This window comes from Cucumibacter marinus DSM 18995 (assembly GCF_000429865.1).
Classification (GTDB): domain Bacteria; phylum Pseudomonadota; class Alphaproteobacteria; order Rhizobiales; family Devosiaceae; genus Cucumibacter; species Cucumibacter marinus.
This window is the reverse complement of the sequence record NZ_KE386979.1, coordinates 358,258-399,831: the sequence shown is the minus strand read 5'-3', so window position 1 is coordinate 399,831 and position 41,574 is coordinate 358,258. Positions and strand designations below refer to the sequence as shown.

At 61.2% G+C, this 41,574-nt stretch carries 45 protein-coding genes (1 of these 45 only partly in view); 26 read left to right on the top strand and 19 right to left on the bottom strand.

What is annotated here, in order from left to right; translation table 11 throughout:
* The 5 genes from G489_RS0117525 to G489_RS0117505 all read right to left on the bottom strand — a co-directional run.
* The coding region (locus tag G489_RS0117525; RefSeq protein WP_029042604.1) for an NAD(P)(+) transhydrogenase (Re/Si-specific) subunit beta at nt 1-275 on the bottom strand (275 nt) is incomplete at its 3' end.
* 4 nt (nt 276-279) lie between these two features.
* Nucleotides 280-639 carry a proton-translocating transhydrogenase family protein gene (locus G489_RS21345; RefSeq protein WP_051332787.1) on the bottom strand — a complete coding sequence of 120 codons (360 nt, stop codon included), beginning with the start codon at nt 637-639 and terminating at the stop codon, nt 280-282.
* The gene (locus G489_RS0117515) at nt 639-2,045 is read right to left on the bottom strand and encodes a Re/Si-specific NAD(P)(+) transhydrogenase subunit alpha (protein WP_029042603.1); all 1,407 of its coding nucleotides are present in this window, start codon (nt 2,043-2,045) and stop codon (nt 639-641) included. The genes G489_RS21345 and G489_RS0117515 overlap by 1 nt, the downstream gene beginning before the upstream one ends.
* Before the next feature lie 15 nt (nt 2,046-2,060).
* The gene (locus G489_RS21340) at nt 2,061-2,273 is read right to left on the bottom strand and encodes an aa3-type cytochrome c oxidase subunit IV (RefSeq protein WP_035873277.1); all 213 of its coding nucleotides are present in this window, start codon (nt 2,271-2,273) and stop codon (nt 2,061-2,063) included.
* Between the two features lie 20 nt (nt 2,274-2,293).
* Nucleotides 2,294-4,141 carry a M3 family oligoendopeptidase gene (locus G489_RS0117505; protein WP_081691654.1) on the bottom strand — a complete coding sequence of 616 codons (1,848 nt, stop codon included), beginning with the start codon at nt 4,139-4,141 and terminating at the stop codon, nt 2,294-2,296.
* 335 nt (nt 4,142-4,476) lie between these two features.
* Here G489_RS0117505 and G489_RS0117495 point away from each other — a divergent pair, with 335 nt between their 5' ends.
* The 5 genes from G489_RS0117495 to G489_RS0117475 all read left to right on the top strand — a co-directional run bounded on the left by G489_RS0117495 (nt 4,477) and on the right by G489_RS0117475 (nt 12,247).
* Nucleotides 4,477-5,967, top strand: coding sequence for a sigma-54-dependent transcriptional regulator (locus G489_RS0117495; protein WP_029042601.1), 1,491 nt, complete (start codon nt 4,477-4,479; stop codon nt 5,965-5,967).
* Between the two features lie 260 nt (nt 5,968-6,227).
* Nucleotides 6,228-7,889, top strand: coding sequence for a L,D-transpeptidase family protein (locus G489_RS21335; protein WP_051332786.1), 1,662 nt, complete (start codon nt 6,228-6,230; stop codon nt 7,887-7,889).
* A 263-nt stretch (nt 7,890-8,152) separates the two neighbouring features.
* On the top strand, nt 8,153-9,832 hold the full coding sequence (locus G489_RS22095) for a DUF882 domain-containing protein (protein ID WP_051332785.1): 1,680 nt from the start codon (nt 8,153-8,155) through the stop codon (nt 9,830-9,832).
* A 125-nt stretch (nt 9,833-9,957) separates the two neighbouring features.
* The gene (gene dxs / locus G489_RS0117480; RefSeq protein WP_029042600.1) at nt 9,958-11,889 is read left to right on the top strand and encodes a 1-deoxy-D-xylulose-5-phosphate synthase; all 1,932 of its coding nucleotides are present in this window, start codon (nt 9,958-9,960) and stop codon (nt 11,887-11,889) included.
* A gap of 10 nt (nt 11,890-11,899) precedes the next feature.
* Nucleotides 11,900-12,247, top strand: coding sequence for a DUF6665 family protein (locus tag G489_RS0117475; RefSeq protein ID WP_029042599.1), 348 nt, complete (start codon nt 11,900-11,902; stop codon nt 12,245-12,247).
* Between the two features lies 1 nt (nt 12,248).
* On the opposite strand, the gene G489_RS0117470 is transcribed toward G489_RS0117475, so the two are convergent.
* Complete coding sequence (locus G489_RS0117470) at nt 12,249-13,538, bottom strand: NAD(P)H-dependent oxidoreductase (RefSeq protein ID WP_035873274.1); 1,290 nt, start codon at nt 13,536-13,538, stop codon at nt 12,249-12,251.
* 47 nt (nt 13,539-13,585) lie between these two features.
* Nucleotides 13,586-13,858, bottom strand: a complete 273-nt coding sequence (locus G489_RS21325) for a DUF2312 domain-containing protein (RefSeq protein ID WP_035873273.1) — start codon at nt 13,856-13,858, stop codon at nt 13,586-13,588.
* A 229-nt stretch (nt 13,859-14,087) separates the two neighbouring features.
* On the opposite strand from G489_RS21325, the gene G489_RS0117460 reads away from it, so the two are divergent.
* The 3 genes from G489_RS0117460 to G489_RS0117450 all read left to right on the top strand — a co-directional run bounded on the left by G489_RS0117460 (nt 14,088) and on the right by G489_RS0117450 (nt 16,582).
* Entirely contained in the window at nt 14,088-14,549 is a 462-nt protein-coding gene (locus G489_RS0117460; protein ID WP_035873272.1) for a DUF1036 domain-containing protein, read from the top strand.
* A complete protein-coding gene (gene pyk / locus G489_RS0117455; RefSeq protein ID WP_029042596.1) occupies nt 14,546-15,982 on the top strand; it encodes a pyruvate kinase in 1,437 nt (478 codons plus the stop codon). Before G489_RS0117460 ends, pyk begins: the two co-directional genes overlap by 4 nt.
* An 84-nt stretch (nt 15,983-16,066) precedes the next feature.
* The gene (locus tag G489_RS0117450; RefSeq protein ID WP_029042595.1) at nt 16,067-16,582 is read left to right on the top strand and encodes a response regulator; all 516 of its coding nucleotides are present in this window, start codon (nt 16,067-16,069) and stop codon (nt 16,580-16,582) included.
* 77 nt (nt 16,583-16,659) lie between these two features.
* Here the strand turns inward: G489_RS0117450 and ykgO are convergent, their stop codons facing one another.
* The 9 genes from ykgO to G489_RS21315 form a co-directional block, all read right to left on the bottom strand.
* A complete protein-coding gene (gene ykgO / locus G489_RS0117445) occupies nt 16,660-16,785 on the bottom strand; it encodes a type B 50S ribosomal protein L36 (protein ID WP_029042594.1) in 126 nt (41 codons plus the stop codon).
* A 188-nt stretch (nt 16,786-16,973) separates the two neighbouring features.
* Nucleotides 16,974-18,023: an ABC transporter ATP-binding protein gene (locus G489_RS21320; RefSeq protein WP_051332783.1), complete on the bottom strand. Its 1,050-nt coding sequence runs from the start codon at nt 18,021-18,023 to the stop codon at nt 16,974-16,976.
* Nucleotides 18,020-19,009 (bottom strand): ABC transporter ATP-binding protein, encoded by a 990-nt coding sequence (locus G489_RS0117435; protein WP_029042593.1) that lies wholly within the window; start codon nt 19,007-19,009, stop codon nt 18,020-18,022. Before G489_RS0117435 ends, G489_RS21320 begins: the two co-directional genes overlap by 4 nt.
* A 3-nt stretch (nt 19,010-19,012) precedes the next feature.
* Nucleotides 19,013-19,933 (bottom strand): ABC transporter permease, encoded by a 921-nt coding sequence (locus G489_RS0117430; protein WP_155889436.1) that lies wholly within the window; start codon nt 19,931-19,933, stop codon nt 19,013-19,015.
* Nucleotides 19,933-20,856, bottom strand: coding sequence for an ABC transporter permease (locus G489_RS0117425; RefSeq protein WP_029042591.1), 924 nt, complete (start codon nt 20,854-20,856; stop codon nt 19,933-19,935). Before G489_RS0117425 ends, G489_RS0117430 begins: the two co-directional genes overlap by 1 nt.
* A 107-nt stretch (nt 20,857-20,963) precedes the next feature.
* A complete protein-coding gene (locus G489_RS0117420; RefSeq protein ID WP_029042590.1) occupies nt 20,964-22,553 on the bottom strand; it encodes a peptide ABC transporter substrate-binding protein in 1,590 nt (529 codons plus the stop codon).
* 147 nt (nt 22,554-22,700) lie between these two features.
* Complete coding sequence (locus G489_RS0117415; protein WP_029042589.1) at nt 22,701-23,993, bottom strand: acetyl-CoA C-acetyltransferase; 1,293 nt, start codon at nt 23,991-23,993, stop codon at nt 22,701-22,703.
* Nucleotides 23,994-24,002: 9 nt separating this feature from the next.
* Complete coding sequence (locus G489_RS0117410; RefSeq protein WP_051332782.1) at nt 24,003-25,973, bottom strand: 3-hydroxyacyl-CoA dehydrogenase NAD-binding domain-containing protein; 1,971 nt, start codon at nt 25,971-25,973, stop codon at nt 24,003-24,005.
* A gap of 31 nt (nt 25,974-26,004) precedes the next feature.
* A complete protein-coding gene (locus G489_RS21315; RefSeq protein WP_051332781.1) occupies nt 26,005-28,488 on the bottom strand; it encodes an acyl-CoA dehydrogenase in 2,484 nt (827 codons plus the stop codon).
* A gap of 355 nt (nt 28,489-28,843) precedes the next feature.
* On the opposite strand from G489_RS21315, the gene G489_RS21310 reads away from it, so the two are divergent.
* The 4 genes from G489_RS21310 (at nt 28,844) to G489_RS0117385 (ending at nt 34,340) form a co-directional block, all read left to right on the top strand.
* Nucleotides 28,844-30,604 (top strand): long-chain-fatty-acid--CoA ligase, encoded by a 1,761-nt coding sequence (locus G489_RS21310; protein WP_081691652.1) that lies wholly within the window; start codon nt 28,844-28,846, stop codon nt 30,602-30,604.
* 26 nt (nt 30,605-30,630) lie between these two features.
* Nucleotides 30,631-31,047: a MerR family transcriptional regulator gene (locus G489_RS0117395; RefSeq protein WP_029042587.1), complete on the top strand. Its 417-nt coding sequence runs from the start codon at nt 30,631-30,633 to the stop codon at nt 31,045-31,047.
* Nucleotides 31,048-31,164: 117 nt separating this feature from the next.
* Nucleotides 31,165-32,799: a tetratricopeptide repeat-containing diguanylate cyclase gene (locus tag G489_RS0117390; protein WP_029042586.1), complete on the top strand. Its 1,635-nt coding sequence runs from the start codon at nt 31,165-31,167 to the stop codon at nt 32,797-32,799.
* A gap of 272 nt (nt 32,800-33,071) precedes the next feature.
* Nucleotides 33,072-34,340, top strand: coding sequence for a tyrosine-type recombinase/integrase (locus tag G489_RS0117385; RefSeq protein ID WP_029042585.1), 1,269 nt, complete (start codon nt 33,072-33,074; stop codon nt 34,338-34,340).
* Here the strand turns inward: G489_RS0117385 and G489_RS0117380 are convergent.
* The 3 genes from G489_RS0117380 to G489_RS0117370 form a co-directional block, all read right to left on the bottom strand.
* On the bottom strand, nt 34,337-34,609 hold the full coding sequence (locus G489_RS0117380; RefSeq protein ID WP_029042584.1) for a hypothetical protein: 273 nt from the start codon (nt 34,607-34,609) through the stop codon (nt 34,337-34,339). The two genes, G489_RS0117385 and G489_RS0117380, sit on opposite strands and share 4 nt — an antisense overlap.
* A gap of 75 nt (nt 34,610-34,684) precedes the next feature.
* Nucleotides 34,685-34,879 carry a hypothetical protein gene (locus G489_RS0117375; protein ID WP_029042583.1) on the bottom strand — a complete coding sequence of 65 codons (195 nt, stop codon included), beginning with the start codon at nt 34,877-34,879 and terminating at the stop codon, nt 34,685-34,687.
* An 8-nt stretch (nt 34,880-34,887) separates the two neighbouring features.
* Nucleotides 34,888-35,331 (bottom strand): hypothetical protein, encoded by a 444-nt coding sequence (locus G489_RS0117370; RefSeq protein WP_029042582.1) that lies wholly within the window; start codon nt 35,329-35,331, stop codon nt 34,888-34,890.
* A gap of 144 nt (nt 35,332-35,475) precedes the next feature.
* Between G489_RS0117370 and G489_RS21305 the strand changes: the two genes are divergently transcribed.
* The 14 genes from G489_RS21305 to G489_RS0117305 all read left to right on the top strand — a co-directional run.
* The gene (locus G489_RS21305; RefSeq protein WP_035873269.1) at nt 35,476-35,685 is read left to right on the top strand and encodes a ribbon-helix-helix domain-containing protein; all 210 of its coding nucleotides are present in this window, start codon (nt 35,476-35,478) and stop codon (nt 35,683-35,685) included.
* A gap of 17 nt (nt 35,686-35,702) precedes the next feature.
* Complete coding sequence (locus G489_RS21300) at nt 35,703-36,038, top strand: hypothetical protein (RefSeq protein ID WP_035873268.1); 336 nt, start codon at nt 35,703-35,705, stop codon at nt 36,036-36,038.
* Nucleotides 36,031-36,333 (top strand): hypothetical protein, encoded by a 303-nt coding sequence (locus G489_RS0117355; protein ID WP_029042581.1) that lies wholly within the window; start codon nt 36,031-36,033, stop codon nt 36,331-36,333. The genes G489_RS21300 and G489_RS0117355 overlap by 8 nt, the downstream gene beginning before the upstream one ends.
* Nucleotides 36,334-36,355: 22 nt before the next feature.
* Complete coding sequence (locus G489_RS0117350) at nt 36,356-36,550, top strand: hypothetical protein (protein WP_029042580.1); 195 nt, start codon at nt 36,356-36,358, stop codon at nt 36,548-36,550.
* A complete protein-coding gene (locus tag G489_RS0117345; protein ID WP_029042579.1) occupies nt 36,543-36,782 on the top strand; it encodes a hypothetical protein in 240 nt (79 codons plus the stop codon). Before G489_RS0117350 ends, G489_RS0117345 begins: the two co-directional genes overlap by 8 nt.
* A complete protein-coding gene (locus G489_RS0117340; RefSeq protein WP_029042578.1) occupies nt 36,779-37,063 on the top strand; it encodes a hypothetical protein in 285 nt (94 codons plus the stop codon). Before G489_RS0117345 ends, G489_RS0117340 begins: the two co-directional genes overlap by 4 nt.
* Nucleotides 37,060-37,311 (top strand): helix-turn-helix domain-containing protein, encoded by a 252-nt coding sequence (locus G489_RS0117335; RefSeq protein WP_029042577.1) that lies wholly within the window; start codon nt 37,060-37,062, stop codon nt 37,309-37,311. Before G489_RS0117340 ends, G489_RS0117335 begins: the two co-directional genes overlap by 4 nt.
* Nucleotides 37,311-37,880 carry a GntR family transcriptional regulator gene (locus G489_RS22530; RefSeq protein ID WP_155889435.1) on the top strand — a complete coding sequence of 190 codons (570 nt, stop codon included), beginning with the start codon at nt 37,311-37,313 and terminating at the stop codon, nt 37,878-37,880. Before G489_RS0117335 ends, G489_RS22530 begins: the two co-directional genes overlap by 1 nt.
* Nucleotides 37,867-38,169 (top strand): DUF6074 family protein, encoded by a 303-nt coding sequence (locus tag G489_RS0117330; RefSeq protein WP_029042576.1) that lies wholly within the window; start codon nt 37,867-37,869, stop codon nt 38,167-38,169. The genes G489_RS22530 and G489_RS0117330 overlap by 14 nt, the downstream gene beginning before the upstream one ends.
* Nucleotides 38,170-38,172: 3 nt before the next feature.
* On the top strand, nt 38,173-38,394 hold the full coding sequence (locus tag G489_RS21295) for a hypothetical protein (protein WP_035873265.1): 222 nt from the start codon (nt 38,173-38,175) through the stop codon (nt 38,392-38,394).
* Nucleotides 38,395-38,467: 73 nt separating this feature from the next.
* On the top strand, nt 38,468-39,676 hold the full coding sequence (locus G489_RS0117320) for a phage portal protein (protein WP_029042575.1): 1,209 nt from the start codon (nt 38,468-38,470) through the stop codon (nt 39,674-39,676).
* Nucleotides 39,669-40,052: a hypothetical protein gene (locus tag G489_RS0117315; protein ID WP_210162628.1), complete on the top strand. Its 384-nt coding sequence runs from the start codon at nt 39,669-39,671 to the stop codon at nt 40,050-40,052. The genes G489_RS0117320 and G489_RS0117315 overlap by 8 nt, the downstream gene beginning before the upstream one ends.
* Nucleotides 40,052-40,558 carry an HK97 family phage prohead protease gene (locus tag G489_RS0117310; protein ID WP_029042573.1) on the top strand — a complete coding sequence of 169 codons (507 nt, stop codon included), beginning with the start codon at nt 40,052-40,054 and terminating at the stop codon, nt 40,556-40,558. Before G489_RS0117315 ends, G489_RS0117310 begins: the two co-directional genes overlap by 1 nt.
* 3 nt (nt 40,559-40,561) lie before the next feature.
* On the top strand, nt 40,562-41,574 hold the 5' portion of the coding sequence (locus tag G489_RS0117305) for a phage major capsid protein (RefSeq protein WP_029042572.1). 157 nt of this gene lie beyond the right edge of the window; the window shows 1,013 of its 1,170 coding nt (coding positions 1-1,013); its start codon is at nt 40,562-40,564; its stop codon lies beyond the right edge, outside the window.

The following is a 41,574-nucleotide window of genomic DNA, read 5'->3' as shown; positions in this document are numbered from 1 at the left end:
GCCGCGACAAGCTGCGGCATCGCCGTCATCGGCACCCGCCGCGCCATCACCGCACCGATGCCGCCGCCAATGGCCACGCCACCCACGATCAGCATCCAGGAGACAATGTCGTTGGGACCCGAGACCGCCAGCGTCGTCAGGACCGCAATGGTCATGCCGATCATGCCGAACAGATTGCCCTGGCGCGCCGTCGAGGGGCTCGAGAGCCCGCGCAACGCCAGGATGAACAGAACGCCCGAGACCAGATACAAAAGGGCTGCGATATTCGCACTCATCGGTTCAGCCCTTCTTCTTGTACATGGCGAGCATGCGTTGGGTCACAAGGAACCCCCCGAAGATATTCACGCTCGCAAGGATCAACGCCAGGAACCCGAACAGCTTCGAGCCCCAGTTCGCCCCCTCGACCAGATGCGCACCAACCGCCAGCAAAGCGCCGACCACGATCACCGAGGAGATCGCATTGGTCACGCTCATCAACGGGGTATGCAGCGCAGGGGTCACGCTCCACACAACGTAATAGCCCACAAAGATCGCCAGGACGAAAATCGCCAGGCGGAACACGAACGGATCGATCATCCCGCCCGAAGCCGCCGATACCGCAGCACCAGCCGCATCAGCCATATGTTCCGTGGGTTCCATTATTCATTCTCCCCGCTCTTGCTGGCCGGAGCCTTTTTGGCCGTGGAAGCCTTGCCCGCAGCAGATTTGCCCGCAGCAGATTTGCTTGCCGCCGGCTTCTTGGCGGCAGGCTTCTTGGCCGCCGTCGATTTGGCCGCCGTCGATTTGGCGGTCGCGGTTTTGGCAGCCGGCTTACTGGCAGTGGTGGTCGATGCAGTCGATTTGGATGCAGTTGATTTGGCCGCCGGCTTCTTGGCAGGCGCCCGTTTGGCCGGGGCCTTTTTCGCCGGGGTCGATGCCCCCGCCGCCTTCAGCAAACCCTCATGGACGATGGCGCCGTCCCGGGCGATCAGCGTCGCCTTCACCAGCTCATCCTCCCAGTCGGGCTTGAGGACCTTGTCGTCCTTGTCGATCAGCGTTTCGAGAAAGGCCGACAGATTGCGCGCGTAAAGCTGGCTCGCGGTCGAGGCGATCCGCCCCGCCATGTTGTTGAGGCCGATGATCGACACATCGCCGACCATCACCGTCTCGCCGGGTTTCGCGCCCTCGACATTGCCGCCCCGCTCGACCGCCAGATCGACAATCACCGATCCCGGCGCCATCGAGGCCACCATCTCTTTGCTCACAAGCTTCGGCGCCGGACGCCCCGGAATGAGCGCCGTGGTGATCACCATATCCTGCTTGGCGATATGCGCCGCCACCAGTTCGGCCTGTGCCGCCTGCTCGTCCTTGGTCAGTTCGCGGGCATAGCCGCCCTCGCCCGAGGCATCCTTCAAAGCCTCGGTCATGATGAACTTGCCGCCAAGCGATTCAACCTGCTCGCCGGCCGCGGCCCGCACATCGGTCGCGCTCACAACCGCGCCAAGCCGTTTGGCTGTCGCGATCGCCTGCAGGCCGGCCACACCGGCCCCCATCACGAACACCTTGGCCGGGCGCACCGTGCCCGCCGCCGTCATCATCATCGGCATGGCCCGGTCAAAGGCCGTGGCCGCCTCGATCACCGCCTGATAGCCGGCAAGGTTGGCCTGGGAGGACAACACGTCCATCACCTGGGCCCGCGTGATCCGCGGCATGAATTCCATGGTGAACAGGTTGGCGCCAGACTTGGCCAGCGCCGCCACCTCGTCCTCATGCCCGTAAGGATCGAGCATGCCGATCACCAGGGCGCCCTTCTTCAGCGCCGCCAGATCCTTCGCCACAGGCCGCCGCACCGTCAGCAGCACATCCGCGTCCTTCAACACCGATGCCCGCGTGCCGACACTCGCGCCAGCAGCCTCGTAATCCCCGTCGGGTATGCGAGACCCTCCGCCCGCGCCTTTCTCGACGGCAAGCGTTGCCCCGAGCCCGGTCAGTTTCTTGACCGTCTCCGGGGTGGCCGCGACCCGGCCTTCCTCGGCGGCCTGTTCGCGCGCAATTGCAATTTTCATGTCAACCCCTGTGGGTTAGGATTTCCTGCCAAACGCGATGATGCCGATGACGATGGCAATCGTCGCGAGAACCGTCAGGATGGCCAGTGCGCCATTGCCTGCAACCAGGCCAAAATAGAGCGTCAGCAGCGCCGCCGCGATCAGCCCGATCGACCATTTGGTAATGCCAATGAACAGGTTGAACGTGTTTTCGTGTTCGGAAAAGTCTGCGGCGTTATTGGTCGCCATAATGTCCCCCGGAGTGGTGATCAGTTGGTGGTTTCGCCCTGTGCCGCTTCCAGCTCGTCGATCAGCCCTTCGATCATCGAAAGACCGAGCGACCAGAAGTCGGGATCGCGGGCATCAAGCCCGAACGGGGCCAATAACTCAGAATGATGTTTCGAGCCACCGGCTTTCAGCAATTCGAAGTATCGCTCCACGAACCCTTCGGATGCCTTTTCATATTGCGCATAGAGCGAATTCACAAGGCAATCGCCGAATGCATAGGCATAGACATAGAAGGGAGAGTGGATGAAATGCGGCACATAGGACCAGAAAACCTCGTAACCGTCATTCAGCGTGATCGCCGGACCAAGGCTTTCACGGGAGGTTTCCATCCAGAACGCATCGATTTCCTCGGACCGCAATTCGCCTTCCCGGCGAGCCAGATGCACCTTGCGCTCGAACGTGTAGAAGGCGATCTGCCGCACCACAGTGTTGAGCATATCCTCGACCTTTGACGCGAGCAGCGCAAACCGCGCCCGCCCGGACGCGCCGGCCAGCAACGAACGGAAGGTCAGCATCTCGCCGAAGACGCTCGCGGTTTCCGCCAGTGTCAGCGGTGTCGAGGCCAGAAGCGGCCCTTGCGGGGCCGCAAGGCGCTGATGAACGCCATGGCCGAGCTCATGAGCAAGCGTCATCACGTCGCGCGGTTTGCCGAGATAGTTGAGCATCAAATAGGGATGCGCACTCGGCACGGTCGGATGCGCGAAGGCGCCCGGCGCTTTGCCGTCGCGCACCGGCGCATCGATCCAGCCCGATCCGAAAAAGGGCTCCGCCACTTCAACGAGCTTGGGCGAAAACTTGCCATAGGCTTCGAGCACCATGTCGCGCGCGGAATCCCAGTCGAACACGCGATCGTCCTGATCGGGCAGCGGGGCATTGCGGTCCCAGGCATTGAGCGTGTCCTGCCCGAGCCATTTTGCCTTCATGGCGTAATAGCGGTGGGAAAGGCGCGGATAGGCTTCGCGCACCGCCCCTTCGAGCGCATCGACGACTTCACGCTCAACCGAATTGGCCAGATGACGGCTATCGGCGACATCTTCATAACCGCGCCAGCGATCCGAGATCTCCTTGTCCTTGGCCAGGACATTGGTGATCTGGGTGAACAGCCGACGGTTCTCGCCAAGGGTTGCTGTGAGGGCGTGGAACGCTGCTTCGCGCTTGCCCTGGTCCTTGCCCGTCATCAGCGTCAGGGTCGGCTCGAGCGACATCTGTTCACCGGCCACATCGAACTTCAGGCTCGCCATGGTCTCGTCGAACAGCCGGTTCCAGGCCGATCGGCCGGTGACGGACTTGTCGTGGAACAGTTCTTCAACCCGGTCTTCGAGCTGATAGGGACGCGCCTTGCGCAATTCGTCGAACCAGGACTTGTAACGCGCCAGCGCCTCGTCCTTCTCAAAGGCGGCATCCATCACCGCATCATCGATCCGGTTGAGCTCGAGTGAAAAGAAAAGCATCGGCGATGAAAACGCAGTCAGCTTTTCATTCATGTCACCAAGGAACTTGGCGCTGTCCGGATTGCCGGTGTTGCGGGCATAGTTGAGATAGGCAAAGGAGCCGATCCGGCCCATGGTCTCGGCGATCGCCTCGTAATCGGTGACCGCCTTGATCAGGCCACCCGTCTCCGCCAGCCCCTCGAGCTTGCCCTTGTAGCGCTCGGCAAAGGCCTTGACCTCGTTTTCGCAGCGTTCGAGATCGGATTTGAGCGCCGGGCTGTCGATACCGTCATACAGATCGGAAAGATCCCATTCGGGGAGCACACCGAGTTCGGGCTCATTCCGCCCCGCGCCGGCTTCCGCCGCGCCCTGCATTGCCTTTTCAGCCCGCTCGGTCATATGCGCCTCACTATGAATGGAATCTCGCCTTCAGGAAGGGGTCGCGCGGACCTTATCGACACGGGGCGCGCCTGCCAAGAGAGTGCAATTGAGGGAAAACCCGGGCGCCGGGTTTGAGCAACTTCGGCGCGAGGGCACAGGCCGGCGCACCATTTGAGGTGCCCATGGCGCTCCACGATCTCGCTGCGATGGTCAAAAACCCTTTCGAGACAATCATCTGGATTAAGAAGCCGTTAAGGCCCTGCGCATAGCGTGCTTCGAATTGGGACAACAGGCGATTCGCGCGTTGATCCCTTTTATTGATTGTGACGGCCAGCGGTGGGGACCAAAGATCCGTGAAGCGAATACTCATTGTCGACGACGATCCCGTTCACCTCAAATTGACCTCGGGAATCCTGAACAAAGCCGACTTTGAGCCTGTCACCGCCGCGTCCGGCGAAAAGGCCCTCGAAATCCTTGCCAAGGACCCCGCCATCGCCGGGGTCGTTCTCGATCTGGTCATGCCCGGCCTCGACGGGTTCGGCGTTCTCGAAGCCATGCGTCGCGAGACGATGCGCCAGCCCGTGATCGTGCAGACCGCGAAATCCTCACCGGACATCGTTGTATCCGCCATGCGTGCCGGCGCCGCCGACTATGTGGTCAAGCCTGTGGATCCCGAGCGGCTTGTTACTTCGCTCAACAACATGTTGCGCATGTCCGCGCTCTCGACCGCTCTCGAGATCGAGCGCACACGCCGCGAAGGCCGCTTCGGCTTCAACGAGATCATCACCCAGAGCCCGGCCATGAAACGGGTGATCGAGCTCGGTCGAAAAGCCGCCGGTTCGACCATTCCGGTTCTCATCGAAGGCGAAAGTGGCGCCGGCAAGGAGATGATCGCCCGGGCCATCCAGGGCGAAGGCGACCGCGCCCGCAAGCCGTTCGTCACGGTCAATTGCGGCGCCATTCCTGCAGAACTGATCGAATCCACCCTGTTCGGTCACGTCAAAGGCGCCTTTACCGGCGCCGATTCGAACCACAAGGGCAAGTTCGCCGAAGCCCATGGCGGCACCCTGTTTCTCGATGAGATCGGGGAACTGCCTGCCGCGGCGCAAGTCAAGCTTTTGCGTGCCCTGCAGGATGGCGAGATCGAACCGGTCGGCTCGGACACCACTCGCACCGTCAATGTTCGGGTCATCTCGGCCACCAATCGCCGGCTTCTCAATCTCGCCGCGAGCGGCGCTTTCCGCGAAGACCTCTACTACCGGCTCAACGTCTTCCCGATCTACCTGCCGCCATTGCGGGACCGGCGCGAGGACATCGGCCTGCTGATTGACCATTTCATTGCCCGCCTCGCCGCGGAAGAGAACCGGCGTATTGACGGGTGCACCCCCGAGGCGCGCAACATGCTGGCCCGCTATGACTGGCCGGGCAATATCCGCCAGCTTCAGAACGCGGTCTATCGGGCGATAGTTCTGACCAACGGCACGCGTCTGGTGCCCGAGGACTTTCCCCAGCTGCTCAACGCCCTTGATGGTCCTGCTGCCGTACGGGCCGCCGCCGAGCGCGCTCCCGCGCCTGGTGCGCCGGTGCATATCGATGCAGCGCAGCCGGCGGCAAGTGTTTCCCCGGCAGCCATAAGCGAAACCGACATGCGCGACCGCTTTACCCGTGATGACGGCACGGTCGCCCCGCTTGTCGATATCGAGCGTGATCTAATTGCCTTCGCGCTTGATCAGCACGACGGAAAGATGGCCGCCGTGGCCCGTGCCCTGGGCATCGGCCGCTCGACCCTGTACCGCAAGCTCAAGGAGTATGGCCTCGACAACCCCAACGAAGATGCGGCCTGACGCGATTTGACCCGGAATTCGCCGGGTTCAGCGCTCGTTCATCATCGCCTGTTACACTTGCGTCACAGTTGGTCCGGCATCGGGCCCGATCCGCGTTCAAATACGTGAGATCAGATTGTCAATAATGGGCCGAGGACGTATTGAGGTGCGACTGAAATGCGGCGTCGAGCGGGCCTCTTTGGGGCGCTCTGCCTTGTTTCGAGCCGATCGAAAGCACCTTTTGCGGCATCGGCGCTGATTTGAGGGCTGATATTTTGACGATGAACAAGATCCTTGCGACCTCCTTTCTTGCCATGACCGCGGCACTGTCCGCGCCGGCATGGACAACGGCCCTGGCTCAGGAGACCGTCACGATCAACGGCGTCGAGGCCACCCGCATCGTCATTCCGCCCGCCGGGAGCGATCTGGCCCGGACCATCAAATATGGCCTTCGCGATGCCTATTACGGCGCGACGCGCGATACCCGGACCTGGAACGAGGCCAAGGATCTCTATTTCTTCTATGCCGAACGCCGCTTCGAGCCTCTATGGCTCGACCAACAGGACGGCAAGGTCGTTTTCTCGGACGCTGCCCAGAAGATCATCGGCGTGTTTGACCAGGCCCGATATCAGGGCTTCCGCACTGAAGACTACATCACCGATGCGCTGGATATCGGCGCCGCCCAGGGCGATCCAGCCAAGATGGCTGCGCTGGAAACCGCTTTCTCCGATGCCGTGAACCGGTACGCACATGATGCCGTCGCCGGGCGTATCAATCCGCGCGACGTGTCGACCTCGATCGACATCCGCCCGCGCTCGATCGACCAGGGTGCCCTGCTTGTCGAACTGGCCGCCGCCGACAATCCCGACGAAATTCTGATGGGACTGCACCCGCACCACCGGGAGTTTCTGGCGCTACGCAAAGCCCTTCGCATGCATATCGACGGGGACATCGAGGAAATCATTCAGGTGCCCGATGGCAGCCTGATCAAATCCGGCATGACCGACGAGCGTGTGCCGCTGCTGCGTCAGCGCCTGCAGATCGATCCCCCGACCGGCGAAGATGCACTCATCTATGACGAGACCATCGAACAGGCGGTTCTCGATTTCCAGGAATCCCTTGGCCTGTCACCTGATGGCGTTGTCGGTCCGGCCACCATCGCTGCGCTGAACGGCGTCTCCGGCGCGACCCCCGAGGATATCGTCGCCAATATGGAACGCTGGCGCTGGATGCCCGAGGACCTTGGCGACTTCTATGTCTTCGTCAACATTCCAGAATACCGGCTCGAAGTGCATCGCGGCGATACCGTTTCTCATGCGACCCGCGTTGTTGTCGGCCAGCCGAAACACCGCACACCGATCTTCCATGACGAGATCGAGCACATCGTTGTCAATCCGTATTGGAACGTGCCCTCTTCGATCGCGCGGAACGAACTGATGCCGAATGTGATGGCCAATCCCGGCTATCTGGCGGCCCGTAATTACGAGCTCGTGCAGGGTGGTCGCGTGGTCTCCGCTTCGGCCATCGACTGGGCCTCGGTTAATCCGTCCAACCCGCCCTTCCGCATTCGCCAGCGCCCCGGCGGCGGCAATGCCTTGGGCAATATCAAGTTCCTGTTCCCCAACAACCACTCGGTCTATCTGCACGATACGCCGTCCAAATCGCTGTTCTCGCGGTCCTACCGAGCTTACAGCCATGGCTGTGTCCGTGTGCAGAACCCGATGGAATTTGCCGATGCGCTGCTGGCCAACGAGCCCACGCTGACGGCCTCGGGCCTGCAGTCGATGGTGGGCGGCGGCTCTGAACGCTGGAACAATCTCCAGCGGCACGTGCCGGTCTATCTGTCCTATTTCACCCTTCGGGCGAATGAGGACGGAACGCTGCGTTCCTTCGCTGATGTCTACGGTCATCACAAGCGCATGGTTGCCCTGCTTGAAGAATAGGGCATTAACCCCCACATTCATAAAGCGTTAAGAGAATTGCCATGCTTCGGCCCGGTTCTATAATTAGGGTCGGAACTTGGTTGTGGGGCGACGCTTTGCGTTCAGCCTTCGCCAACGTTAACAAAGTCTAGTGAGATTTCTGCTAGGCTGGGTTTTCGCGGACGACGAACAACAGGTAGCGCGTAGTGTCGGGAAACTTTCGGGGGCAGCTAATTCGCTTTGCGCGACAAGCCTTTGCGCCGCGCGGTTTGATCGCGCGCGCTATGGCGGCGATCCTTGCCTTCACGCTTTCGGCCCCTGCATTCACGATTCCCGCCCAGGCTGCAACCGGCGAACGCTCGCTTTATCTTCATTACACCCATACCGGTGAGACTGCCCGAATCACCTTCTGGAAGAACGGCAATTACGACCAGAAGGGCCTCAAGGAGCTCAACTACTTCCTTCGCGACTGGCGGCGCAACGAGCCGACCAAGATGGATCCCGAGCTCTTCACCCTGCTCTGGCAGATCTACAACGCGGTCGACGGCAAGAAGCCGATCCACATCGTGTCGGCCTATCGCGCGCCGGCCACAAACGAGATGCTGCGTTCGCGCTCCAGCGGCGTTGCCAAGAATTCCCAACACACCCATGGCCGGGCCATGGACTTCTGGATTCCCGGTGTCGAGCTGTCAAAGCTGCGTGCCACTGCCATGAAATACCAGGGCGGCGGCGTCGGTTACTATCCGACCTCCGGCAGCCCCTTCGTTCACGTCGATACCGGCAGCGTACGGGCCTGGCCGCGCATGACCCGCGCCCAGCTGAAGCAGGTCTTCCCCGACGGCAAGACCCTTCACCTGCCCACAGATGGCACCCCGCTCTCCTCGAGCGGCCGGCAATATGCGCTCGCCGAATACAACAAGTGCAAGCGTGTCCCCTGTTCCTTGCGTCCCTCTGGCGGCGATAGCGGCCCCGGGCTGCTCGAGACCATCTTTGGCGGTGGGAACGACACGATCCAGGTTGCCGACAACAGCCCGCAGCGCCGTTCTGTTGCTTCCCAGCAAATCGTGGTCGCTCCCGATGTGCCGCTGCGCCCGGCCGATCTGGGCACCACGCCTGAGCTCGTGACGGCCGCGATCGATCCGGAAGATGCACCGGTCCCGCCGGTGAAGCCCGAAGCGATCATTCTCGCCACCGCAGAACCGGATCTGCTGCCGAGTGTCGACAGCGGCGAACCCCGCATCGCGCTGGCAAGCGCCGAGCCTCAGGTGGCCGCGCCAGTGCCGCCGCGCCGGCTGGGTGCCATCGACGGTCAGGCCGATCCGATTGTCACCGCCTATGCGCCCTTGCCGGGCAACGGCGAAGACGATCCGCAAAAGGCACTTGAGCGCCTGATCAACGCCCGTATCCGCACGGCTCAGCCCGAAGCGACCCAGGATGGCGTGACCTCGGCCCGCCAGGCCCTCGACACCATGCTGGCTTCAGCCCCGGCAGAAACTGACGGCGATGCCGACATCGTTCTCGCTTCCCATGGTGCTGTCGCCCAGTCCGAGGCCGACCAGCGCGCCCTCGACATGCTAATCGGACAAAAGCCCGGTGTGCCGGTGCCCGGCAATCCGCCGCTGGTCACTGCCTCCTTCAACGCCCAGCCCGACTTTGGCGGTCTGTTCTCGATGTTCAAGGGCAACACCGCTATCCCGGCTCCCGTCGTCCTGCCCCAGGCTGACTTCGAGATGCGCGCAGCGAGCTTCGTGGCACCCGATCTCGATCATGTGACCGAACTGTTCACCGATCCCGAACTGCTCTCATCCGGCCGATATGCCGTGATGTTCAGCCCCGATGAGGCGGACTTCGATCCGGCCACCATCATGGGCGCAGACGTTGTAAACACTGCCTTTTCCACCACCGGCCCCTCCACTGCCACCGGCCGGTTCGGAGAACAGCCCCTCCAGCTTGCCCTGCGCTGATCCTGCAACCGATCTGCACTCGGGCGCGTCATTCCATCTGCTAGGAATATGCGTGCGGCTCTGCTAGGGATAGCGGACTGTCCATGCCGCTACGCGGACAGGTTTGCGAAAAACGGGATACGATCTTGACCACGCGGCCAGCTACGCCACTTCTGAACTCGATTGCCGATATGAATGCCTTGCGCGATCTGCCGCGCGAAGAGCTCCGTCAACTCGCCGACGAATTGCGCGCCGAAACCATCGACGCGGTTTCGGTCACTGGCGGACATCTGGGCGCCGGGCTCGGTGTCGTGGAACTGACGGTGGCGTTGCACTATGTGTTCAACACGCCCGACGACCGGCTGATCTGGGACGTGGGACACCAGTGCTATCCGCACAAGATCCTGACGGGACGCCGCGACCGCATCCGCTCCTTGCGTCAGAAAGACGGCCTCTCCGGCTTCACCAAGCGAGCAGAGAGCCATTTTGACCCCTTTGGCGCCGCTCATTCCTCGACCTCGATTTCGTCTGGGCTGGGCATGGCCGTGGGCTCGCAGCTCAAGGGCGAAACCCGCAATGTCATCTCGGTGATCGGTGATGGCGCGATGTCCGCGGGCATGGCCTATGAGGCAATGAACAATGCCGGCGCTATGGATGCGCGCCTCATCGTCATCCTCAACGACAACGACATGTCGATCGCCCCGCCCACCGGCGCCATGAGCGCTTATCTGGCGCGGCTGGTGTCCGGCCCGACTTACCGGAACCTGCGCGAAAACGCCAAGCACCTCACAGCCAAGCTGCCAAAATTCTTCGCCGACAAGGCCCGCAAGACCGAGGAATATGCCCGCGGCTTCTGGACCGGCGGGACCATGTTCGAGGAGCTGGGCTTCTATTATATCGGCCCCATCGACGGTCATAATCTCGAACACCTGCTGCCGGTTCTGACCAATGTGCGCGACGCCGATACCGGTCCGATCCTCATCCACGTCGTGACCCAAAAGGGCAAGGGCTATCCCCCTGCCGAGAACGCCGCCGACAAGTATCACGGCGTCTCCAAGTTCAACGTCGTCACCGGTGCCCAGTCGAAATCTCCGGCCAATGCGCCTTCCTATACCGGCGTCTTCGCCAAGGGGTTGATTGAGGAAGCCAGGGCCGACGACAGCATCGTTGCGATCACCGCCGCCATGCCTTCGGGCACCGGCCTCGACAAATTCGGCGACGAATTCCCCGACCGCACCTTCGATGTCGGCATTGCCGAACAGCATGCGGTGACCTTCGCCGCCGGCCTTGCGACCGAAGGCATGAAGCCATTTGCCGCGATTTATTCGACCTTCCTGCAGCGCGCCTACGACCAGGTGATACACGACGTCTGCATCCAGAACCTGCCGGTACGCTTCGCCATCGACCGTGCCGGCTATGTCGGCGCCGACGGTCCGACCCATGCCGGTGCCTTTGACATCGCCTATCTCTCGACCGTGCCGAACATGACCATCATGGCGCCGGGCGACGAGGCCGAGCTGATGCACATGACGGCCACTGCCGCAGCCTATGATGAAGGCCCGATTGCCCTGCGCTATCCGCGCGGCGAAGGCGTCGGCGTGGAATTGCCCGCTCGGGGCACGCCGCTCGATATCGGCAAGGGCCGTGTGCTGCGCGAAGGCAGCTCCGTCGCCATCGTCTCTCTCGGTGCGCGCCTTTCGGAGGCGCTTGGCGCCGCGGACCTGCTGCAAAGTTTCGGCTTGTCGGCCACCGTGGCGGACGCCCGCTTTGCCAAACCGATCGACACCGATCTCATCGAGCGCCTGGCGCGCCAGCATGAAGTGCTGATCACCATCGAAGAAGGCTCTTCGGGCGGTTTCGGCGCCAGCGTCGCCACGCACCTTGCCAAAACAGGCATCTTCGATAGTGGCCTGAAGTTCCGGCCGCTGTTCATGCCCGACATCCATCTGGATCAGGCAAGCCAGACCGACATGTATGCCAATGCAGGCCTTGACCGGAATGCCATCGTCTCGACCGTTCTGACCGCGCTGGGCGACGAGCGGGCCACTGGCGTTCTCTCGGACATCGGTCGCGCCTGACGGAGGACCGATGAGTCTCCGTCCGCCCCGCTTCTCCCAATCGCTGAGCGCCGCTGAATCAAGCCTCAACGTCGTTCAGCACGAGATTGCAGAAGATCAGGCGGCGGCGCTCGGCCACCAGGCGATCCGGGCGGAAAAGGCCATGGAAGCGCTGCACAACCATGATGCGTCCGGCGCCGATGACCCCGAAACCCGGGACAGGCTTGTGCGCAAGGCCGCCTATGCAGTCTGGGCGCTGTTCATTCAGCGCGAACTGATGGGCATGCGTGACCACAGCTATATCAAGCGCGAATACAAAATTCCCGGCGAGGTCCTGAACCGCATGGGCGAGGCCAGCATCGCTACTGACCCGGACTAGGTCAGCGTCCCAGCATCGCGTCCATCTCGCGCCGCATCTTCACAAGCGGGCTCTCCCCATCGAGCGACAGCGCTGAATAGGTGATCAGGTCGCCCTTGCGGATGGGAGCTGTGACCCTGGCATCCTCCAACAGCCCCACAGGGCAGGCATCTGCCGTCTGTGCGTCTTCCACCGTCATGGTGTAGGAGCGGTAGCAATACTCACCGATGGCATCGAGCGTATCGCCGGGCTGCAGATCCTTTTTCGCGCGCGCACAAACCTCGGCCACAGGGCGGTCAAGCGGTTGCATGTCGGCCTGCCCGTACATCACGACCCGTGCGCAGGTGAGCGGCACCTCGAGACTGGTGAGGTGATAGGGCCGATAGAAAGTGTAATAAGGACCGGGCCCAAGCTTGAGATCGTGCAGGCGCTCGCGAATGCGCTCATGGCGCATATCGGCGACCACGAACACGCCGGGCGCCACCCCCTGCCCGACCGTGAAATCGACCACGCCGCGGCGCGAGAGAATGCCGCCATCTTCTTCAGGGCAAAGGATGGTGTGCAGATTTTCAAGCGTGGCCTCAGGCCCGTGCATGCCGGGCTTGTCGGGGATGAGCCCGGTCGCATTGGCGATGCAGGCCATTTCGACCATTGTCTTCGAGCCATCGACGAACTCGACCAGCATGCGCGGGTTCATGTCGCGGCGCAAAGCCTCGGCCCGGTATTCGTCGGGCGTCGCATCGATATTGAGCGGATTGTTCTTGCCCTTGCCCGCGGCGACTACCGGATGACCCATGGCGGTGACAAAATCATAAAGCTCGATCACCGAGGACGGCTCGTCCCCTGCCCCGATCGTGTAAACGACACCGGCATTGTCCGCCGCACGGCGGAGGTAAGGGCCTATCGTGACATCGGCCTCGACATTCATCATGACGAGGTGCTTGCCGGCCTCGATCGTTTTCAATCCGATGTCTGCACCCACGGCGGGCTTGCCGGTTGCATCGACAACGACATCGATCCGCCCGGAGGCCAGAACATCATGCGCATCTTCAACCACGGCCATCTTGCCGGCCTCGATCGCCGCGTCGATGCCCTGACCACCAGCGGTGGGCTGTGCCGCCTCGTGGTGGCCAACCGCGATATCGAGCGCACGATGGGCGCGCTCGGGCTTGCGGGTGACGACAGCGCCGATTTCGAGACCGTCCATCAGCGCGATCTGGGTAACGAGGTCCGTCCCCATCTCGCCGCAGCCGATCACCCCGACGCGGATGGTTTCGCCATTCTCGGCCCGGCGGGCAAGTGCCGCCGCCATTCCGGTGCGCGCCAGCTTCGGTCGTTCAAGCTGTGGCCGGTTTTGTGTCAAACCGCATCATCCTCGATATCGGGGCCCGGAATCATGCCAAGCGCGTGCTTGTAGAGATCGAGAATCGCCTCTTGTTCCTGACGTTCGGAGGTCTCCTGCTTGCGCAGCCGCACCACCTGGCGCAGGACCTTGGTGTCGAAGCCGTTGGCCTTCGCTTCGGCATAAATGTCGCGAATATCGTCGGCGATGGCCTTCTTTTCTTCCTCGAGCCGTTCGACCCGCTCAACAATGGAGCGCAGCTGTTCGCGCGCAATCGTGCTTTGTCCCATGAATGGATCCCGTCATCTGTCATTGCCGTTTCACGGCGCTTTTCGCGGGGGCCCCGACCGGCTCTGCACGCCGTCTGAGCGGGGTGCGGAAGCGGGCGCCGCATTGCAAAGGGTGGTTCCACCATCATGGCCCAAAGTCAACGTTCTAATACGCCTAACATCCGCCAAATCTCACCGATAGCGATTGACAGGCATTTCCACCTTCTCCAAAACAACTGCCGATTGCATTATGATCCAGGTCGCCCGAACGTCACACACCGCGATGGTTCTTTTCGCGCTGCTCTTGAGCGCGGCCACCTTCCTATTCGCTGCTGCGCCGGCAAAAGCGGAAATGCGCGTCTGCAACAACACCCAGGCTCAGGTCTCCATAGCGCTCGGCTATCGCTCCGAACGCGGTTGGCAGTCCGAAGGCTGGTGGGTGGCGGATCCCGATGAATGCGAAACCGTATTCGCCGGCCCGCTCGATTCCCGCTTCTACTACATCTTCGCGGCAGACGACGTGAACGGCGGCACCTGGGAAGGTCCGGTCTTTATGTGCACCCGAGACGATAGTTTCACAATCTTCGGAGTAGAAGACTGCCTGGCGCGTGGATATGAACGCACCGGCTTTTTCGAGGTCGATACCCAGGACCGCTCCGACTGGACACTGCAATTGACCGACACAGACCTTTCCAACACCGGTGGGCAATGAGACGTCTCAGAAAAGTAAAAATCCTCGCCACTCTCGGCCCCAGCTCTAACGACGAAAAGACTATCGAAGAGCTTTCCCGCGCGGGTGCGGATGTCTTCCGCATCAATATGAGCCATACCAAGCATGACGGGCTCAAACAGATGGTCGAGACCATCCGCCGGGTCGAGAAGACGGTCGGGCGCCCGATCGGCATCCTCGCCGACCTGCAGGGCCCCAAGCTCCGCGTCGGCACGTTCAATTCGGACGAGATCGAGCTCGAAGTCGGTGATCACTTCACCTTCGACTGCCTCGACAAGCCGGGAAACCGCACCCGGGTCTACCTGCCCCATCCCGAAATCTTCGAATCCGTGCGGCCGGGCAACCGGCTGCTACTGGACGACGGCAAGGTCGAGATGCGCTGTATCGAATCCTCCGGCAAGGAGATCGTTGCCGAGGTCGTTGTCCCCGGCACCCTGTCGAACCGCAAGGGCATTTCCCTGCCCGACACCCTCCTGGGTGTCCGCGCCATCACCGACAAGGACCGGGCCGACCTCGAGGCTGCGCTCGAGAATGATGTGGACTGGATCGCGCTGAGCTTCGTCCAGCGCCCTGAAGACGTCATCGAGGTGCAGCAGACCGTGGGCAGCCGCGCGGGCGTGCTGGCCAAGATCGAAAAGCCTCAGGCGGTCGAAAAGCTCGAGGAAATCATTGCCAATGCCGACGCGATCATGATCGCGCGCGGTGACCTCGGCGTTGAAATGCCACTTGAGGAAGTGCCCGGCCTGCAAAAGCGCATGATCCGGATGGCTCGCAAGCGTGGCAAGCCGGTGGTCGTGGCCACCCAGATGCTCGAATCGATGATCAACTCACCTGTGCCGACCCGCGCGGAGGTGTCAGACGTTGCCACCGCGGTCTATGAAGGCGCTGACGCAATTATGCTCTCGGCAGAATCCGCCGCCGGCGAACACCCGGTTCAGGCGGTCTCGACCATGAACCGCATTGCCATTGCGGTAGAGCAAGACGATCTGTTCACCTCGATCATCCGCGCCCAGCAGACAGAACCCGAAGCCACCTCGGCGGACGCGATTTCCGCCGCTACCCGCCAGGTCGCCGAAACCCTTGATCTGGCCGCGATTGTGACCTTCACATCGTCTGGATCGACGGGCCTGCGCGCGTCGCGTGAACGGCCCTCCAAGCCCATCATCGCCCTTTCCCCGGTCATGGGGACCATGCGCCGCCTCACGCTCGCCTGGGGCCTGCACTGCGTGCAGACCGAGGACGAAGGCAACCTCGACGCCATGGTCGACCGCGCCTGTGTGATTGCGCGCCAGGAAGGCATTGCCAAGGTCGGCGACCGTATCGCGATCACCGCAGGCGTGCCGCTGGGCCGTCCGGGCACCACAAACATGCTGCGCATCGCCTTTGTCGAGGAACAAGGCGCAAGGAAGAAGTAGATTCCTTTTACTTGAGATTTAACCGGGACTTTACCTGGCTGAGGGAAAATTCATCCGGCCCGACAAGGGATTGGATGATTCGTCATGCCGGAAATAAATCTCGCAATACTCAAGGTGCTGGTGGTTGACCACAGCGCCCACATGGTCGCCATACAGCGTGATCTGCTGCGACGCCTCGGCATAAAGTCCGTGGTTGAGGCAGGCGACGCGGAGACGGCCTGGGCCGCTCTCGCCCGCGAGGAGTTCGACGTCATTCTGGTTGAGCAGGAGCTCACGCCCATCGACGGCATCGCGCTGGTGAGCCGCCTGCGTCGCGATGCGGAGCAGGCCAATCGCAACAAGCCGGTCATCATGCTCACTGCGGGCACCGACTCGACTCGCATTCTGAAGGCACGCGATGCCGGTGTCAGCGAATTCATAAAGAAGCCGATCAGTGCGCAGGTCCTGTCCTCGCGCATCATGCAGGCCGTCAGGAATCCCCGGCCCTTTGTTGAAGCTGCGGCTTATACCGGGCCGGACAGGCGCCGTCGCGCGCTCGACGTGCCCGCCGACCACGACCGGCGCCGGCAGACGTCCAAGGCTGCGGAATCAGGCGAATAAACACAAAGAAAATGGCCCGCCGAAGCGGGCCATCAAACAGGTCGAAGGGCCGGCTCTGACCGGCCAATCCAGAGCGATTAGCCCTGACGCGCCTTGAAGCGCTTGTTCACCTTGTTGATGATGTAGATGCGCCCACGCCGACGGACCACTTTGTTGTCGCGGTGCCGCTTGGCCAGCGCCCTGATCGAATTCCGAATTTTCATGGCGGCTACCTTTGCGCTCACAAAAAATAGGCGCCTGCGGCGCCAATGCTGGGCGCCTTCATAGGGTGTGACGCGCCACTTGTCAACGCGCCCGCGCCCCTATTCGCGCCTGTTTCACCCAATCCCGTGGACCGAGCAATGGAGGCGGGCGGCGGCCTGTCTGCCGCCCGTCATCGGGCAATGATTTCTTACGCCCAGCTGCCGACGACGGACATGTCGCGCGGCTCGACTTCGCCCTTGTCGATCTCTTCCCAACGGTGACAACGCACGAAGCGCCCGCCCGGTATGCTGTCGAGACCCGGCACCACTTGCGCGCAATGCTCATTGGCATAGCGGCAGCGCGTGCGGAAGGTGCAGCCCGAGGGCGGATTGATCGGAGAAGGCAACTCCCCGACCAGACCCTCGATCGAGCGGCCCCTGGCCAGCTTCGGGTCTGGCAGCGGCACCGCCGTCAACAAAGCCCGCGTGTAGGGATGCTTGGGATCATCGTAGAGCTCGTCCCCGGCGGCCAGTTCGACCATGCGACCGAGATAGAGCACCAGAATACGATCCGAGACATGCCGAACCACAGACAGATCGTGGCTGATGAACATCAAGGTCAGATTGAACTGATCCTTGAGGTCCGCCAACAGGTTGAGGATCTGCGCCTGGATCGACACATCGAGCGCGGATACCGGCTCGTCGCAAACGATCAGCTTCGGCTCGGTGATCAGCGCCCGGGCAATGCCGATGCGCTGCGCCTGCCCGCCCGAGAATTCGTGCGGGTAACGGTTGATCATCTCCGGCAGCAGGCCCACGGCGTCCATCATCCGCACGACACGCGCACGGCGCTCCTTGCGGCCGATTTCCGGCGCCAGTGTCCGGAGCGGATCGGCAATGATCTCACCCACGGTCATGCGCGGATTGAGTGAGGCTAGCGGATCCTGGAAAATGATCTGCAGGTCACGGCGATGCTTGCGCATTTCCTCGTTGCTGATCGCATTGAGATCATTACCCAGCCACAAAACCTGGCCATTGTCGGGCGGCAGGAGCTGGAGAATACAGCGTCCCAGCGTCGACTTGCCACAACCCGATTCCCCCACAACCCCGAGCGTTTCACCCTGATAGAGCGTGAAATCGATGGCTTCGAGGGCCTTGAGCTCGGCGGGACGCGAAAACAGCCCGGTCGAGATCGAGAAGATCTTGTCGAGGTCCTTGACCTCGAGCAGCGGTGTCTTGTTGTCGGTTACGGCATTCATTCGTTGGCCGCCTTTTCATAGCTCATCTCACCGTCATAGAAGCACGCCCGGCTCCGGTTGGCGTCGAACCGTTCGAGGGGCGGGCGCTCCTGTCGGCACTTGTCGAACGCAAAAGCGCAGCGCGGATTAAACGAGCAGCCCTGGGGCAGATGTTCGAGATTGGGCGGCAGGCCGCGGATAGGGTCGAGCCGTTTCCCCTTCTGTTCCACATGCGGCGTGGAGTGCAGCAAACCCAGCGTATAGGGGTGTCGCGGGTCGTAGAACAACTCGTCCGTCGTGCCCTTCTCAACCGCACGCCCGCCATACATCACCATCATGCGGTCGGCGATGCCGGCAACGACGCCAAGGTCGTGGGTAATCAGCACAAGTGCCGTTCCCAGATCGGTAGTCAGATCCTTGAACAAGTCCAGCATCTGCGCCTGCACGGTGACGTCGAGCGCGGTCGTCGGTTCGTCCGCGATCAGCACCTTGGGCCGGCACAAGAGTGCCATCGCGATCATCACACGCTGCCGCATGCCGCCGGAAAGCTCATGCGGATAGCGCCGGGCACGCTTGGCCGGTTCGGGAATCCCGACCCTCTCCAGCATCTCGATGCCGGCCTTGACCGCCGCATTGTGTTCGATGCCCTGATGCTCCACCAGCACCTCGGAAAGCTGCTGGTCGAGCCGCAGGGTCGGGTTGAGCGAAGTCATCGGATCCTGGAAGATCATGGCAATGTCCTTGCCCCGATATTTGTCGAGCTTTCTGGGCGGCATGCCCACCAGTTCGACATCGCCCAGTTTCGCCGAGCCCTTTGCCCGGCCGTTCTTGGCCAGAAGCCCCATGATCGCGAGAAACGCCTGGCTCTTGCCCGAGCCGCTCTCGCCGACAACCGCGAGCGTTTCCCCTTCCCTCAGGGTGAAGTTGAGGTCGCGCACGGCCTCGACAACACCGTCGGGGAGCTGGAACTCCACCGACAGATTTTCGATTTTGAGTACGTCCGTCATGACTTAACGGTCCTTCGGATCGAGAGCATCGCGCAGGCCGTCGCCCAGATAGGTCAGGCACAGCAGCATGGTCACCAGGATGATGGCCGGGAAGATCAGCAGCCACGGCATGGCTTCGGCCACCTGGGAACCATTGGAGATCAGAGTGCCGAGCGAAGTCTGCGGCTCCTGCACGCCGAGCCCCAGATAGGACAGAAAGCTCTCGGTAATGATGATTTCGGGAATGGTCAGCGTCGCATAGATCACCACCGGCCCGGTCAGATTGGGCACGATGTGACGCATGATAATGGTGAAGGGTCTTGCCCCGCCGGCCCGAGCCGCCTCAACGAACTCGCGTTCCTTGAGAGACAAGGTCTGGCCGCGCACGATCCGCGCCATTGTCAGCCATTCGATCGCCCCGATCCCCACGAACAGCAGTACCGGAGAGCGCCCGAAGATCACCACCAGGATGATCACGAACAGGATGTAGGGCAATGCATACATGATGTCGACGAAGCGCATCATGACCGCATCGACCCGACCGCCGAAATAGCCCGAAGCCGCGCCGTAGACGACGCCGATCACAACCGAAACGAAAGTCGCGACCACGGCCACGATGATCGACATCTGCGTGCCCTGCATCGCACGCGCCAGCAGGTCACGCCCGTTCTGGTCGGTGCCGAAATAATGGCCTGCCTCGAAATTTGGCGGCTTGCGGATATTGCTCCAGTCCACCGCATCATAGCTCCAGGGCAGGAAGTACGGCCCGAAGAATGCAATCAGGACCAGGCCCGTGAGAAGGAAGATCGAAACCAGTGCTGCCTTGTTGGCGAACAGGCGTCGAAGCGCGTCCTGCGTGAGCGAACGGCCCTTGGGCGCATCGAGGGTTTCAAGCTTCTTGGCGTAATCCGTGAGGACCACGTCCTTGCCAGTAATGCCGGCCATCAGCGGTACCTCACTTTCGGATCGAGCCACGCATAAACGAGGTCAACCAGAAGGTTGAGCGCGATGATGATGCCCATGTACAGAACGGTCGTACCCAGAACCAGGCCGTAATCCCGGTTGAGCGCGGCCGTGATGAAGTATTTGCCGATACCGGGCAGGCTGAAGATCTGTTCAACGACCAGCGAACCCGTGAGAAGGTAGCTCAGCCCCGGCCCGAGATAGGAAACGACGGGAATGAGGGCGGGCTTGATCGCGTGTCGCACCAGAACCAGCCGTTCGCCGATACCCTTGGATTTGGCCGTGCGCACATAGTTGGTGCCCAGTACCTCGATCATCGACCCGCGCATCAGCCGCGACACCCGCGCGGCGTGCGGCCAGGCCAGCACGGTAATCGGTAGCACGAGGTGGTGGATCGAGCCGTTGACGAAACCGCCTGCGGGGAACCAGTCGAGATAGACCCCGAATGCGAGCTGCAACAGGTTCGCCATCAGGAAGTTGGGTATGATGATCCCCAGCATCACCGTGAGAACGAGCACGTAGTCCGGCCACTGGTTCTGCCTGACCGCAGCGACCATACCGGCGATGATGCCGATACCGGTTGCCAGCACAAAGGCGGTGAAACCCAGCATCAGCGAGAACGGCAGGCCAATCGCCAGCAATTCGGAAACCGTGAAGTCCTGGATCACCATCGAGGGCCCGAAGTCGCCCTGCAGCAGCGAGGACACATACATCCAGTACTGCACGATCAGCGGCTGATCGAGGCTGTAGTGGGCTCTCAGGTTTCGCAGGATTTCGGCGGGCAGCGCGCGTTCACCGTCAAACGGTCCGCCAGGCGCCAGCCGCAGAATGAAAAAACACACCGTAATGGCGATGAACGCCACCGGTATGGCGGTCAGCAACCGCCTGAAGGTGTAGTTGAGCATGACGTTGCACCTTGATGATCGGCGGGCGGCGAGAAGTCGTCAGCACACCCGGGCCGAACCGATACCGCGGCCGGAAATCCGGCCGCGGCATCGAGAGATTGAACCGATTACTCGGATTTGGACATGTACATGACCAGGTGCCGGTCCTTGGCATTGTCCTCGAAGCCCGAGATCGACGGATCGACCACGTTTTTCGACACATAGTAGTAAATCGGAATGACGCCGAACTCGTCCATGGCGATCTTTTCGGCTGCGTGCAGGGTTTCCGCACGGGCTTCCAGATCGGTCTGAGTGGCCGACTTGTCGAGCAGCGCGTCGAATTCCGCGTTGGAATAACGACCGTAGTTGTTGCCGACGCCGGTCTTCAGAAGGTCGAGCATGTTGATGGCATCATCATAGTCCATGATCCAGCCAGCACGGCCAATCGTGAAGTCACCCGATTCCAGCGCGTCGTAGTGCACCGGGGTTTCCGAGTTGAACAGTTCGACTTCAACACCGATCGGCTTCCACATGGCGGAGATCGCCACAGCAATGCGCTGGTGGTTGTCATTGGTGTTGTAGCGAAGCTGCAGCTTCAGCGGGTTATCCGGAGTGTAGCCGGCATCAGCCATGATCTGACGGGCTTCTTCCACACGATCCGCATAGTCCTCGGAGGCCCACGCAGGCATGTACTGTTCGCCCTTGTAGTTGGAGACCCCCGGCGGGACCCAGCCGTAAGCCGGCAGTTCGCCGGTGCCGAGCACGTCCGGCCCGATCACTTCGCGGTTGATCGAGATCGACAGAGCCTTGCGCAGGTTCTCGTCGGCCAGGATCTTACCGTCCATCTGGTTCACCACGTAGTAGTAAACGCCCAGGAACGGGGCCACGTGGGCTTCACCCGGATAGTTGGCATTCAGGAAGTCGATCTGGTCGGCCGGGAAGTCGGTCAGAATGTCGAACTCGCCAGCGCGATAGCGGTTCAGCGCAGCGGCCTGATCTTCGAGGATGTGGTAGTACACTTCGTCGATCTGGACGTTGTCTGCATTGTAATAGGCGTCGTTCTTTTCCGAACGCAGATAGGAGCCGGGCACCCACTCGACAACCTTGTACGGGCCGTTGGCGACCAGGTTCTCAAGACGGGTCCAGTCGTCGCCCACTTCGTCATAGACGTGCTTGGGGTTCGGATAGGCGGTGTAGTGGGTCAGCGCATCGAGGAAGAACGGGGTCGGCTCGTTGAGCGTGATTTCAAGGGTCTTGTCGTCGATGGCCTTGACGCCGAGCTGATCGAGATCTTCGATTTCGCCATTGTTGATTTCAGCAGCGTTCTTAACGACGTACTGAAGATACGCATATTCCGAGGCGGTCTGCGGATCGACAAGACGCTGATAGCCGAGCACGAAATCCTGGGCGGTCACGGGCTCGCCGTCGCTCCAGTTCGCGTCGTCACGGATCTTGAAGGTGTAGACGGTGCCGTCTTCGGAGATTTCATAGGACGCAGCCTGGCCGAGGATCGGCTGGCCGGACGCATCGATGGTCATCAGACCTTCGATGTAATCGGACACCGGGCGGTCTTCCCAGTTACCCGAAACTTTCTGCGGGTCGAGCGAACGCGGCTCGGCACCGTTGTGCAGGTTGAGCGTGACCGCAAGCGCGGGTACGGCGGTAAACGCCAGGCCCGCAGCGACGGTCGCCGCTGTCAGAAGTTTAGTGAGTTTCATTAGGTCTCTCTCCCTGTTAGACGACGAAATAAACCCGAATTCCTTCTTGTCAGCGCGAAGAATAGTCAGGTCTGGTTGCACCCGGCCATCACAACCGGATGTTGTCGAAGGCGAGCGTATCCCCGCCTAAAACCCTTTTGCAAGCGCTCATTGCGCGGCGTTCTCCACAATTGCGGCAACACCCATGCCACCCGCCGTACAAACCGAAATCAATGCGCGCGAACTACTATTTTCATGCACAAGCTTCGCGGTGTGCGCGAGAATACGCGCACCGGTTGCAGCAAACGGGTGACCATATGCGAGGCTCGATCCTTTAACGTTAAGACGTGTGGGATCGATTTTCCCCAGAACTTTGTCGCGTCCCAGCACGTCACGGTTATATTTCTTGTCGGAAAAGGCCTTGAGCGTGCACAGAACTTGCGCCGCAAAGGCCTCGTGCAGCTCGAAGAGATCGAAATCTGCAAACTCGAGCCCTTCCCTGCGCAACAAGTTTGAAACCGCGATGGTCGGTGCCATCAACAATCCGTCACCATGCGCGAAATCGTTCGCGGAAACGGCCCCGGCCCGCAAATAACCAACTATCGGTAAACCGCGTGACCGCGCCCATTCCTCGCTCGCCAGCAGCACCGCGGAGGCACCATCTGTAAGTGGCGTCGAGTTCGCCGCTGTCAGCGTCCCGTTGCCCGAATGCCTGTCGAAGCTTGGCTTGAGGCTCGCCATCTTCTCGAGCGTCGTGTCGGGCCGGATATTGTTGTCCGCGAAGATGCCGGCATGCGGCACGACCAGATCGTCGTGAAACCCTTCTTCATAGGCGGCTGCGGCATTGACGTGGCTTTGATGGGCAAACTCGTCCTGCGCTTCGCGGGTAATGCCCCATTCTTTGGCCATCAGCTCGCAATGCTCGCCCATGGACAGACCTGTGCGCGGTTCCGAGGTCGAGGGCGCGACGGGCGCCAGCTCGCCGAAGGAGAAACCTTTCATGGCCTTCAGCTTGTCGCCCATGGACTTGGCGCGATTGACCGCCATCAGGCGGTGAGCAAACTTGTCCCCGAACACGATCGGGCTGTCACTGACCGTGTCCGATCCCCCGGCAATGCCGCTTTCGATTTCCCCGGTCGCGATTTTGGCGCCGATGGTCAATGCCGCCTGCAGGGATGTCCCGCAGGCGATCTGCAGGGTCGTGCCTGGGGTCGTCGGTGCAAATCCGGCATTGAGCGCGGCCTCGCGCGCCAGGTTGAAGTCGCGTGACTGGTTGAGCACCGCGCCCGCCATCACCTCATCGATATGCGCGCCCTTGAGACCATATTTCTGCGACAGGCCGGTGAAGGCAGCGCTGAGCATGGAAAGGTTGGATTCCTCGATATAGCCTGAATAGGCGCGGCAGAACGGGATCCGCGTTCCGCCGACAATCGCCACTCTGCGCAAGGTCTTTTCGCTCATCACTCTCCCCTACGCCTTGCCGTCCGCGCGGGCCTTCAGGGGCCCGCCCAGGAACGGTGCAAATCCGGTTCCGAAAATCACGCCGATATCCGCCAGTCCCTCATCGGCGACTATGCCTTGAGCGACGCATTTCTCGCATTCATCGACCAACGGCTTGACGAGCTCGCGGCCAAGGTCGTTGAGCCCTGACCTGTCGGGGGCTTCGGGTTTCTGGGCCTTGCCCTTCTCCCAGGTGTAGAAGCCTTCACCCGATTTACGGCCCAGCTTCCCGGCCTCGACCAGTTTGGCGAACCGCGATCCATCGGGCACCGCATGGCCCAGCTCTTCAGCCACCGCCTTGCCGATATCGAGCCCGACCGTGTCGATCAGCTCGATCGGCCCCATCGGCATGCCGAAGGCGACTGCAGCCTTGTCGATCACGACCGGGTTCTCGCCCTTCTCCACCCGGTTCACCGCGCCCATCATGTAGGGCATCAGCACCCGGTTGACGAGAAAGCCGGGCTCGGACTTCACGACCACCGGGCTCTTGGCGATTGCCAGCGCAAAGGAGCAACCGGTCCGCACCGCCTCATCCGAATTCGTCTTGGCCTGGATGACCTCGACAAGCGGCAATTGGGCGACCGGGTTGAAGAAATGCAGGCCGATCAGTCGCTCCGGCGATTTCAGACCCTTTGCAATGTCCTCGAGTTTGATCGAGGAGGTGTTGGTGGCAAGGATCGCCCCGGGCTTGAGCTTGTCTTCGATTCCGGCAAAGACCTTCTGCTTGACCTCGAGCTTTTCAACGATCGCCTCGATCACCACATCGGCGCGGCCGACGCCCTTGCCATCGACATCGGGGATCAGCCGGGCCATCGCGGCGTCGACCTCACGCTGTGTCTTGTAGCGTTTCCTGAACAGCTTCTTGGCGCGCTTGAGGGCCGGCTCGATGCTCTTCAAGTCGAGATCCTGCAAGGTTACCGCCATGCCGCGATAGGCGCACCAGGCCGCAATATCGCCGCCCATCACCCCCGCGCCGATCACATGCACGCGCCGGAATACCGGCTTGTCCTTGCCCTTGACGCCCTGTTCCTTGAGTTTTTCGGACAGGAAGAAAACGCGCCGCAAATTGCCAGCCGTCTCGGATTCCATAAGTGCGGGGAAATGCTCGAGTTCGGCCCGCATGAAGGCCCGCGGATCATCGCCGAACTTTTCGAACTGATCGATGAGCGTGTGTGGCGCCGGATAGTGCTTCGGATTGGCCTTCTTCGCGGTCTGCTCGCGCATCTTGTTTGCGGTCATGCCACGCAGCGGCCCCAGGGCCGGCAGGCGTTTGAGGAAGCCGGCGGGCCTGGCCCGAGATTTCCTGATCACCGCCCTGCGTCCGGCCCAGCGCAGCATATCCGGATGCGCCACCAGCCTGTCGACCAGCCCCATGCCGCGCGCCGCGCCCGCGGAATAAGCTTTGCCGGTCAGCATCGCGGTCATCGCCGCCACCGGTCCGGCCAGGCGGATAGACCGACCCGTGCCGCCAAAGCCCGGAAACAGCCCGAGCTTGACCTCGGGAAAGCCGATCTTGGTGCTCTTGTCCTTGACGGCGACCCGGTAATGGCAAGACAGCGCCAATTCGAGACCGCCCCCGAGACAGAACCCGCTGATCACGGCCACGATGGGCGCGCGCAGCTTCTCGATCCGCTCGAACAGTGCATGGGTGCGCCGCAACGCCTCGGGCAGTACGGCCGGGTCCGACATGGCATCGAACTCGCGCACATCGGCCCCCGCGCAGAACCCGTTGGCCTTGCCCGACATCATGACGACGCCGATGAGCTCGTCGGACGCGATCAGGTCCTCGATCCGGCGCACCAGCGTTTCCAGTTCGGTCAGAACTTCCTGGCCGAGCACATTGACGGGGCTGCCCGCCGTATCGAGCTCAAGCCAACCGATCCGTTCCACATCGATTGAAAACCGCCAATGTTTGGTCTTGGGCAGCTGGGGCTGAGCCACGCCTTCACTCCTTGAACAGATCGTTGGGTGGTTATTCGGCAGCCGACGCCGCGCGCCGCTTGGCCGGTTTGGGCTTCGCCTCGTCACGGGCGACCTCGCGCCTGAGGGCATCCGGCGCGAAATCGTCGACCTGGATCACCTTTTCGGTCGCCTCGTCGGCGGCACGCACGAGCTTGGCCTCCTCCGGCGTCAGCACCCCGGCCTGGACCGCGTCCTCGATGACGTCGCGATCGAGACGGCGGGTCACGACATCCTTGCGGATCGCCTTGATCAGCTTGGTCTCCGCTTCTTCCGCCGCCTCGACCTTCTTGAGCGTATCCTCCAGGAGCCCGGTCGGGTCGGCCGGATCGTAGGAGATGAAGATGTCGCGGGTCAGCCTGTCGCGCTGCGCCGAATGCTTCAGCATGGCGCGGGCCAGCCTGTAGTTTTCGCGGTCGCTTGAGCCCTTGGCGCGACGACCAAGCGGGAACACCAGAACCCGCATAGCGGCCCGCAGCCAGGGGTTGGGGAAGTTGACAAAGACTTCGTGGAAGCTCTTCTCGATCGCCGCAATCCGGTCGCGCGCAATCGCATCGATAATCGGCTGATCCTCGGCGATGGCACCGTCGTCCTCAAACCGCTTGAGCGCGGTCGAGAGCAGGTAAAGGTCGGACAGGATATCGGCCATCCGCCCGGAAATCCGCTGTTTGCGCTTGAGATCGCCACCCAGCACCACAACCACCCAGTCCGCGACGAGCGCAAAGGACTGGCTGTAGCGGTGAAGCTGGCGGTACCAGTGCTGGTTCTCGCCACCCCCCGAGCGGGCAAAGCGCCCAAGCGTCAAATTGTGCGCAAAGCTCGTCACGATATTGCGCAGCATGAAGCCTGTGTGACCCGCAAACGCCTTGTCGAACGCCTTGATGCCCTTGGCCTCATCGGCCTCCTGCGCAGCCTGGATCTCTTTATAGAGATAGGGATGCGCCCGCAGCGCGCCCTGCGCAAAGGTAATGAGAGTCCGAGTGAGGATGTTGGCGCCTTCGACGGTGATCGCCACCGGCGTCGCCTGGTATCCGGCAAACAGATAATTCGACGGCCCGTCGCACACCCCGCGACCACCATGCACATCGAGCGCATCATTGAGCCCGTTCCGCATGGCATCGGTCGCCCGGTATTTGAGAAGCGCCGAAATCACCGACGGCTTCTGGCCATCGTCAACCATGCCGGCGGTCACCGCCCGCGCCGCTTCGAACTGATAGGCATTCTTCACCAGTCGCCCGAGCGGCTCGGCCACCCCTTCCATGATCCCGATTGGGATATTGAACTGGCGCCGAATTCGCGCATAGGCCGAAGTCGTGCGCAGCGCGCCCTTGACCGAAGTCGTGCCCACTGCCGGCAACGAAATGGCACGGCCCGTAGACAGACACTCCATCAGCATGCGCCAGCCCTGGCCGCAATAGTCGGTTCCCCCGATTATCCAGTCGAGCGGGATGAAGACGTCCTTGCCGCTATTGGGCCCGTTCTGGAACGCCGACCGCGCCGGGAAATGCCGCCGCCCGATCTCGACACCCGGATGGTCCGTCGGGATGAGCGCCAGCGTGATACCGACATTTTCGCCCTTGCCGAGGTGATTGTCCGGGTCATGCAGGTTGAACGCGAGGCCGAGCAACGTCGCCACCGGCCCCAGCGTGATGTAGCGCTTCTGCCAGTTGAGCCTGACCCCGAGAACTTTTTCGCCCTCGAATTCGCCTTCGCAGACGACGCCGACATCGCGCATGCCCGCTGCGTCCGAACCGGCATGCGGGCCGGTGAGTGCGAAGCACGGGATTTCATCGCCTTCCGCAAGGCGGCGCAGGTATTTCTCTTTCTGTCCGTCCGTGCCGTATTTCTCGAGCAATTCGCCCGGGCCCAGTGAGTTGGGCACCATGACCGTGATACCGGCCGAGGCCGAGCGCGAGGTGATCTTGGAAACCACCATCGACTGGGCCTGCGCCGAAAACCCGAGCCCGCCCCACTCCTTGCCGATCAACATGCCGAAAAACTTGTTCTTGCGCATGTATGACCAGACCTCGGGCGGCAGGTCGGCGCGATTATGCCGGACATCCCAATCGTCGATCATCCGGCAGAGTTCTTCAGTCGGCCCTTCGAGGAAAGCGCGCTCTTCTTCGGTCAAATCGAGTTTGCGCACAGCTCTGAGCTTGGTGAAGTCCGGGCGGCCTGAGAACAGCTCTGCATCCCAGCCGACAGTGCCGGCATCAAGAGCCTCCTGCTCTGTGCGCGAAACCCGGGGCAGGATCTTCTTGACCGCGCGATAGACCGGCGCGCTGACAACCTGACGGCGAATGAACGGCACGCCGGCCAGAAGCAGCACAGCGCCCGGGATAAGGGCCAGCACCCATCCGACGGTACCGCCACCGGTCAGCAATTGCGTGACTGCGCCGAGCGCCAGGATGACCGCACCCCAGACGAGAAGAGGCACCTCAAGCATGGCGAGAGCAACAAGAACGGCAATGGTGAGAAGGGTGAGAAAGAGGATCATAAGGGCCTCCGGAAAACCCGGTAATAGGGAACCGGTGTCGGTTCCTGGCTTCACCGCGCACGGTGCAGAACAGATAGCTCCGGCACACAGGTCACGGCCTGCGACCACGGCAGCAGGCAGGCTTGTCATGCCACAGCGAAATCTGTGGGTCAATCCATTGCCTTATATGTCAACCACACTGCCATAGTTTCACAAATGCTGGTTTTCTGGGAAAAATCGCCTCCATTTCCTACGAAAACCCTTGCATATTGTGGATCACATTTCGGGGAGCTCTCTTGGATAAGTCGTTCAATTGACGTTAACGTCAATCAATGGCACAATTATCCTCTCTCTGCGCGTTTCGAAAGGAGCGTCAATGACCACCGAGCGAAGCCAGCCTGCCCGCGACGGGCACGACAACAAGCGCCCCGACCCCGATGATGACACACACCGCCCGTGGGTGAAGAACTATCCCCCTGAGCTGGATTTCTTCGCACAGATTGACACTTCTCCCATCACGGAACGCGTCAGGAATGCCTGCCAGAAGTATGGTGACAAGCCTGCGCTTGATTTCCTTGGCGCGGAAACCAGCTTCAAAACGATCTGGGAACGCACTGAACAATTGTGCGGTGCATTGCAAAAGGAACTCGGCGTCAAGAAGGGCTCCCGCGTCGCCTTGCTGCTCCCCAACACACCCTATTACGTCTTTGCCTATTATGCGGTGCTGCTGGCCGGCGGCACGGTGGTCAACTGCAACCCGCTTTACACCGTCAAGGAGCTGAGCCACATCGTTGGCAATGCCAAGGCCGACATCGTCGTGACCCTCGACCTCAAGATGCTGTTTGAAAAAGCCGAAACGCTGGTCGAGGAAGGTGCGATCGAAACGGTCGTCGTCTGCCCTTTCGCCAACATCCTGCCGACGCTGAAATCCATCCTCTACCGCCTGTTCAAGTCTGGTGATGTCAGCAATCCGGCAAAGTCGCCAATCGCTGACCGCGTCCGTCATTTCGATGATTTGATCGCCGCCAATCATAAGGCCGAACCCGCAGCACTCGACGTCGATAAGGATGTCGCGGTCCAGCAATACACAGGCGGCACCACTGGCCTGCCGAAGGGCGCGATGCTGAGCCATGCCAATATTTCGGCCAATGTGTCCCAGATCGATATGTGGTGCGTCGGCGAATACAACCCCAGGGCCAAGATCGTCTCGATCATCCCATTCTTCCATATCTTTGCCATGACCACGATCCTCAACGCCGGTCTCGTCAACGGTATGGAGCTGATCATGCTCCCGCGTTTCGACCTCAAGGACACCCTGGCCCTGTTGCGGCGCAAGAAGCCCAACATGCTGATCGCCGTGCCGAGCCTTACGCACCGGCTGATGACCGACCCAATGTCGAAGAAGGAGGATCTTTCTTGCCTCACCTTCTGTGTGTCCGGCGGCGCCGCCCTGCCCAAGGAGACCCGCGAGGCCTTTGAAAAACGCACCGGCAGCGGCCGTGTGGTCGAGGGCTACGGCCTGACCGAGTGTTCCCCGGTGGTGACCTGCGGACCGGTGCATACAGAGTTCAAACCCGGCTCTATCGGCATGCCCTTCCCGGCAACCGATGTGAAGTTCGTCGACCTTGAGGACCCGACCCGCCAGGTGTCGATCGGCGAGCGCGGCGAGCTGCTGGTCAAGGGGCCTCAACTCATGCTCGGTTACTATGAGAACGACAAGGCAAACGCCGAGTCCTTTGTCGACGGATGGTTCCGGACCGGCGATGTGGGCTATGTCGATGAGGACGGCCACCTGTTCCTGGTCGACCGCATCAAGGACATGATCATCGTCAACGGGTTCAACGTTTATCCCAAGAACATCGAGGACGCGCTTTACCACCACCCCGATGTCGAGGAATGCAACGTTGTCGGCATGAGCGATCCGGAAAAGGGCGAAGTACCCGTCGCCTTCGTCAAGCTTGCCGATGGAGCGCGCCAGACCGAGGAGGCCATGAAAAGCTTCCTCGCCGAACACATCTCCCGCGTCGAGATGCCCCGGATGATCCTGTTCCGCGATGAACTGCCCAAGACCTTGATCGGCAAGCTGTCGAAAAAGGAACTGCGCGAAGAGCTTCGAGCCGAACTGGAAAAGGACTGATTGCTTGAAAGCGATTGATTGCCACCATGCATGATACTGCCGAAGATCCCACTACCCTTTATGCCATTGCCGAACTCGCCGAGGAGTTCGGCATTTCGACCAGAGCTATCCGTTTCTATGAGGCAAAGGGGCTTCTCAATCCCGACCGGGTCGGCAAGACCCGGGTGTTCCGCCGCCGCGACCGCGCCAGGCTTGTGCTGATCCTGCGGGGTAAGCGCCTCGGCTTTACGCTCAATGACATCGGCGAATATCTCAGCCTGTACGATCCGGCGGACGGGCTCAAGGCGCAGGACTCCCTGCTGCTCAAGAAGGTCGACGACCGCCTGGCCCAGCTCGAGGCCCAGCGCGCCGATCTCGACAAGACCATTGGCGAACTGCGCGAAATCAAGGATCTCGCCGCTTCCCGGCTCGAGGCCCGAACCAGCGAGCCGGTTAAGGCATAACGGGCTGAATTAACCGCACTTCTATTTAACCCGACCATTAAAATCCGACCTATTTCCGTAGACGCTTCATTAAGCGGGCACGGCTACTCTGTCTCGAAGTCTGGAGACAGCGACACCATGCGCGAACGATCCTTGCAGGAGGCGCTGGGGGAGGAACTGGAGGCCTGCTGGCAACTGAGTTGCACTGGCAGCCCCGACGAAGCACTCACCCGCGGCCGGGAAATTTACGAGCGGGCCAAAACCGCGATGATCAAGCCGGTCATCGCGTTGGCCGCGCAGCAGATCGCCTGGTACTGCATCCAGCTCGGGCGTGCCGAAGACGGCGTCGAACCAATTCACGAAGCTCAGCAGATCTGGACCGAGCAGTGCAGCCTGCGCGAGGCCGCCAGCGCGACCGCAATCTATTCGCGTCTGCTGTTCGAACTGGGCATGATCGACGAGGCCTATCATGAGGCCGCCGAGGCACTGCGCGTGGGGCGCGAAATGGACGATCCCTCGCTGCAGTCTTTCGCCCTCGATGTGCAGGCCATCACCATGATCTACAGCGGCGAGATGGATTCGGGGCGCAAGCTGATCGATGAAGCCTATGCGCTTCAGGAACAGTATGACGACCCCTCCATGCACATCCTGCTGATCATTCACGATGCGCTGATGAACGCCAAGGCCGGCGACCAGGCCCGCGACACCGGCGATATCGCGGCGTTCAAGGAACACTACCGCCAGGCGGTCGCTCTTAATGAACGTGCCGTCGCCATGGCCGAAGCGACCAATGACGGCTATCGCCTGCGCCTTGCCCTGTGCAATGGCGCCGAAGCCCATTGCGTGTCCGGTGACATCGAAAAGGCCCATGATTTCATCGAGCGCTGGCTTGAAGTGCCCGGCGCCGCCGGCGACAGCCGCATGGTGCATTTCCTTTACTCGAAGACCGAGATCCTGACCCATGCCGGACGCACGGCCGAGGCACTCGAGATCGGCGAGCAGGCCCTTTTGCTGGCCGAGCGCACCGGCATTACCGATCACATCGCCAATGCCCACCGTCGCCTTTCCGAAGTTCACGAAGCGATGGGCGACTTCGATTCGGCGCTTTTGCACTACAAGCGCTTCCATACGCTCGACAAAAAGCTGATCGGCGAGCAGGCGCGCCGCCGCGCCCGCGTGGCCGAGATCCGGTTCGAAACCGACAAGGTCAAGGCGCTGCTCGACCAGGCCACCCGCCGGGCCGACCAACTCGCCCAGGAAGCCTTGCGCGACCCTCTGACCGGCATCGCCAACCGCCGCGCCCTCGACCGCGAACTGCTCAAGCTCGCCGCGCGCGTCGATCGGGAATACGCCATCGCCATCATCGACCTCGATCATTTCAAGGCGATCAACGACCGCCATTCCCACATGGTTGGCGACGACGTTCTCAAAAAGATCGCCGAAGCACTCCACTCGAGCTGCCGCACGGTTGATCTCGTTGCCCGCATGGGCGGCGAGGAATTCGCGGTACTGCTGCCCGAGACCACACGCGCCGCCGCCCTCAAGGTGTGCGAACGCATGCGCAAATCCATAGTCGACGCCAATTGGGAAGAACTGGCTCCCGGCCTCAAGGTCACCGCCAGTATAGGCCTGGCCGACAGCTCCGAGGGTAACACGCCGCTCGATGTGTTTTCGGTGGCCGACTCCCGCCTCTATGCCGCCAAGGCCGGCGGCCGCGATCGCATCGAATCCCAGGGCACGCAGACCGCCGAAGCCCTCGTCACCCTGCACTGAATCGCTGGGGCGAAAACTGGCGATTCGCAGCCAACACACTTTGATCGTTGAAGAAAATGGTGGGTGTGACAGGGATTGAACCTGTGACCCCTGCCGTGTGAAAGTGTGCCGGCAAGGTTTTCGCACGTTTGCCAATCTTGTCCCGGCATTCCGAAAGCCCCGGCCATAGGGCGTTTCGCTTGACATTCCCTTTTCCGAGGGTTTCCTAAGATGGCGCCAGTTTCCGATTTTCTGGTGACTATTTGGTGACTCCGAACCGGGAAGGCAGGGGCATGCCCAAGCTGACAAAGACCGTTGCCGACGCGGCCGCGCCCAAATCCAAGCCCTATTTCATCTGGTGCTCTGACCTGAAGGGCTTCGGGATGCGCGTCTATCCGTCCGGGTCGAAGGTGTTCTATGCCGACTATCGCAACGCGGACGGCATCCGCCGCCGCATGAAAATCGGCCCCCTGGGCACCCTGACCGTGCAACAGGCTCGAGCCGAGGCCGGCAAGCAACTCACCACCGCGATAACGGGTGACGATCCATTGCAGGAACGGCGGACCCGGCGCCAGTCCCTCACCGTCGCCGATCTGTGCGACCGGTACATGGAAGCCGCTGACAAGGGGCTGATCCTGGGCAAGGGCGGACGCCCCAAAAAGGCATCGACGCTTGCCACCGATCGGGGCCGGATCGACAAGCACATCAAGCCGCTTCTGGGCAACCGGCTGGTGATCGATATCAAGCGCGCTGACGTTGTGACATTCATCCGCGACGTGCAGGCGGGCAAGACCCGGGTCACCGGCAAGTCCGGAAAGCTCCGGGGGCGGGTCAATGTCAGGGGTGGACCCGGTACCGCGGCCCGGACCGCCGGCACCCTTGGCGGCATCCTGAGCTTTGCCGTGTCCGAAGGCGTGATCGAATTCAACCCTTCGTTCGGGGTCAAAAAGCCCGCAGGCAAAAAGCGTGACCGACGCTTGTCGCCGGATGAATACCGCGCCCTGGGCAAGGCATTCGCCAACCCTGCCGGCAAACCATGGCAGGGCCTCGCCATCCTGCACTTCGCCGCCCTGTCCGGTTGCCGCCTGGGTGAGGTTCAAAATCTGCGCTGGGATGAGGTCGACCTTGATGCTCAGGTTCTCAAGCTTGATGACAGCAAGACCGGTCGATCGGTCCGCCCGCTCGGGCAAACGGCAATCGACCTTTTGAACACCCTGCCCCGCCATGAAGAAAATCCCTTCGTTTTCCCGGCCTCACGTTTGGAGCGCCTGCCCTACGCGGGTATGAAGCGTTTCTATCGCGGATTTTTTCAAGGGGCGGGCCTTGAGGGTGTGACTCCCCACGTGCTGCGCCATTCGTTCGCCAGCGTGGGGGCCGATCTGGGTTTTACGGATTCCACCATCGGCGCCTGCCTGGGTCACGCCGGCAGCGGCATCACGTCCCGGTATACCCACCGGCTCGATAGCGTGCTGGTCGCCGCGGCCAACAAGATCGCGGGCGAGGTCCATCGGCAGATGTTCGCGGAGACCGCCAAGGTGGTCAGGCTTCCGACGCGGGCCTAGCGCTTCGCACCTGAGACCACCCTTTCAAGAAGGTCCGAGGTTTCAGCGGAGTTATCGACGATCTTGTCCAGGCGGTGCAGCACACCGCCAATTGCCAGGAGAAGGAAGCCGCCAAAGATCACGCTCGCACCGGGCGTGACAGCGATAAGCCGGCCCAGAATGGCGTAGCCGGTGGCGTCCGGCCGCAAAGGCTGACCGAAGATCAGGGCCGACCAGGCGACACCGACCAGCACGCAAATCCAACCGAGCAGATAAAACAGATAGGTCAACGCCCCTCCCCTTCCCGTTCAGAAAAGCGCACTCCGCCTCAACAGGCAAGCTGCGGAAAACCGCAATCGGCGATGCTATAGCCTTTCCACCTCTTTGAAGGGCTCGAGCTTGTCTCGCCCGTCATTGAGCGGAATATCCAGATCCTCGGTCGGCACGAAATAGACCACCCGGTCCCGGATAACGATCGACATGGACACGCCCACCTGTTTGGCACCGGCGAGAATGCGGCGGACTTCGGCCTGGGTGATCAGGGATGGAGTCTGGGGCATGGCACTACTTACTTCAGATCGTCCGCGTCCCTGTAGGTCTTTATTGTTCTTTCTAATCGCTCTACTGCCGCGAGCGCCGCGTCAAAAGTCTCGTCCCGTAACCACTCGTTTCGTCGGGCACCGACCTCCGCCAAGACGTTTAGAAGCTCAAGTGAATTCACCATCGCGTCATGGACAGCCATAAGCATCTTCTCGGTTTTGGGGTCACTTCCCTCGCGATTATCGATGGCCTTGATAGCATCAATGATTTCAACTGACAGGTCACCAATCACCTGAAACTTGCCCTCGATTTCAGGTAGAGCAGAATCCAAGGCCAAGCCAATTTGGCACAGCCGTCGAATTGCTTCGGCACGGGACCGGAGGCGATTCTCGAACATCCAATCGTCAAGTTGCTGGGCCTCTCCAGGTGACATCATCATCTGGAATTTCAAGGTCTTCTTGTCATCAACCATTTCAGCCTCGCTCACAGCGAATTGAAAGACATCTTTCCCGTCACTGCGTCAATAGACGGAACTTCCGTCAGTTTCCGCTTGATTTCCAGCGGAGGCCGCATTAATGGTTAATCCGTCATAAACGGAACTAACGGAGAAATATGGATGGCCCATGAAAGTGCGCAGATGGAGAAGTACCAACTCCTGTTGGCACCTCATGAGATCAAGCAGATTGATGATTGGAGGTACGCGAACCGCAAGGCGTCTCGTGCGCAAGCAGTTCGGGAATTGATCAGGCTCGGCATCGCCAAGTCAAAAGAAACGGCACCAGGGGGTGAGTTTGGCGACCCTGCCCCTGATGCCGTGAAACCCTGAGTTCAGGAGAACCCAAGATGAACACAGCAAATACCACCGCGCGACCGGATCGCGCAAGCTATCTCGAACCCTCCCCCTATGAGGTGGACGGCGGCGCGCTGATCGGCCGGCACCCTGACCAGGTGGTTTTGGCAGACCTAAAAGCGATCGGCCCGACAAGCCCGATCAAGGCGATCCGTGCGAAGTGCATCGATTGCTCGGGCGGCAATGCCAGCGAAGCGCGCAAGTGCACGGCCACAGGGTGCGCTTTGTGGCCCTTTCGGATGGGCAAGAACCCGTTCTGGGGCAAGGGTGCCTCTGAACCCTCCGCCGAAATCAAACCGGCGAATTCGGAGGGTTTTTCTCATGGCTGACACCCTTCAAGCCAAAGCCGCCCCCGATCTGCCTGCTCTGCACGGCACGATTGAGGAAATCTGGTCGGAGGCAACCGAGCTTTCGCACCTTCTCAAATTCCTGACCACCGATCTCGAATGGTCGCTCGACCCCGACAGGGGGCAAGTCGGGGACGATGGCGATGCAGTTACTCTCACATTCCGGCGCGGCAATATCGAGGCCACCCTTTGGCTTTGTGGCCAGACTTGGCGCCGCGGGAAAGCGCTGCAGGAAAAACTCAACGCTCTGATTTGCGAGGTCGATGAACATGTCTGACGCCCTCAAGAGAATTCCTGCAATGGCGACACGTGTGTTGCGCCAAACCCGGGACCCCCAGGCCGGCCTTGAGGCATTGGCCGACGAAATCCGCGATGCGGTTCTAGCAATCGATCCAACGGTTACCCGTGTCGGTTTGCTCAAGGCGATCGGGGATGACGGCGAATTCCGCGTCACCGGCATTTTGCTCGAGCGTGAAGGGGGCAGGCATGAATGACGCCCTCGCTAAGCCCCGCCTGCGGCGCAAGGAAGTGCCCGCCTATCTGCTCGAGAAATACGGGGTGCAGGTTTCGGCCAGCACCCTTGCCAAGAAGGCAACGCTCGGCGGCGGGCCGGCCATCGAATATTTCGGCCGCATCCCGCTCTACTCCACCGACGCGCTCGATCAATGGGTCGCCGAGAACCTTGGCGGCCGCGTTCACTCAACTGCCGAAAGGAAACACGCATGAACGATCAGGACAACGCCATCGAATTCTTGGCCGCAGCAAGCCTTGTTGGCGTCACCTTCGCCGATGGCGCCTACTCCGAAATGCAGGCCGGCATGATCGACGAAGACAAAATCGACGACATCATAGCCGATCGTCTCGACCGGGTTCGTGACGAGGTGCAGGCGTTCGCCAAGCAATTCAGCATCGACGATCAGAAGTACCAGATCGGATTGGGGATGGCCTATACGGTGTTTCGGCGCCGCTGGGATATGTTCGACCCCGACACGGATGTCGCTGCATGATCCAGATACCGCATTCAAACCAAATCCGTGCCGGCCGGGCTTTGCTCGGCTGGTCGGTTCAAGACCTGGCCGAACGGGCCGGTGTGACCGTGGCGACCGTGAAGAAGGCGGAATCCTCACCCGGTGAAGCGGATGAGGTCCGCGCCGCCAAACTGGCGGCTATATGCGGCGCTCTGAATGCCAGCGGTGTGGTCTTCACCAAGGACTTGAGCCGGCTGGGTGTGGCCCTCGACCTCAGGGGGCGCTGATGGGCAAACGTGATTACCGGGCAAAGAAGGGGGGCAAACCGCCCCCTTTCGTCCAGATCAGGTTTTCGACCCTCAATCATCCTGCATGGCGCGATCTGACACCCGTTGCGCGCTCGCTCTACCTTGAAATCAAACTCCGGTACAACGGCACCAACAATGGGACGATCGGCTTGGGGTGCCGAGAGGCCGCAAAGGCCCTCGGCGTCGGCGTCAATACAGCAAGCCGGGCTTTTCAGGATCTTGATCAACACGGTTTCATCAAACGTTCGCAAGGCGGGTATTTCAGCAGCCTCGGAAGCAAGGCTTCGGAATGGCGGCTAACCGAACACCGGGATGACAAGACCGGTCACGCTGCCACCAGAGACTTCGAAAAATGGCGACCGGAAAAACAAGACGCCGTCCCATCTGAGAGACGGAGCGTCACTGATATGGGACACAGCGGTATAGGATTACCGCAAGAAACCGATTTGCGTCTCTCTGGCGGGACACAAACCACCAATCCCGCGTCCCATGAGAGTGACACATATACATCTAGCCATAGGCAGGGAGCAAAACATGGAAAAGGATGACCATCCGAACCTGTTCTCCTGGGCTGGTACTCGCGCCCCTTCGGGCGCCCGGGTCATTCCGTTCCCTCAGGATCGAAATGTCGGCAAGGCTCGCCACGTTGCGAGCTTGATCAGACGGAAGTCGAGCGACAAGGAACGGGAGTCCTATTGGCGCCAGGTCGTACAGCGGATGGCGAAGTCGATGACCAAAGCTGGTCTCAACGACGAGCAGGTTCAAACCCAACTCGTGGCCTTTCGAAACGCCGTCGAGCAGCAATTGAACAATGTCGGAACGCGAACCCAAGGCTGACCTATGAGCAAATCTCTCACACCGACCGCGTTCGATCGCATGGTCAATCAGTCCCCAAAAGATCGCGTGATCTGGACGCTCGGGGCCATCGCGCAGCGGATCGGCACCGGCCCGGATTTCGTTCGAACACTCGCCTGTCAGCCCGGTTCGCCCATCCATCGCGTGGGTGGTCGGTATTGTGTTCTCGAAAGCGATTTGATCGAGTTCCTGAGGCGCGGCCATTGAAAGCCCACGCCAAACCATGAAATCCGCCATTTGACCATTAAGCGTTTTGGACGCTTCGCCTCATCTTCGGGGCATGAAGATTTGGCCGTTCAATCGACAGCCTGCCGTCGAGGCAAAAGGCACCCTCACGGTGCCCGACGACTTGATTTACGAGGCTTTCGGTCTTCCGATTCCGACCGTGCCAGTCATTGTGACGCCGACAACGGCCATGCGGTGCACGCCCGTACGGCGGGCGGTCCAAGCGATAGCCGAGCCGATCGGCCAACTCCCCCTGCATGTCTATCGCCGCGACGGTGACAAGCGCGAACGGGACCGTGAGCATCCAGTTGCCAAGGTCCTGCGCGACCCCAATGAATGGACCAGCGCCGGCGAATTCCGCGAGCAGTTGCAGCGGGACTGCCTGCTTCATGGCAATGGCTATGCCCACATCAATCGGGTCGATGGCAAGGTCGCGGAGCTGATGCGACTGGATCCGGCCAACGTCCGTATCTTGGTCGACACCACCTCCTCCGAACCGACTTACGAATACCAGACAGGCGGTGGCAAGGCTCTCTATCCCTATCGGGACATCTTCCACATCAAGGCGCCCGGCACCGACGGCATAGCGGGCAAGTCCCCGACCTTGGACTGCAGGGATGCCATTCGTGTCGCAATGGTGATGGAGCGCCAGGCGTTCAAATTCTTTGAGAAGGCGAGCCGACCGAGCGGGGTGATCGAAACGCCTAAGCAGTTAGGTGATGAGGGTGTCAAAAAGATGCTCGCCGGCTGGAAAGTCGCGCAACAGGGCGCGGAGAATGCTGGCGGCACTCCGGTCCTGTGGGATGGCTCCAGGTTCGTCTCGCATACGTTCAACTCGGTGGACGCGCAGTTTCTCGAATTGCGCCGTTTCGCCATCGATGAGATCGCCCGCGTCTATGGCGTCCCCCCTCACCTGTTGTTCGAAATGGGTCGCGCCACATGGGGCAACGCGGCCGAACTCGGGGCCATGTTTGTCACCTTCGTTCTGGCGAAATGGCTCAAGCAATGGCAGGGCGAAATCCGCCTGAAGCTGTTCGCGCCGGAAGATCGCGATGCCTGGTATGCCGAGTTCCTTATCGACGATCTGGTGCGCACCGACATCGGGAAGCGCTTCACCGCCTACAGCCAGGCCAGGTCCGCCGAATGGATGAGCGCGAATGACATCCGCGCCAAAGAGAACCTGCCTCCGATCGAGGGCGGCAACGAATACCGCAATCCCAACACCAGCTCGCAGTCGCTCGGGGGATCCGATGGAAATGAATGACGTGATCGGCAACGCCGCCGATCAGGACAAGGGCCGCGAGATCGAGTTGGTGGATCCTTTCTCAGGTGAACCCACCGGCCTCAAGCTTTGGGTGGTTGGACCCGACAGCGACACCGCGCGCCGGGCGGCGCTCTCGCTTTCCGATGAGCTGATCGAGATGGCTGACATCGATGGCCGGGTCAGCGCCGATCATCGCGAGAAAGCCAGGCTGAGATGCCTGGCCAAACACGTTCTGCGCTGGGAAGTCAGTGAAGACGGCAAGCCGGTGGCTTTCACCGCAACCAATGTCCTGACCCTGTTGCGAGTGCCGTGGGTTCAGGAGCAGGTCGACGCGTTCGCCGGTGACCGCGCCAATTTTGCACCGGAGTCGTTCTGATGGATCGCGTCTTTGTCGAGACCAAGATCATCGCTGATGACAATGGTTCAATCAGTGGGCTTGCCTGGCCCTTTGGCGCACCTGACCGCATGGGCGACATGATCGACCCCGGCGCCTTCAAGGGAACCAAGACCCCCCTCCCCATCCTGTTCGGCCACGACCAGAACGATCCGATCGGAACATGGGAAAAGGCCGAAGAACGCAAAGACGGGCTGCATCTCGAGGGCCGGCTTCTGGTGGAAGATCTGACGAGGGCCCGTGAAGTCCGCGCATTGGTCCGCGCCGGCGCAGTAAGCGGGATGTCGATCGGTTTCCGGACTCTGAGATCGGTCACCCGGTCCGGCGGGGGGCGCACCATCAAACAGCTCGAATTGCTCGAGGCAAGCCTGGTCACCATTCCGATGCACCCGGGCGCGCGGATCACTTCCGCAAAATCCGCAGTCGATGCGCTTCGGCTTTCGACCGCGATCAACCGCGCCAACCAGGCGCTCAAGCTCAAGAGGTAGACAGTGACACACGTCTCTCAGGGCGCTTTTGCGAGCGCCATCGAACTCAAGGAAGGTGATGGTGATGATCCGATCGAAACCGTCACCAAGAGCCTCGAGGATCTGACTTCCACGGTCGACGAACGGATCAAGGCGATCGAGGAGAAGGCCGACACTTCGAAGCTCACCGAGCGCCTGGACGCGCTCGAGAAGAAGGCCAACCGACCGGCACCATCGAAGTCCGATGAGGATGTCGACGAGGCAGCGGAGACCGAAAAGAAGTCATTCGGCCTGTATCTCCGGCTCGGGGATCGCACCCCGCTCGAAGAACTGAAAGCGCTCACGGTGTCTGATGACACCCAGGGCGGCTATCTGGCACCGGCAGAAATGTCGACCGAGTTCATTCGCGAATTGGTCGAATTCTCGCCGATCCGGTCTCTGGCCAGCGTGCGCAGCATCAGCGGCCCCTCGGTCAAGTATCCGAAGCGCACCGGCATCACGAATGCGCAGTGGGAAGGCGAAGGCGAAGACAGCGAAGAATCCACCGTGACGCTTGGTCAGACCGAGGTCACGGCCCGCAAGCTGATGACCTATGTCGACATCAGCAACGAACTTCTGACCGACAGCGGCGGCACCGCGCAGGCCGAGGTCAATCTGGCCCTGGCCGAAGACTATGGCCAGAAGGAAGCAACAGCGTTCGTGAGCGGCGATGGCGTCAAAGAGCCCGAAGGCCTTCTGACCAATCCCGATGTCGAATACACTGCCAATGGGCACGCCACCAACCTCGACACCGACAAGCTGATCGACTGCATGTATGCGCTGCCGTCAGCCTACCGGAATGCCGGCACCTGGCTGATGAACGGCACCACGCTGGCGGCAATCCGCAAGCTGAAAAACACCACCACGGGCGAATACATCTGGCAGCCGTCAATCGCGGTCGGCCAGCCCGAAACCATTCTCGGGCGCCCGGTGGTCGAAGCGGTCGATATGCCCGACATCGAGGATGACGCGTACCCGATCATGTTCGGTGACTTCGG

Excerpts from the sequence above, each read along its gene's own strand:
- G489_RS21325 (WP_035873273.1), bottom strand. The coding sequence starts at position 13,858 with ATGGGACAAAGCACGATTGCGCGCGAACAGCTGCGCTCCATTGTTGAG.
- pyk (WP_029042596.1), top strand. The coding sequence starts at position 14,546 with ATGAGACGTCTCAGAAAAGTAAAAATCCTCGCCACTCTCGGCCCCAGC.
- G489_RS0117350 (WP_029042580.1), top strand. The coding sequence starts at position 36,356 with ATGGCGACACGTGTGTTGCGCCAAACCCGGGACCCCCAGGCCGGCCTT.
- G489_RS0117415 (WP_029042589.1), bottom strand. The coding sequence starts at position 23,993 with ATGAGCGAAAAGACCTTGCGCAGAGTGGCGATTGTCGGCGGAACGCGG.
- G489_RS0117340 (WP_029042578.1), top strand. The coding sequence starts at position 36,779 with ATGAACGATCAGGACAACGCCATCGAATTCTTGGCCGCAGCAAGCCTT.
- G489_RS0117335 (WP_029042577.1), top strand. The coding sequence starts at position 37,060 with ATGATCCAGATACCGCATTCAAACCAAATCCGTGCCGGCCGGGCTTTG.
- G489_RS21300 (WP_035873268.1), top strand. The coding sequence starts at position 35,703 with ATGAACACAGCAAATACCACCGCGCGACCGGATCGCGCAAGCTATCTC.
- G489_RS0117430 (WP_155889436.1), bottom strand. The coding sequence starts at position 19,933 with ATGGCCGGCATTACTGGCAAGGACGTGGTCCTCACGGATTACGCCAAG.
- G489_RS0117505 (WP_081691654.1), bottom strand. The coding sequence starts at position 4,141 with ATGACCGAGCGGGCTGAAAAGGCAATGCAGGGCGCGGCGGAAGCCGGC.
- G489_RS0117390 (WP_029042586.1), top strand. The coding sequence starts at position 31,165 with ATGCGCGAACGATCCTTGCAGGAGGCGCTGGGGGAGGAACTGGAGGCC.
- G489_RS0117345 (WP_029042579.1), top strand. The coding sequence starts at position 36,543 with ATGAATGACGCCCTCGCTAAGCCCCGCCTGCGGCGCAAGGAAGTGCCC.
- G489_RS0117420 (WP_029042590.1), bottom strand. The coding sequence starts at position 22,553 with ATGAAACTCACTAAACTTCTGACAGCGGCGACCGTCGCTGCGGGCCTG.
- G489_RS0117310 (WP_029042573.1), top strand. The coding sequence starts at position 40,052 with ATGGATCGCGTCTTTGTCGAGACCAAGATCATCGCTGATGACAATGGT.
- G489_RS22095 (WP_051332785.1), top strand. The coding sequence starts at position 8,153 with ATGGCGGCGATCCTTGCCTTCACGCTTTCGGCCCCTGCATTCACGATT.
- ykgO (WP_029042594.1), bottom strand. The coding sequence starts at position 16,785 with ATGAAAATTCGGAATTCGATCAGGGCGCTGGCCAAGCGGCACCGCGAC.
- G489_RS0117330 (WP_029042576.1), top strand. The coding sequence starts at position 37,867 with ATGGAAAAGGATGACCATCCGAACCTGTTCTCCTGGGCTGGTACTCGC.
- G489_RS22530 (WP_155889435.1), top strand. The coding sequence starts at position 37,311 with ATGGGCAAACGTGATTACCGGGCAAAGAAGGGGGGCAAACCGCCCCCT.
- G489_RS0117460 (WP_035873272.1), top strand. The coding sequence starts at position 14,088 with ATGATCCAGGTCGCCCGAACGTCACACACCGCGATGGTTCTTTTCGCG.
- G489_RS0117470 (WP_035873274.1), bottom strand. The coding sequence starts at position 13,538 with ATGGCGGCGGCACTTGCCCGCCGGGCCGAGAATGGCGAAACCATCCGC.
- G489_RS0117515 (WP_029042603.1), bottom strand. The coding sequence starts at position 2,045 with ATGAAAATTGCAATTGCGCGCGAACAGGCCGCCGAGGAAGGCCGGGTC.
- G489_RS0117375 (WP_029042583.1), bottom strand. The coding sequence starts at position 34,879 with ATGCCCCAGACTCCATCCCTGATCACCCAGGCCGAAGTCCGCCGCATT.
- G489_RS21310 (WP_081691652.1), top strand. The coding sequence starts at position 28,844 with ATGACCACCGAGCGAAGCCAGCCTGCCCGCGACGGGCACGACAACAAG.
- G489_RS21340 (WP_035873277.1), bottom strand. The coding sequence starts at position 2,273 with ATGGCGACCAATAACGCCGCAGACTTTTCCGAACACGAAAACACGTTC.
- G489_RS21320 (WP_051332783.1), bottom strand. The coding sequence starts at position 18,023 with ATGAATGCCGTAACCGACAACAAGACACCGCTGCTCGAGGTCAAGGAC.
- G489_RS0117450 (WP_029042595.1), top strand. The coding sequence starts at position 16,067 with ATGCCGGAAATAAATCTCGCAATACTCAAGGTGCTGGTGGTTGACCAC.
- G489_RS0117475 (WP_029042599.1), top strand. The coding sequence starts at position 11,900 with ATGAGTCTCCGTCCGCCCCGCTTCTCCCAATCGCTGAGCGCCGCTGAA.
- G489_RS0117385 (WP_029042585.1), top strand. The coding sequence starts at position 33,072 with ATGCCCAAGCTGACAAAGACCGTTGCCGACGCGGCCGCGCCCAAATCC.
- G489_RS0117425 (WP_029042591.1), bottom strand. The coding sequence starts at position 20,856 with ATGCTCAACTACACCTTCAGGCGGTTGCTGACCGCCATACCGGTGGCG.
- G489_RS21295 (WP_035873265.1), top strand. The coding sequence starts at position 38,173 with ATGAGCAAATCTCTCACACCGACCGCGTTCGATCGCATGGTCAATCAG.
- G489_RS0117320 (WP_029042575.1), top strand. The coding sequence starts at position 38,468 with ATGAAGATTTGGCCGTTCAATCGACAGCCTGCCGTCGAGGCAAAAGGC.
- G489_RS0117315 (WP_210162628.1), top strand. The coding sequence starts at position 39,669 with ATGAATGACGTGATCGGCAACGCCGCCGATCAGGACAAGGGCCGCGAG.
- G489_RS21305 (WP_035873269.1), top strand. The coding sequence starts at position 35,476 with ATGGCCCATGAAAGTGCGCAGATGGAGAAGTACCAACTCCTGTTGGCA.
- G489_RS21335 (WP_051332786.1), top strand. The coding sequence starts at position 6,228 with ATGAACAAGATCCTTGCGACCTCCTTTCTTGCCATGACCGCGGCACTG.
- G489_RS0117370 (WP_029042582.1), bottom strand. The coding sequence starts at position 35,331 with ATGGTTGATGACAAGAAGACCTTGAAATTCCAGATGATGATGTCACCT.
- G489_RS0117355 (WP_029042581.1), top strand. The coding sequence starts at position 36,031 with ATGGCTGACACCCTTCAAGCCAAAGCCGCCCCCGATCTGCCTGCTCTG.
- G489_RS21315 (WP_051332781.1), bottom strand. The coding sequence starts at position 28,488 with ATGATCCTCTTTCTCACCCTTCTCACCATTGCCGTTCTTGTTGCTCTC.
- G489_RS0117435 (WP_029042593.1), bottom strand. The coding sequence starts at position 19,009 with ATGACGGACGTACTCAAAATCGAAAATCTGTCGGTGGAGTTCCAGCTC.
- G489_RS21345 (WP_051332787.1), bottom strand. The coding sequence starts at position 639 with ATGGAACCCACGGAACATATGGCTGATGCGGCTGGTGCTGCGGTATCG.
- G489_RS0117395 (WP_029042587.1), top strand. The coding sequence starts at position 30,631 with ATGCATGATACTGCCGAAGATCCCACTACCCTTTATGCCATTGCCGAA.